The organism is Faecalispora anaeroviscerum (assembly GCF_947568225.1).
Classification (GTDB): Bacteria; Bacillota; Clostridia; order Oscillospirales; family Acutalibacteraceae; genus Faecalispora; species Faecalispora anaeroviscerum.
Genome location: NZ_CANOOQ010000001.1, coordinates 1 through 57,671, shown reverse-complemented (window position 1 = coordinate 57,671; position 57,671 = coordinate 1). Strand labels below are relative to the sequence as shown.

At 49.9% G+C, this 57,671-nt stretch carries 47 protein-coding genes, 1 tRNA gene, 2 pseudogenes and 3 riboswitches (1 of these 53 running past the window's edge); of the genes and pseudogenes, 28 read left to right on the top strand and 22 right to left on the bottom strand.

Annotated features, from left to right (window positions below; translation table 11 throughout):
* The 20 genes and pseudogenes from mobP3 to QOS46_RS00155 all read left to right on the top strand — a co-directional run.
* On the top strand, window positions 1-1,521 hold the 3' portion of the coding sequence (gene mobP3, locus QOS46_RS00245; RefSeq protein WP_027096097.1) for a MobP3 family relaxase. It extends 1,356 nt beyond the left edge of the window; 1,521 of the gene's 2,877 nt are visible here — the last part of the coding sequence; the start codon falls outside the window, past its left edge; the stop codon is at window positions 1,519-1,521.
* 146 nt (window positions 1,522-1,667) lie between these two features.
* A complete protein-coding gene (locus tag QOS46_RS00240; protein WP_013623281.1) occupies window positions 1,668-3,086 on the top strand; it encodes a DUF3991 and toprim domain-containing protein in 1,419 nt (472 codons plus the stop codon).
* A 66-nt stretch (window positions 3,087-3,152) separates the two neighbouring features.
* Entirely contained in the window at window positions 3,153-4,976 is a 1,824-nt protein-coding gene (locus tag QOS46_RS00235) for a VirD4-like conjugal transfer protein, CD1115 family (protein ID WP_013623280.1), read from the top strand.
* 11 nt (window positions 4,977-4,987) lie between these two features.
* Window positions 4,988-5,254, top strand: a complete 267-nt coding sequence (locus QOS46_RS00230) for a helix-turn-helix domain-containing protein (protein ID WP_013623279.1) — start codon at window positions 4,988-4,990, stop codon at window positions 5,252-5,254.
* 490 nt (window positions 5,255-5,744) lie between these two features.
* Window positions 5,745-6,080 (top strand): ArsR/SmtB family transcription factor, encoded by a 336-nt coding sequence (locus QOS46_RS00225; protein ID WP_013623278.1) that lies wholly within the window; start codon window positions 5,745-5,747, stop codon window positions 6,078-6,080.
* On the top strand, window positions 6,073-6,618 hold the full coding sequence (locus QOS46_RS00220; RefSeq protein ID WP_013623277.1) for a DUF2703 domain-containing protein: 546 nt from the start codon (window positions 6,073-6,075) through the stop codon (window positions 6,616-6,618). Before QOS46_RS00225 ends, QOS46_RS00220 begins: the two co-directional genes overlap by 8 nt.
* Window positions 6,615-7,667, top strand: coding sequence for an ACR3 family arsenite efflux transporter (gene arsB / locus QOS46_RS00215; protein ID WP_013623276.1), 1,053 nt, complete (start codon window positions 6,615-6,617; stop codon window positions 7,665-7,667). Before QOS46_RS00220 ends, arsB begins: the two co-directional genes overlap by 4 nt.
* Window positions 7,668-7,772, top strand: a pseudogene (locus QOS46_RS14240) ((2Fe-2S)-binding protein); the annotation flags it as partial. It lies immediately after the preceding gene.
* A 99-nt stretch (window positions 7,773-7,871) separates the two neighbouring features.
* A complete protein-coding gene (gene arsD, locus QOS46_RS00210; protein WP_027096099.1) occupies window positions 7,872-8,243 on the top strand; it encodes an arsenite efflux transporter metallochaperone ArsD in 372 nt (123 codons plus the stop codon).
* On the top strand, window positions 8,244-9,980 hold the full coding sequence (arsA, locus tag QOS46_RS00205) for an arsenical pump-driving ATPase (RefSeq protein WP_013623275.1): 1,737 nt from the start codon (window positions 8,244-8,246) through the stop codon (window positions 9,978-9,980).
* Window positions 9,981-9,990: 10 nt separating this feature from the next.
* Window positions 9,991-10,386: an arsenate reductase ArsC gene (locus QOS46_RS00200; protein WP_013623274.1), complete on the top strand. Its 396-nt coding sequence runs from the start codon at window positions 9,991-9,993 to the stop codon at window positions 10,384-10,386.
* A gap of 388 nt (window positions 10,387-10,774) precedes the next feature.
* Window positions 10,775-11,131 (top strand): ArsR/SmtB family transcription factor, encoded by a 357-nt coding sequence (locus QOS46_RS00195; RefSeq protein WP_013623273.1) that lies wholly within the window; start codon window positions 10,775-10,777, stop codon window positions 11,129-11,131.
* Between the two features lie 25 nt (window positions 11,132-11,156).
* Complete coding sequence (locus tag QOS46_RS00190; RefSeq protein ID WP_013623272.1) at window positions 11,157-11,378, top strand: cation transporter; 222 nt, start codon at window positions 11,157-11,159, stop codon at window positions 11,376-11,378.
* A 161-nt stretch (window positions 11,379-11,539) separates the two neighbouring features.
* A complete protein-coding gene (locus QOS46_RS00185; RefSeq protein ID WP_013623271.1) occupies window positions 11,540-13,381 on the top strand; it encodes a heavy metal translocating P-type ATPase in 1,842 nt (613 codons plus the stop codon).
* A gap of 393 nt (window positions 13,382-13,774) precedes the next feature.
* Window positions 13,775-14,347, top strand: a complete 573-nt coding sequence (locus QOS46_RS00180; RefSeq protein WP_013623270.1) for a signal peptidase II — start codon at window positions 13,775-13,777, stop codon at window positions 14,345-14,347.
* Between the two features lie 31 nt (window positions 14,348-14,378).
* Window positions 14,379-15,920 carry a cardiolipin synthase gene (gene cls / locus QOS46_RS00175; RefSeq protein WP_013623269.1) on the top strand — a complete coding sequence of 514 codons (1,542 nt, stop codon included), beginning with the start codon at window positions 14,379-14,381 and terminating at the stop codon, window positions 15,918-15,920.
* Between the two features lie 339 nt (window positions 15,921-16,259).
* Window positions 16,260-16,349, top strand: a riboswitch (cyclic di-GMP riboswitch).
* A 411-nt stretch (window positions 16,350-16,760) separates the two neighbouring features.
* Window positions 16,761-17,180: a sigma-70 RNA polymerase sigma factor region 4 domain-containing protein gene (locus QOS46_RS00170; RefSeq protein ID WP_013623268.1), complete on the top strand. Its 420-nt coding sequence runs from the start codon at window positions 16,761-16,763 to the stop codon at window positions 17,178-17,180.
* A 636-nt stretch (window positions 17,181-17,816) separates the two neighbouring features.
* Entirely contained in the window at window positions 17,817-18,185 is a 369-nt protein-coding gene (locus QOS46_RS00165; protein WP_013623267.1) for a type II toxin-antitoxin system PemK/MazF family toxin, read from the top strand.
* 14 nt (window positions 18,186-18,199) lie between these two features.
* Window positions 18,200-18,418, top strand: a complete 219-nt coding sequence (locus QOS46_RS00160) for a helix-turn-helix domain-containing protein (RefSeq protein ID WP_013623266.1) — start codon at window positions 18,200-18,202, stop codon at window positions 18,416-18,418.
* 148 nt (window positions 18,419-18,566) lie between these two features.
* Entirely contained in the window at window positions 18,567-19,778 is a 1,212-nt protein-coding gene (locus QOS46_RS00155) for a tyrosine-type recombinase/integrase (RefSeq protein ID WP_013623265.1), read from the top strand.
* Window positions 19,779-19,974: 196 nt separating this feature from the next.
* Here QOS46_RS00155 and QOS46_RS00150 read toward each other — a convergent pair.
* Window positions 19,975-20,063, bottom strand: a tRNA-Ser gene (locus QOS46_RS00150).
* Window positions 20,064-20,414: 351 nt separating this feature from the next.
* Between QOS46_RS00150 and QOS46_RS00145 the strand changes: the two genes are divergently transcribed.
* Window positions 20,415-21,656, top strand: a complete 1,242-nt coding sequence (locus QOS46_RS00145) for an ATP-binding protein (RefSeq protein WP_283606394.1) — start codon at window positions 20,415-20,417, stop codon at window positions 21,654-21,656.
* 91 nt (window positions 21,657-21,747) lie between these two features.
* Window positions 21,748-23,016 carry a peptidoglycan-binding protein gene (locus tag QOS46_RS00140; RefSeq protein ID WP_283606392.1) on the top strand — a complete coding sequence of 423 codons (1,269 nt, stop codon included), beginning with the start codon at window positions 21,748-21,750 and terminating at the stop codon, window positions 23,014-23,016.
* Window positions 23,017-23,087: 71 nt separating this feature from the next.
* On the opposite strand, the gene QOS46_RS00135 is transcribed toward QOS46_RS00140, so the two are convergent.
* Entirely contained in the window at window positions 23,088-23,660 is a 573-nt protein-coding gene (locus QOS46_RS00135; protein ID WP_283606391.1) for a dipicolinate synthase subunit B, read from the bottom strand.
* Window positions 23,661-23,665: 5 nt separating this feature from the next.
* Window positions 23,666-24,523: a dipicolinate synthase subunit DpsA gene (gene dpsA / locus QOS46_RS00130; RefSeq protein ID WP_283606389.1), complete on the bottom strand. Its 858-nt coding sequence runs from the start codon at window positions 24,521-24,523 to the stop codon at window positions 23,666-23,668.
* A 237-nt stretch (window positions 24,524-24,760) separates the two neighbouring features.
* Between dpsA and murC the strand changes: the two genes are divergently transcribed.
* Complete coding sequence (gene murC / locus QOS46_RS00125; protein ID WP_283606388.1) at window positions 24,761-26,152, top strand: UDP-N-acetylmuramate--L-alanine ligase; 1,392 nt, start codon at window positions 24,761-24,763, stop codon at window positions 26,150-26,152.
* A gap of 920 nt (window positions 26,153-27,072) precedes the next feature.
* On the opposite strand, the gene uxuA is transcribed toward murC, so the two are convergent.
* From uxuA to QOS46_RS00095, 6 genes are all read right to left on the bottom strand, one after another.
* Window positions 27,073-28,146 carry a mannonate dehydratase gene (gene uxuA / locus QOS46_RS00120; protein WP_283606387.1) on the bottom strand — a complete coding sequence of 358 codons (1,074 nt, stop codon included), beginning with the start codon at window positions 28,144-28,146 and terminating at the stop codon, window positions 27,073-27,075.
* 105 nt (window positions 28,147-28,251) lie between these two features.
* Window positions 28,252-29,865 carry a mannitol dehydrogenase family protein gene (locus QOS46_RS00115; protein ID WP_283606385.1) on the bottom strand — a complete coding sequence of 538 codons (1,614 nt, stop codon included), beginning with the start codon at window positions 29,863-29,865 and terminating at the stop codon, window positions 28,252-28,254.
* Window positions 29,866-29,944: 79 nt separating this feature from the next.
* Window positions 29,945-31,243, bottom strand: a complete 1,299-nt coding sequence (locus QOS46_RS00110; RefSeq protein ID WP_283606382.1) for a TRAP transporter large permease — start codon at window positions 31,241-31,243, stop codon at window positions 29,945-29,947.
* Complete coding sequence (locus QOS46_RS00105) at window positions 31,240-31,818, bottom strand: TRAP transporter small permease (RefSeq protein ID WP_283606380.1); 579 nt, start codon at window positions 31,816-31,818, stop codon at window positions 31,240-31,242. The genes QOS46_RS00110 and QOS46_RS00105 overlap by 4 nt, the downstream gene beginning before the upstream one ends.
* 69 nt (window positions 31,819-31,887) lie before the next feature.
* Complete coding sequence (locus QOS46_RS00100) at window positions 31,888-32,955, bottom strand: TRAP transporter substrate-binding protein (RefSeq protein WP_283606378.1); 1,068 nt, start codon at window positions 32,953-32,955, stop codon at window positions 31,888-31,890.
* A gap of 94 nt (window positions 32,956-33,049) precedes the next feature.
* Window positions 33,050-34,075 carry an alcohol dehydrogenase catalytic domain-containing protein gene (locus tag QOS46_RS00095; RefSeq protein WP_333782961.1) on the bottom strand — a complete coding sequence of 342 codons (1,026 nt, stop codon included), beginning with the start codon at window positions 34,073-34,075 and terminating at the stop codon, window positions 33,050-33,052.
* Window positions 34,076-34,497: 422 nt separating this feature from the next.
* Here QOS46_RS00095 and QOS46_RS00090 point away from each other — a divergent pair, with 422 nt between their 5' ends.
* The gene (locus QOS46_RS00090) at window positions 34,498-35,241 is read left to right on the top strand and encodes a GntR family transcriptional regulator (RefSeq protein WP_283606374.1); all 744 of its coding nucleotides are present in this window, start codon (window positions 34,498-34,500) and stop codon (window positions 35,239-35,241) included.
* Between the two features lie 335 nt (window positions 35,242-35,576).
* Here the strand turns inward: QOS46_RS00090 and QOS46_RS00085 are convergent, their stop codons facing one another.
* Window positions 35,577-36,443 carry a LacI family DNA-binding transcriptional regulator gene (locus QOS46_RS00085; protein ID WP_283606372.1) on the bottom strand — a complete coding sequence of 289 codons (867 nt, stop codon included), beginning with the start codon at window positions 36,441-36,443 and terminating at the stop codon, window positions 35,577-35,579.
* A 201-nt stretch (window positions 36,444-36,644) separates the two neighbouring features.
* Between QOS46_RS00085 and QOS46_RS00080 the strand changes: the two genes are divergently transcribed.
* The 3 genes from QOS46_RS00080 to QOS46_RS00070 are packed head-to-tail and all read left to right on the top strand — an operon-like array spanning window position 36,645 to window position 41,971.
* Window positions 36,645-37,235 (top strand): TetR/AcrR family transcriptional regulator, encoded by a 591-nt coding sequence (locus tag QOS46_RS00080; protein ID WP_283606371.1) that lies wholly within the window; start codon window positions 36,645-36,647, stop codon window positions 37,233-37,235.
* Window positions 37,236-37,290: 55 nt separating this feature from the next.
* Window positions 37,291-39,858, top strand: coding sequence for an efflux RND transporter permease subunit (locus QOS46_RS00075; protein WP_283606369.1), 2,568 nt, complete (start codon window positions 37,291-37,293; stop codon window positions 39,856-39,858).
* Complete coding sequence (locus QOS46_RS00070) at window positions 39,842-41,971, top strand: coiled-coil domain-containing protein (protein ID WP_283606367.1); 2,130 nt, start codon at window positions 39,842-39,844, stop codon at window positions 41,969-41,971. The genes QOS46_RS00075 and QOS46_RS00070 overlap by 17 nt, the downstream gene beginning before the upstream one ends.
* Before the next feature lie 115 nt (window positions 41,972-42,086).
* On the opposite strand, the gene QOS46_RS00065 is transcribed toward QOS46_RS00070, so the two are convergent.
* The 5 genes from QOS46_RS00065 to QOS46_RS00045 all read right to left on the bottom strand — a co-directional run bounded on the left by QOS46_RS00065 (window position 42,087) and on the right by QOS46_RS00045 (window position 47,284).
* Window positions 42,087-42,743 (bottom strand): pentapeptide repeat-containing protein, encoded by a 657-nt coding sequence (locus tag QOS46_RS00065; RefSeq protein ID WP_283606365.1) that lies wholly within the window; start codon window positions 42,741-42,743, stop codon window positions 42,087-42,089.
* 117 nt (window positions 42,744-42,860) lie between these two features.
* Complete coding sequence (gene mreB, locus QOS46_RS00060; protein WP_283606363.1) at window positions 42,861-43,886, bottom strand: rod shape-determining protein; 1,026 nt, start codon at window positions 43,884-43,886, stop codon at window positions 42,861-42,863.
* Between the two features lie 99 nt (window positions 43,887-43,985).
* Window positions 43,986-44,675, bottom strand: coding sequence for a ComF family protein (locus tag QOS46_RS00055; RefSeq protein WP_283606361.1), 690 nt, complete (start codon window positions 44,673-44,675; stop codon window positions 43,986-43,988).
* On the bottom strand, window positions 44,665-46,881 hold the full coding sequence (recD2, locus tag QOS46_RS00050; RefSeq protein ID WP_283606360.1) for an SF1B family DNA helicase RecD2: 2,217 nt from the start codon (window positions 46,879-46,881) through the stop codon (window positions 44,665-44,667). Before recD2 ends, QOS46_RS00055 begins: the two co-directional genes overlap by 11 nt.
* Window positions 46,882-46,930: 49 nt before the next feature.
* Window positions 46,931-47,284 carry a hypothetical protein gene (locus tag QOS46_RS00045; protein ID WP_283606358.1) on the bottom strand — a complete coding sequence of 118 codons (354 nt, stop codon included), beginning with the start codon at window positions 47,282-47,284 and terminating at the stop codon, window positions 46,931-46,933.
* Between the two features lie 201 nt (window positions 47,285-47,485).
* Here QOS46_RS00045 and QOS46_RS00040 point away from each other — a divergent pair, with 201 nt between their 5' ends.
* Window positions 47,486-47,626 (top strand): hypothetical protein, encoded by a 141-nt coding sequence (locus QOS46_RS00040; RefSeq protein ID WP_283606357.1) that lies wholly within the window; start codon window positions 47,486-47,488, stop codon window positions 47,624-47,626.
* 1,111 nt (window positions 47,627-48,737) lie between these two features.
* Here the strand turns inward: QOS46_RS00040 and metK are convergent.
* From metK to QOS46_RS00005, 7 genes and pseudogenes are all read right to left on the bottom strand, one after another.
* The gene (metK, locus tag QOS46_RS00035) at window positions 48,738-49,919 is read right to left on the bottom strand and encodes a methionine adenosyltransferase (protein ID WP_283606356.1); all 1,182 of its coding nucleotides are present in this window, start codon (window positions 49,917-49,919) and stop codon (window positions 48,738-48,740) included.
* 62 nt (window positions 49,920-49,981) lie between these two features.
* Window positions 49,982-50,083: riboswitch (SAM riboswitch) on the bottom strand.
* Between the two features lie 93 nt (window positions 50,084-50,176).
* Window positions 50,177-50,749 carry an ECF transporter S component gene (locus QOS46_RS00030; protein ID WP_283606354.1) on the bottom strand — a complete coding sequence of 191 codons (573 nt, stop codon included), beginning with the start codon at window positions 50,747-50,749 and terminating at the stop codon, window positions 50,177-50,179.
* Window positions 50,750-50,829: 80 nt separating this feature from the next.
* A riboswitch (FMN riboswitch) is annotated at window positions 50,830-50,958 on the bottom strand.
* 140 nt (window positions 50,959-51,098) lie between these two features.
* Window positions 51,099-52,304 (bottom strand): elongation factor Tu, encoded by a 1,206-nt coding sequence (gene tuf, locus QOS46_RS00025; protein ID WP_283606352.1) that lies wholly within the window; start codon window positions 52,302-52,304, stop codon window positions 51,099-51,101.
* A 96-nt stretch (window positions 52,305-52,400) separates the two neighbouring features.
* Window positions 52,401-54,482 (bottom strand): elongation factor G, encoded by a 2,082-nt coding sequence (gene fusA, locus QOS46_RS00020; protein WP_283606350.1) that lies wholly within the window; start codon window positions 54,480-54,482, stop codon window positions 52,401-52,403.
* Between the two features lie 75 nt (window positions 54,483-54,557).
* On the bottom strand, window positions 54,558-55,028 hold the full coding sequence (rpsG, locus tag QOS46_RS00015; protein WP_283606348.1) for a 30S ribosomal protein S7: 471 nt from the start codon (window positions 55,026-55,028) through the stop codon (window positions 54,558-54,560).
* 147 nt (window positions 55,029-55,175) lie between these two features.
* Entirely contained in the window at window positions 55,176-55,607 is a 432-nt protein-coding gene (gene rpsL, locus QOS46_RS00010; protein WP_009060375.1) for a 30S ribosomal protein S12, read from the bottom strand.
* A gap of 293 nt (window positions 55,608-55,900) precedes the next feature.
* Window positions 55,901-57,671, bottom strand: a pseudogene (locus QOS46_RS00005) (DNA-directed RNA polymerase subunit beta'); the annotation flags it as partial.

Genomic DNA, 57,671 nt, shown 5'->3' with positions numbered 1-57,671 from the left:
CAGGATTTTGAAAAAGCCCATGAACTCTTCCTCATGGAAGCGGAGGCAGATAACCCTCTCGCCTTATGTGACCTGGGCAGAATGTCTGCGGATGGTCTTGGCTGCGAAGCGGACGCCGATGAAGCATACCGCTGGTACGAAAAGGCCCTTGCTGTTTTCCATGCTGCCGAGGAAGAAAAACCTTGGAAGTACACCGAGTACCGTATCGGCAAAATGTATGCCGCCGGACTTGGCACAGAGCAGGACTATCTGCAGGCGGCGGATTGGCTCACCCTGTCTGCGGATGAGAATTACAAGTACGCACAGTATTCTCTTGGCGGCCTGTATTACCATGGCAAAGGTGTGGATCAGGATCATGAATCTGCCTTTGCCCTCTACACCCGCTCGGCAGACCAGAGCTTCCCCTATGCCAGTTTTGAACTTGGTAAAATGCTGAGGGACGGAATTGGCTGTGTAAAAAATCAGCAGGACTCTGACCGTCGTTTCAAGGAAGCCTTTCTCGGTTTTGTTTCCCTGGAGGAACAGGGCCATGATGATAAGCTCCAGTACCGTTTGGGCTGGATGCTTCTGAATGGTGTGGGTACCGACAAGGATGAAGCCAGGGCAAAGGAATACTTTGAAAAAGCGGCATTCGTGGGAAACCCCTTTGCCTACCACCAGCTTGCCAAGCTTATCCTCTCCGATGAAAAAGCACCACAGCAGGATGTGGAGAAAGCCCTCGGCTACCTCAAAAAAGCGGTGGAGGCTGAGAATCCCTATGCCGCATATTTTCTCGGCAAGCTCTATGAAAAGGGACAGCACGTTCCGCAGAATATCGCAGAGGCAATACGGCTTTATACCCTTTCCGCAGGACAGGATAATGACTTCGCCGCATACCGGCTCGGCAAGCTGTACCTCGGCGGTGAGGGCGTACTGAAGGATGTGGAGTCCGCCATTCGCTGGATGACCTTTGCCGCCGACAGAAAGAACCAATTTGCTGAATATGCCCTCGGCGTCCTCTACTTCAAGGGGGAGGATGTTCCGAAGGATGTTCCCAAAGCTCTGGAATACCTAAAACGGTCTGCCGGTCAGGGCAATCAATTTGCACAGTACCGGCTGGGCAAGATTTACCTTATGGGCGAGGATGTGCCAAAGGATATTCAGACTGCCCTGCAATTTCTGACGGCTGCCGCAGAACAGGGAAATCAGTATGCGCAGTACACCCTCGGCAAGCTGTATCTGATGGGAAAAGATGTCCCCAAAGACAAAGAAACTGCCGTCCGCTGGTTTACCCTCTCGGCAGCACAGGGCAACATTTACGCCCAATTTTTCCTCGGCCATATAGATGATTTCAAAGACCCCTCCGTTCTGCTGGCGGGAACACGGCTCCTGCATCACATGAGCCGTGTTTTTGCAGACAACGCCCCACCGCTGAAACCACCCGGCCAGAGAACCGACCGTAAGCTCCTCCGCAAGCTCCGTGAGAAAAAGCAGGCGCAGGGCCATGCGAGGGATGACCACGAACAGACCATGTCATTATAACGATTGGAGGATAACCGTGAAGAAACAGAAAAAGAAAATTGAGCAGCCGCCGATCAAAGAGAAATCGCTCCAGACCTATTGCCGTCCTGTAAAAAGGGCGGCTTTTTTTCATAGAATCGGCACTCGCCATAAATAGGAGGGGGATCATGGGTGTATATGTGCATTTTACAGATGACCAGAAATACCGTGCCAACAATGTAGACCTCGTGGATTTTCTCCATCGGCGCGGTGAGAAGCTAATCCCCAGCGGCCGGGATAAGCGGTTGGCGTCCGACCACAGCATTACCGTCCGGGGAAACGAGTGGTACGATCACTCTGCAGAGAGCGGCGGGTATGCCATTGACTTCGTGCGACAGTTCTATGGCCTCACCTTTCCTGAGGCTGTAACCATGCTGCTGGGCGGTGAGCAGGGCGAAGTCTATCGACCCGCCTCACAAAAGAAACAGGAGGCGAAACAGCCCTTTGCCCTTCCGAATCCCCACAGCGATATGCGCCGCGTCTATGCGTACTTGGTGAAAACCCGGCTCATCGACCGTGAAGTGGTCAGTTACTTTGCCAAGGCGAAGCTCCTGTATGAGAGCTGTGAAAAATCTAAGGACAGCATGAAGGAATACCACAATGCGGTCTTTGTGGGATACGATGAAAACGGAGTTCCCCGCCATGCCCATAAACGAGGGCTCTATACCGAGGGAACCGGCTTCAAAGGAAATGTGGATAGCTGCGATCCGGCATACAGCTTCCACCACATCGGCACAAGTAACCACCTCTATGTGTTTGAGGCTCCCATCGACTTGCTGTCTTACATCACCCTGCATCCCAACGACTGGCGGAACCACAGCTATGTGGCGCTCTGCGGTGTTTCCGAATACGCCATGCTGAAGATGCTGGAGCTGCATCCGAACCTAAACCATGTGGTTCTGTGTCTGGATCATGACGAGGCGGGGATCGAAGCCTCGGAGAAATATCACGATCTGCTCATAGAAAAGTGTGTTTCATGTGATAGGGATTTGTCCATACACAAGGACTGGAACGAGGATATCAAGGCAAATCACGGATTACCGGCAATCCCTGCTGAGGAACATCCCCAGCATTTAATCCGGGATGAAATATGCCGGGAGCTTACCGAAACGTCAATGACTGTGAAATCCAACTGTTCCGCCAACACCCTGTCAGCCCTGCTCGTAAAAGCCCGATCCCATCTGCATTGGGGACAATTTTCAGGGGTGGATGAATGTCTGAGGGAAATGTGTCGCCTCTCCATGGCTGCTGCTGCGAGGGAGTATCGGCAGATGGATCACAGCCGGAATCTCTCCACGGTGCAAAGCCGCCTGCATAGTGGTTTCAGGACTTATGAAAACCGCGGACATCTGAAAACCCGGCTGGATTTACTGGAATCCGATATCATGGCTCTGCAGGGCTTTGAGCGTGTGGTGACCGCCGGTGAAAAGGAAAAGCTGGCAGAGTGCTATGAACGCATTGCCTCCCACGGCCTCAAAGGAGCGATCCTGCTGGAGAAATACCGGCAAAAGATGGAGCAGACCCAGGAAATGAAACTGTCTATGTAATCCCGGCAATAACTCCATCCCCGCTTCTGACATTCTAAATGAATTCAGAAGAAGGAGGATACTATTATGCCGTCTCAGGTCTATATTTTAATTGCAGCGGCCGCCGTGATGTTTTGTGTCATCGGCGGTCTTTCCCTTTTGGCTCACTATTATACCCTAAACGGAATCAAGTCCCGCACGGTAGGTGATGGCCAGCATGGTACGGCACGGTTCGCATCAAAACAGGAAATCAAAAATACCTATAAGCACATCCCCTTTCAGCCGGAGCTGTGGAGGCAAGGACAATGCCTCCCTACTGCCGCCGAGCAGGGAATCATTCTCGGAAGCGTAGGTGCAAAAAATAAAGTTACGGCAATGGTGGATACTGACGATGTCCACTGTCTCATGATCGGTGCCTCTGGCGTGGGGAAAACTGCATACTTTTTATACCCCAACCTGGAATATGCCTGTGCCTCCGGCATGAGCTTCCTGACCACCGACACCAAGGGCGACCTGTATAGAAACTATGGAACTATCGCCCGCAACCACTACGGCTACCATGTGGCGGTCATCGACCTAAGAAACCCCACCCGCTCGGACGGCAACAATATGCTCCATCTGGTGAACACCTACATGGATCAGTACCTTGCCGATGAAAACAACATTGTGGCAAAGGCAAAAGCAGAAAAATACGCCAAGATTATCTCCAAAACCATCATCAACGCCAGCAACGAGAATTACGGACAGAATCAGTTTTTTTATGATGCCGCAGAAGGACTCCTGTCCTCAGTGATTCTGCTGATTGCCGAGTATTTGCCCCCCACTGAGGTAGATGGGAAAAAGGTGGACTGCCGCCATATCATCAGCGTGTTCAAATTGGTTCAGGACTTACTCGTGCCCAGCAAGGTAAAGGGGAAAAGTCAGTTTCAGCTATTAATGGATAAATTGCCATCCGACCACAAGGCCCGCTGGTTTGCAGGAGCAGCCCTAAATTCCGCGGAGCAGGCTATGGCGTCGGTACTTTCCACTGTGCTATCCCGTTTGAATGCCTTTCTCGACTCCGAAATGGAACAGATTCTGTGTTTTGAAACATCCATTGATGCGGAGAAATTCTGTAACGAAAAATCCGCTCTGTTCATCGTATTACCAGAAGAAGATTTGACCAAATACTTTATGGTCAGCCTTATGATCCAACAGCTCTACAGGGAAATCCTTGCGGTTGCGGATGAAAACGGAGGCAAGCTGAAAAACCGAGTAATGTTTTACTGCGATGAGCTCGGAACGCTTCCAGCCATCGAATCGCTCGAATTAATTTTCAGCGCCTCACGCTCTCGCCGGCTTTCTATGGTACCAATCATACAGTCCTTCGGCCAGCTCGAAAAGAATTACGGCAAAGAGGGTTCAGAAATAATCGTGGACAATTGCCAGGACACCATCTTTGGCGGCTTTGCCCCCAACAGCCAGACCGCCGAAGTGCTGAGTAAAGCATTGGGCAGCCGCACGATCATGAGCGGCAGCGTGAGTCGTGGTAAGAATGACCCCAGCCAATCCTTGCAGATGATGGAGCGCCCTCTCATGACACCGGACGAATTGAAATCCATTCCAAAGGGCAGCTTTGTCGTGATGAAAACCGGCACCCATCCCATGAGGACAAAGCTGCGGCTGTTCCTTGAATGGGGCATCCGTTTCGGAGAGGCTTACACCATGGAGGAAAAAGCTCATCGAAAAGTGGTCTATGCCGATAAGCAGATGCTGGAGGAAAATATCGTCCGCAAGCACACGGCCTGCCTTATGGTGGACGAAGAAACCGGGGAGATATTGGAGCCGCCGTCCAGAACAGGAACCCTTCATACCCCGGTAGCAGAACCATCTGAAAACACCATGCGCCGCCGTAATGTACTCAAAACGTAAAGGAGGTTCCCATGAGCTACTTCAACCACATTTATACCGCTTCGCCCGATGAGATTCCCCATCGGGCGAGGGCTGTTTATATATATATTTGTGACCGGGCAGGAAAAGGAAAGGACTGCTGGCCTGCGGTAAAGACCATTGCTTCCGATCTGCAGCTTTCCCGCAGCACCGTCAAGCGTGCCTTACATGATCTGGTGAGGGCGGGACTCATTGAAAAGGAGCCTCGCTTCCGGGAGAATGGGAGCAATACCAGCAACAGACTTATTTTAAGAAAATAGCAGGATGCGGCAAAGCGAAAAGACAGAGTTCCCGCCAAGGGGGTACTCCGTTTTTTTGCTGGACCGAGGTGCGGTTCGTGGTGAACCCACCGGAATCTCTCACTCTAAGAAGATATTATCACAGAAAAAGAACAAGGTGTATCTTACTATGTTTTTATGTAACATTTTGGAGATCTTCTGGAACATCCCGTGATACCTGACAGCGTGGAGCAGCTCGGAAAGCAGTTTAAACATTTGATACCGGAACAGATTGAAATGATTAGCGAAATGGTGGAGGTAAATGATCAAAAAGCACACCACCTCAAAAGAAAAATGGCAGTAAACGAATAAGAGTCTCTCTCAGAGGCTCTTTTGCTATTGATAAAGTGATTGAAAGCTATCCTTGATGTGCGAAAAAACTTTCTATAAAAAATCATGACTTCACATTGACGAATTTCGATTTGAAACATATAATATAACATATCAAAGTATTTAGATTTGAGGTGTTGGTATGAACTATTACTTAGAGAACACAAAAGTGTTCAAAGCATTGGGCGATCCCAAAAGAGCCATGATTGTGGATATGCTCTCCTGTGGAGAACTTTGTGCCTGCGAGATTTTAGAGAAGTTTGAAATGTCCCAATCCACGCTGTCCCATCACATGAAACTCCTCTGCGAATGCGGACTTGTCAAGGCACGGGCAGAAGGCAAATGGACGTATTATTCTTTGGATGATGATGCCATCGGCAAAACAAAGCAGTTTTTCTGGGCGATCACATCCGATAAAGAAAATTGTATTTGCAGAGATAAAACAAATTGTTGTAAGGGGTGTAACGAAAATGAGTAAATGTTGTTGTTCTTCTGAAAATTGCTGCCAGCCAGAGCCGAAAAAGTCAATAAACATTGATTTTCTTTATCTGGACACGACCGTTTGCGGCAGGTGCCAGGATACGGAAAAAGCTCTGGACGACGCAGTTTCCGGCGTAGCCGTGGTGCTGAATGCGTCAGGATATGAAGTCAAGGTAAATGAAGTGAACATCACAACGAGAGAGTTGGCGATACAGTATCATTTGGTCAGCTCACCGACCATCCGTGTGAACGGAAACGATATTGCCGTGGAATCGCGGGAATCAGTCTGCGAGGACTGTGGAGAACATTGCGGTGATACCGTAGATTGCCGTGTATGGGTATATAACGGAGTCGAATATACATCCCCTCCGAAGGAATTGATCGTGGATGCCATTCTACGGGAAGTGTATAACCCCAATCAGGGCGAGCCGGAGCGTGAAGCCTATTGGCTTCCAGAAAATCTGGAAACATACTTTATAGCCAAGACACACAAGGATGAAACGGAACGTCAGGGAAAGGGCGGTGATGTGATATGAGCCAAGAAAAAAATAAAGGTATTGGCTTTTTTGAAAAATATCTAACCGTGTGGGTGCTGCTGTGCATGGCGGCTGGAATCCTTGTCGGAAAATTCCTGCCCGGCATTCCAGATGTCTTGGAAGGATTTCAATACGCCGGGCAGAACCTCCCGATTGCCGTACTCATTTGGATTATGATTTTCCCCATGATGATGAAGATTGATTTCCAGTCTATCAAGAATGTGAGGAAAAATCCTTCAGGCATCCTTATTTCCAGCGGTAGCAGCTGGCTCATCAAGCCCTTCCTCATGTTCGGGTTAGCAACCCTGTTTTTCAAAGTTATCTTTCAAGCCTTCATCCCAGCGGATTTGGCACAGGACTTCGTAACAGGCGCAGTATTGCTGGGCGTAGCACCCTGCACGGCGATGGTGTTTGTATGGAGTCATCTGACCAAAGGCGATCCGGCGCATACGCTTGTACAGGTTTCGGTCAATGACCTCTTGATTCTCGTATTGTTTGTGCCATTGGTACAAATCTTGTTGGGAGTAAACGGCGTTACGATTCCTTGGGATACGCTCTTCTTTTCCATCGTATTATTCGTTGTCGTTCCGCTGGCTGGCGGCGCACTTACGCGCTTTCTGATGATACAGAAAAAAGGCATAGAGTATTTCAACGAAAGATTTCTCCCCAAGTTTGACGGCATCACGACCTTGGGGTTGCTGCTCACCTTGATTATCATTTTTTCCTTCCAAGGTGACATTATTTTGGAACAGCCTCTGTTCGTTTTGCTGATCGCAGTACCGCTGGTTCTGCAAAACGTAATCTCCGCCAACTTTACCTACTTGATATGCAAGTGGACAAAGCAACCACACAATATTGCGGCTCCGGCTTCTCTGATTGCAGCCTCGGACTTCTTCGAACTTTCTGTAGCGGTAGCAATTGCCCTTTTCGGTCCAAATTCGCCGGTTGTGCTTGCTTGTACGGTGGGCGTATTGACCGAAGTCCCCGTTATGCTTTTGCTAGTACGCTTTATTAATAAGACCCACCACTGGTTTCTAAAGGAGGTTTAAATGGTGTATATATGCTATTGCAACAAAGTCAAAGAAGCAGATATCATGAAAGCAATTACAGAAAAAGGTGCAAAAAATGTAGATGATGTTATTAAGATTACCGGAGCCATGCAAAACAGTAATTGCGCTGTAAATAATCCGAAGGGAATTTGCTGTTACTCAGATATTGTGAAAACTTTTAATAAATATAGGGAGAAAATTATTATGAAAAAAATGAAAATCTTTGAACCCGCCATGTGTTGCCCGACCGGGCTTTGCGGCTTGGGTGTTGACCCTGAACTGCTGCGTATGTCCACGGTACTGGAAACACTGAAAAAACATGGCGTTATTGTTGAACGTTTTAACTTGGGCAGCGCACCGGCAGAGTTTATCACCGACCAGACCATCAATGCCTATATTAATGAGAAAGGCACAGAGGGACTGCCCGCTGTGATGCTCGATGGCAAAATTGTCATCACAGGTCGGTATCCCACCAATGAAGAATTCACAAAGCTGCTCGACCTTCCTGAAAATGTGCTGGGCAAGCAGAAAAAATCCGAGTCCGGCGGAGGCTGTTGCAAGGGAGGTTGCTGTTAAATGAATCAATTCGATCCCGGCAGTATCAAACTGACAAAGTATCTTTTTTATACCGGCAAGGGCGGCGTTGGTAAAACCAGCGTTGCCTGTGCCACCGCCGTCTCCCTTGCGGACAGTGGGAAAAAGGTGCTGCTTATCAGCACCGACCCTGCTTCCAATTTACAGGATGTCTTTTCGATGGAACTGACAAACAAAGGAGTGCCCATCTCCGATGTGCCGAATTTAGTGGTAGCGAACCTTGACCCCATACAAGCGGCGGCTGAGTACCGGGAAAGCGTGATCGCGCCTTATCGCGGCAAGCTGCCCGCATCTGTCATCACGAATATGGAGGAGCAGCTTTCTGGCTCCTGCACCATAGAAATTGCGGCATTCAATGAGTTTTCCAATTTCATTACGGACGGTAAGGTTCAGCAGGAATACGACCATATTATTTTTGATACCGCCCCTACTGGACACACCCTGCGGATGCTTCAGCTTCCGTCCGCTTGGAGTAATTTCATCAGTGAAAGCACCCACGGTGCATCTTGCCTCGGTCAACTCTCCGGCTTGGAGAGCAAGAAAGCCATTTACAAGCAAGCCGTGGAAACACTGGCCGACGGAAGCCTGACCACGCTACTCCTTGTCACCCGCTCGGAAACCGCGCCGTTCAAGGAAGCGGAACGTGCTTCCGGCGAATTGTCCGCGCTGGGCGTCGACAATCAAATGCTGGTTGTCAACGGAATATTGATGGAACATAACGATGATCTATCTTCCAGTCTGTACGAAAAACAGCAGTCTGCACTTGCCGCGATGCCGGAAAGTCTGAGGGCGCTTCCAATCCATAGCGTTCCTCTGCGAGCTTACAATGTCACAGGGCTGGAAAATATCCGCGCCTTGCTGAACACCGATTATTTTACTGCTCCCGTGCAAACGCTAAATGCCACGCATATTCCTGCGCTGAACGATGTGATAGATGAGTTAGCGATGGAGGGCAAACGTGTTATTTTCACGATGGGCAAAGGTGGTGTGGGTAAGACCACCGTCGCCGCCGCCGTTGCGCTGGGGCTTGCGAAGCGCGGAAAGAAAGTCCACCTCACTACCACCGATCCCGCCGCGCACCTGAAGTTTGTGCTGGATGAAACTGGCGGCGTGTCCATGAGCCATATCGACGAAGCCGAGGAATTGAAAAAGTATCAGTCCGAGGTGCTTTTCAAAGCCCGCGCGTCCGGCATGGGCGATGAGGATATTGCTTATGTCGAGGAAGATCTACGTTCGCCCTGCACACAGGAGATCGCCGTATTCCGCGCCTTCGCCGAGATCGTCGAAAAAGCTGACGATCAGGTGGTGGTAATTGACACCGCCCCCACAGGGCATACCCTGCTTTTGTTGGAATCCACACAAAGCTATAACCATGAAATTCAGCGTACCAAGGGCGAAATCCCCGAATCGGTGGCGCAGCTGTTGCCGAGGCTGAAATCCGAGGAAACCGAGGTACTGATTGTGACCCTGCCGGAAGCGACCCCTGTTTATGAGGCGCACCGCTTGGAGGACGATCTGAAACGGGCGGGCATCGCCGCCAAATGGTGGGTGGTCAATCAATCCCTTTATGGCACGAACACCACCAATCCTATGCTGGTGTCAAAGGCGGCTGGCGAAGTGGAATGGCTCAACCTCATCGACGAACACGCCGGTGGCAAATTTGCCCTGATCGCGTGGAGCGCAGAGGAAATCAAGGGCGACAGTCTGCTGGCGCTGTAAGGAGGTAAAAATGATAAAAGTTGCATTTATTTGTGTTCATAATTCTTGTCGCAGCCAGATTGCAGAGGCGCTGGGACGGCATCTTGCCGGCGACGCTTTTGAAAGCTATTCGGCGGGAACGGAAACGAAGCTGCAAATCAATCAGGATGCCGTGCGGCTGATGAAACAACTTTATGGCATTGACATGGAAGCGACACAGCGCAGCAAACTCTTGTCCGAAATCCCGCCTGTTGATATTGTCGTTACAATGGGCTGCAATGTCGAGTGTCCGTATCTGCCCTGTAAACACCGCGAAGATTGGAGGCTGGATGATCCAACGGGCAAAAGCGACGAGGAATTTATTCAGGTTATAAAACAGATTGAGCAAAAAATGCTTGAGCTAAAAAATTTTGTGGGGGTTCTTTAGTAGTAAAATCATTGGCTGTAAATGCTAAATTCAAAAAAGCCAATTAAAGTCATTGATTTTAATTGGCTTTTTTGTTTAGAGCAAAACAGAATTTCCATTCAAATTCCTTTTGGATGAATATAAAGTTAAGAGATTTACACTCACTCAATCGAAAAGACTTGCATTGGTATCCCGCACTTTTTTTGCTTAATTGATTGTAAACTTCGTGCCACATGACTTCCGTTCCACGCAGCAGATAAACTGCTACGAACCACTACACAGCCTGATCTCGTGTTGGGATGATTTTAAAAAAATATTCTAAAAACCCCTTGACAATTGAGTATATATTCAACTATACTATATACAGTTGAGCGTTTGCTCAATTAAAATTTCGGAAGGAGGACTAATTATGTCTGTCAGAAGCGATGTTTGCGATTGTGATGTTATACACGAAGAAACCGTCACCGCAGTAAAAACAAAAATGCTTTCAGATGATACTTTTAATATTTTGACGGAATTTTTGAAAGCTGTGGGAGATGGTACAAGGATCAGAATTTTATGGGCTCTGGATGTCAGTGAAATGTGTGTCTGTGATTTGGCAGTCTTGCTTGGTATGACAAAATCCGCTATATCACACCAGCTACGCACTTTGAAACAGGCAAATCTTGTCAAATTTAGGAAAGATGGTAAGATTGCTTATTACTCTCTCGCGGATGACCATGTGAAAATCGTTTTGGAACAAAGTTTAAGCCATGTAACTGAATAAAATTTAATTATAGGAGGAAAATAACATGAAAAAGTCATTTAGGTTGGAAGGACTGGACTGCGCCAACTGTGCGGCGAAAATCGAAAAGGACATCAAGGCGCTGGACGGCGTAACCGAAGTAACCGTAAACGCTATGACGACTAAGATGGTTCTTGTGGCAGACGACGACAAAATGGACGAGATTATTAAGACCGCTGAAAAAATCGTCAAGAAGCATGAACCTCATGTTGTCGTAAAAAAGGCGTAAACATTTACCGGCAATAATTCCAGCTTTTGGCGTAACACTTCAAAGCGATACGCCAAAAGCGAAGGAATTTAAAAAATTCAAATTTTTTTGCGACAATAGTTGAGCGTTCACTCAATGTTACTCGTCATTCTCTTATAGCAAAGATAAGAAAGGAGTTCAATATGAACAAGAAGCTTGTAAGAATTATCATAGCAGCGGTTATTTTCGTAATCGGGCTGCTAGTAAAAACCGACATTGTTTGGCTTAGTCCCGCTATCTTCATTGCCGCCTACATTGTAGTGGGCAGCGAAGTCGTAATAAAAGCCATCAAGAATATTATGCAAGGCCAAGTTTTTCAGGAAAGCTTTTTAATGACCGTGGCGACCGGTGGCGCACTTATCATTGGGGAATATCCAGAGGCCATTGCCGTTATGCTGTTTTATCAGGTTGGCGAATATTTTCAAAGTTATGCCGTTGCGAAGTCGCGGAAATCCATTGCAAGCTTAATGGATATACGTCCTGATTACGCAAATGTTAAGAGGGGCGATGAATTGGTAAAAGTCGACCCTGACGAAGTTGCGATTGGCGATATCATCGTTGTCCGTGCTGGTGAAAAAATCCCGCTTGACGGCAAGGTGCTTGACGGCAATTCAATGATTGATACGTCCGCTTTGACCGGCGAATCTGTTCCGCGCGAAGCTGGTGTTGGCTCTGATGTTTTGAGCGGCTGTATCAATGTGAACGGCGTACTGACGATTGAGGTCACAAAAGAATTTGGGGAATCGACGGTCAGCAAAATCCTTGATCTCGTGGAAAACGCCAGTAGTAAAAAGGCGAACACCGAGAATTTCATTACAAAATTTGCACGAGTTTATACTCCGATTGTTATGGCTGCCGCACTGTTGCTTGCAATTATCCCGCCTCTGTTCTTTGGTGGTACTTGGGGCGACTGGATTTACAGGGCTTTAACTTTCTTAGTGGTTTCCTGCCCTTGCGCTCTGGTTGTTTCTATTCCACTCTCCTTCTTTGGCGGTATCGGCGGCGCGTCAAGGCGTGGTGTGCTTGTTAAGGGTAGCAACTATTTAGAAGCTTTGGCGCAGACTGAAATCGTTGTGTTTGATAAGACGGGGACATTGACAAAAGGCGTATTTAAAGTACAAGAGGTAAATGCTATCGGCATTTCCGAAGCAGAACTGCTGGAACTTACCGCACATGTTGAGAGTTATTCCAATCACCCCATTTCACTCTCTTTGAAAACTGCTTATGGGAAAGATATTGACAACGAAAGGATTACGGATGTTGAGGAAATCGCAGGCCACGGCGTCAGCGCAACGGTTGATAGTCGTAAAGTTTTCGCAGGAAATACAAAACTCATGCAAAAAATCGGCGTTAAATTTTCTCAAGACGAAATTATTGGAACAGCCGTACACGTTGCTGTTGATGGCAAATATGCGGGATATATTGTAATTGCTGATGAGGTTAAGGAAGATGCAGCGGAAGCGATTAGATTGCTAAAAAAGGCAAATATCCGTCAAACGGTGATGCTGACGGGCGACGCCAAGAGTGTGGGAGAAAAAGTTGCCAAGGAATTGGGGTTAGATAAGGTTTACACAGAGCTTCTTCCCGGTGACAAGGTAGATAAAGTAGAGGAACTGCTGGCTCAAAAATCAGCTAAAGGCAAGCTGGCCTTTGTAGGCGATGGGATTAATGACGCACCAGTTTTAGCTCGTGCCGACATTGGTATTGCGATGGGTGGCTTGGGTTCCGACGCGGCTATAGAAGCCGCCGATGTTGTAATAATGACCGATGAGCCGTCCAAACTAGCTACAGGTATGAAAATTTCACAGAAAACGCTAAGAATCGCACAACAGAATATATGGCTGGCTTTGTCGATAAAAGCAATTGTGCTTGTACTCAGTGCACTCGGTTTTGCTACCATGTGGGAGGCTGTGTTTGCAGATGTTGGTGTGACGGTTATAGCGGTATTGAACTCTTTCCGTGCTTTAAACACAAAGAAATTATAATCAGGTCAAAAGCCTGTTGTATCGGAAGCGATAAGTAAAATGTTAATTGTCCTGATTGCCTTGTTAGTTGGGATTTTGTGAACTTGCTTTGGTAGCGCAGTTGCTATTATAACAAAAGAAGTTTTCTGAAAATATGGCGAATTGCCTTTTAGTTTTCGCTGGTGGCGTAATGATGAGCCTTGTGTTCTTTGAGCTTATGCCGGAAACTTTAGAGGTATCAAATGTGTGGATGGTGGCCGGCGGCATCCTCATTATTCACTGAGATAAGGGGCAAAGTGAGAATCATTATATGAAGATTATTTTATTCGGTTTATTGGTGAAAGCAGTTGAGCTATTGAGCGCGATTGAATTAAAGCATAAACAGAAAATATGTTGTATGGAAAGGTGTGTGGCATGAAAAAGCAATGGCTTATCACAGGAATCTTGGCAGCAGTTGATCAAACAATAAAACTGCTGATAGCTCATTTTGCGATAGATAAGATGATTATCTGGATACCGAGTGTTTTGCGTTTTGAGCCTTTCCAGAACACAAATTTGAATTGGTTTGCAAGTATGGCTAATTTTAAGACTCCTGTAATCGGAATGATCTTTTTACAGATAACGGCTATAGCAGGATTGCTTTTATTCTATCGATTCCAAACATATAAAGTTGGTGCAAAGAGTCGCTTGTTGAGTGGAGCATTCTGTTTTGCATCTGCTGGCATATTATGTTCATTTATTGATGTAGTGTTCTGGGGCGGCAGCCTTGACTTTATTGGTTTATTCAATTGGTTTATTTTTGATACAAAGGACGTATTTCTGAACACGGGATGGATTTTGGCTCTAATTTGGACGTGGCGGCATGAAAAAAAGCTAAAAAAGTCTTATTCAAACGATCTCAATACAGAAGATATAGCTTTTGCTATATGGTTTCGGAGCGGATGCAAACTCCTTCCCAACACAACGTCTGAATATACCAGAATATAAAATATATAAACACAATTGAGAGGTGGTCACAGTGAAGCGAAAAGAAAATAGAAACTTGACGGGCATATTTCGTATCGGTTTGGCCACCCTTGTTGTGATTTTACAACTTTTATTTATCTATTTTATCATCAATATACTCAAAAACTATGCGGTATATTTTTATGCACTCATTCAAATTATAGCGGTAATAAACATCTTTATTATGGTGAGCAAAAGTAAAAACACATCTTACATAATCGTATGGCTTATTATAATATTTATCCTTCCGGTTTTCGGTTATTTCCTATATCTCTTATGGGGTCGTTCCGATGTGTTCGGACGATGTATAAGAAATAATCGAATAAGAGCGGCTATCCAGCACGGTTCCATGTATTTATATAAGGACCCGGAAGTTTACGCCGAACTCGATCAAATCCATCCGTCAAGAAAAAGAATAGCAGGATATTTAGGCAGGAAAGGATTCCCTCTTTATAAAAATACAACGTGTGAGTATTTCTCGCTTGGCGAGTATCAATTTGAAGCAATGATAAAGGATATTGAAAACGCTGAAAGATACGTTTTCTTGGAATATTTTATTTTAGATAGTGGGGAGCTTTGGGACAGGATTTCAGAAGTATTGATTCGCAAAGCCGAACAAGGAGTGGAAATACGGCTGATGTTCGATGACTTTGGGAGTATTGTTACAGCACCAGATAATCTGATTAAGGCTCTTAACAGTCACAATATTCAGGTGTTGCGTTTTAATCCAGTTCATCGGTATATTTCATCCTTTTGCTTCAATTGCCGTAATCACCAGAAAATTACGGTCATAGACGGCTGCGTTGGGTATACAGGGGGAACGAATCTTGCTGATGAATATGCCAACATATACCCAAAGCACGGCCATTGGAAAGACACGGCAATCCGGCTTGAAGGCGACGCGGTTTGGGGTCTGACCTCAATATTTCTTCAGATGTGGGATGCTGAAAGTGGAGGAACTACAGATTACGAAGCTTACCGGTCTGTAGTGAACTACGAGGGTCAAGGCTTCTATCAACCATTTTCAGACGGGCCTTCAAATAATCCCGATAACCCTGCCGAGGTTATGTACCGCACGATGATATATAATGCAAAGAAATATGTTTATATATCTACCCCCTATCTTGTCATTGACAACTCCATGAAGGAAGCGTTGTGTACATCCGCACAGGGAGGTACAGATGTCAGGATTATTACTCCAAAGATATGGGATCATTGGTATGTGCATATGGTAACGCAATCGAATTATGGAGAGCTGCTGGAATCGGGTGTTAGAATCTATGAATATACCCCGGGGTTCATCCATGCAAAGACTATCATAAGCGATGATGATCATGCCATTTGCGGAAGCATTAACATGGATTACCGGAGCTTTTATCTCCACTTTGAAAACGGTGTGTGGATTTGCGGATCGCCTGTACTCCAAGACATAAAAAATGACCTCCAGCAAACATTTGATGTTTGTGAAGAAATAAGTCTTGATGAATGGCGTCGCCGTCCCTGGCACATAAAATGCGTTCAATCGTTCCTTAGATTGTTTGCTGTATTCTTTTGAGATTAATTTGTTATGAAGTCAAAAGAATAGCACTCATGTTGTCCCTATCATCTTGGCAATTTCAACGGATCTATAAGACGTAGTTCATCCCAATTTGCCGGAAATCGAGGGAATGTATCTATCCACGAAAATGACGGATATAAAAGGTAATTACCGTTATTTGACTGAATTGGAGTGCTTAAAAAAGAACAGAGAGCTGTTCTATCAGTATTGCTTTAAGGAACTGAAGCTATGTATATGGCAAAAGCAGAAGGAAGAAATAGAGTGAAGGTGTTATAAAATACCTGTTCAATGCATGAAGTTTAACGATGCATAGAGAAAGTCCAGTAAAAATAAAAATAAAGCCAAGGGCAAACCCATCAAAAGATGGGGACGCAAAGCCATAGGGTCTAAGGTGCTTTACTGCGCTATGATAGCCTGGCTGCCAAAAACCATGCGGAGCCTGCCCTCATTCAAAGGGCAGGCTCTATATCTGTCTGTCGGTTTTTGACGGATAAACAGGATATCGGGATACCGGCTTTCGCCATGCTCCGGCGAGAGGGGTATCCTATGGGGTTTTATACTTATAAGAGGTGGCAATAGAGCAGACAGAGCTCGTACATATTACCCACCACCCAAACAATCTCATATTGTAATTTTGAAAAAGTCAGCATTTCGCCATGGGCGCAGTGCTGACTTTTTTCTTTCGACAAAAAAATCTATACTCCGACCATATTTACCATATTCAGGGGAAATGTGGCATGTTTCTAATATAAGCAGGTCGTTTCCACGCTGCCGCTCCCCTCCGCTTCTGACATTTTGACTCACCATCAAAATTTCAGAAAACGGAGGACAAGCCATATGGCAGAAAAGAAAGAGTATCAAATCAAAGTTCAGGGGCAGCTCGTCCCTGTCACCGAAGAAGTCTATTTAACATATTACCGCATGAAACGCCGTGAACTACATCTGGAGGAAAAGGACGCAGCACATGGTGTGTTTTATTACAGTGCCTTGGATACGGAGGAAACCAATGGTGAGGATGCGATTTCAGATCTCTCTTCTCCCCGTGTGGAGGATATTGTCACGGACAAGCTGATAGCCGAAAAACTCCACTTGTGCCTTTCCCAGCTTGCCAAAGAGGAACAGGAACTGATTTTTACTCTGTTTTTTAAGAATAAAAGCGAGCATCAACTGGCAGCGGAAACTGGTATCCCGCGCATGACAATCCACGACCGAAAGGTTAAAATTCTGCGTACTTTAAAAAAACTTATGGAAAAGTAAAAATTTTTCCGTCCAACCCCCTCACGAAACCGGATTAGTAGTGAGGGGGTTTTTCTCATTCCCTCCATGGTTCCTTGAAAACTTAATATCCGATGACCTGAACACGTTAGCTGACGGACCCCGAAAGGGTAAAGCGACCTCGGAGGATGCGCCAAGACCACCTGTAGGCAGGCAGCAAGAAAAGTGAAATCACTCATTTTTCTGTTCGCTCGTTTCTTCCTGCTCCTATCAAAGACGGCCAAATAAGGTGCAAAGCGGTACCCATCCGACCGGAAAACAGGCTGTGGCGGCCTGTCTCGCAATGATCCCGTCAGCCTATAATGATACTTTTGCTCCGTCATAGCCCCCCGCGACCGGGGGATCACGCAATGAGAGCAACCGGCAGAGATCCTGGCGGGGGTGAAATTCCCATGATGCGGCGAAGCCAGCCGCAGTTCAGGCCATCGCCTTTGTTGTGCAAGACTCATACGCTTTGCACAGTGCGCTTGGGGAGTAGTGTCGAATTAAGCGCCTTGATTATAAAAAAAGACTTAATGTCAGAAGCGATGGGGATCGCTCTGCTTATACAGCAGGGCGATCCCTATATTTGTGCCATTAAGAAAAAACAGAGAATCTCGAATCAAGGAGGTGTAAAGTTTGAACACGATGAAGCAAGGCATCAGCCGCGGCGATATTTACTACGCCGATTTAAACCCCGTTATGGGCTGTGAACAAGGGGGCATCCGTCCTGTACTTATCCTGCAAAATGACATAGGCAACCACTACAGCCCCACCACCATCGTCTGCGCCATCACCGGCAAGCCGAAAAAGCCCTTACCCACCCATACGGCTATTGCCGGGGCGGGCAGATTGTCCAGAGAGTCCTTTGCACTTCTGGAGCAGATACGCACCATTGACCGGACTCGACTTCGGGGCTGGATCGGCAAACTGGATGAACAGGAGATGGAAGAAATCAACCAGGCACTTTCTATCAGCATCGGACTTAGTCCGGCGCTTTTTTTATGAAGGGGGGAATTTTTATGAGCAACAAAACAATCATGTTTGAAAAATACCCCGATGTAGTCGAGGTAAATCAATTACGAGAAATGCTCGGAGGCATCAGCCGGAAACTGGCTTATAAATTGCTTTCGGAAAAAGAGATACATAGTGTTCGCATTGGACGGACCTATAAGATTCCCAAAGCATGCGTTATTGAATATTTACTGAGTGAAGAAATGTGCCATATCAAGATTGGTTGATATGGTTTTTTGCTTATTATTGGCCCAAGACCGTAGAAAAATCCGTTGGGTTGCTTCCGCGTAAAACAGTAGCTATCCCATGCCTTCTGTGGTATTGTGATGTTGTCAATGGTAGGCAAATACGCTGTTATTTCAAAGGAGGATAACCATGATAACAGGCTGCCTACAAGAAAAAAACAATACTTTTTATGCTGTCCTTTATATCAAAGTAGACGGAAAAAGAAAAACCAAATGGATTCCCACCGGACTGCCGGTAGCGGGAACCAGCGACAGAAAAGCTAAAAAAGCCTTTGACCAAATTCGGTTGGAATACGAACAGGAGCAGGAAGAAAAGGAGCGTCGGGAGGCCGAGGAACGGGCCAGAGAGCTGATCGAGGGCAAACGTAATCCCCATGCGGAGGTGCTGTTTACCGACTACCTTCAAAAATGGCTGATACAAGCAAAGCCCACGATAGCCAAAACAACATTCAAAGGCTATCAAACCATGCTGGATGGGCGAATCAGCCGGTACTTTACTGAACTGGACATCACCTTGGCGGAGGTTACTCCACAGCATATTCAGGACTTTCATCAATCAATTTTTGATGAGGGTCACACACCGAATACGGTCATCCATTATCACGCAGTCCTCCGCAGAGCATTGCAGAATGCGGTGAAAAAGGAGATCATCGGCAGTAACCCCGCTGACAGGGTAGACAGGCCAAAGAAGAATGTATACCATGCTCAGTTTTATTCCGCAGAGGAAATGATGGCGCTGTTTGATGCGATATCAGATGATCCCTTGGAGATTTGTGTGAAGCTGGCAGCTTACTATGGCTTACGCCGAAGTGAAGTCCTGGGATTAAAGTGGGATGCGATCAACCTCGAACAAAAAACCATCTCCATCAAGCACAAGGTGATTGAGGACACGGTAGATGGCAAATCCATAGCGGTCGGGGAAGATGTACTGAAAACCAAGTCCAGCTTCCGCACCCTTCCGTTACTGCCATCGGTGGAAAAGCTACTGCTTGCAGAAAAGGAAAAGCAAGAAATGTATCGAAAGCTGTTCAAGCGCTCTTACTGCCGGGATTACCTCGACTACATCTGCCTCGACCAAACAGGGAAGCTCATGCGCCCTAATTATGTGACGGATCACTTTAGCTGGGTGCTTGAAAAAGCCGACCTCAAAAAAATCCGGTTTCACGATTTAAGACATTCCTGCGCCAGCCTACTGCTTGCAAATGGGATATCAATGAAGCAAATCCAGATATGGCTGGGGCACAGCACATTTTCGACCACAGCGGACATTTACTCTCATCTGGACTTCCACGCACAGATCGAATCTGGCTTGGTTATGGATGGGATGTTTGAAAGAAACTAAGTGGCAGAACCTACTGGACTTGCAGCGGTCAACTGATTTTCTACGGACTGCTTTATGGGAATACGGAAAAGCCTTATAGAGTGAGGACTCAGGCATATCCGTTTTCTACACAAACAAAAAAACGCCCTCAAAAGAGAGCGTAGAAAAGGTAAAAAAATGGAGGGCCTGTTGCGGACATTGACCGCAAACAGGCCCCTGGCGGAGGCGGTGAGATTCGAACTCACGTGCCCGTGAGGACAACCTGATTTCGAGTCAGGCTCGTTATGACCACTTCGATACGCCTCCATATTTATTTTAATACACCAAGCCCCGCGTAGAAGTCAAGGCAAAGTGTAGAAAAACCGTAGAAATCGCTAAAACACTAAATTTTCAAAATCCCGCAAACCCACGGAAACTCAAGGGTTTCCGGCATTATCAAGGCAACTGACCGAGTGGATTTCGAGTCAGGCCCGTTATGACCACTTCGATACGCTTCCATATTGGTTTTAATCCTCAAGGGAGAGAAAACAATTCTGCCCCGCACAGTCCGTGCCTATTTATTTTATAGAGATTGTTCGCAAAAGTCAAGCACTTTTATTGACTTAAAGTGACAGGAACGGTACAATAACATTAAATGTCTGGAAAGGGGCAATAATTGTGAATCAAATTCAGGAGGCTGCATGGAAACTGGCCTCACTTTCTGTATATAGAGGTATTTTAGAAAGAAGCGTACCGGGAGCATTTTCCTGTCTGCTGCATCATGCGCAGGGAAAGGAACCTGAGGCTTTTTTGGCGGCTTGGGGCGATTTCATCTCTCTGCTCGGGCGGAAAAACGCCGACGCCAACTTTGCGCAGGCTTTGACCGAACCGATCTTGTACGATGAGAACGGGTTTTCGGTTGCAGCGGCATCCGGAAGAGAGGTTTCATCTCTGATGGAAACGGCCGCGTTGCGGGACCTGAAGATTTTGACCGAGCTGTCTGCGATTACTCCGCAGGAAATCCTGGTCGGCAGTTCTTTTCCCCAGGCTGCAGAGCTTGACCTACCATGCTGGGAAAACGGACAGACTATCGCACAACTGCAGCAGGAGCCGGAGGTCTGTTTGGCGCAGCTGAAAGCTTTTTACGCGCAGAATGGCTGCGGCCGGTTTGCACGCAATCGTGCATTCATCTGGAGAAACGGGGTTTTGTCTCCCGTTCAGCACCCAGACCCAACCCTGTTAAAGGATTTAAAGGGCTATGAACTGCAGCGCGGAATGGTACTCGAAAATACGCACTCTTTTGTGCAGGGTCTGCCCGCCAATAACTGCCTGTTATACGGCGACCGCGGCACAGGAAAATCCTCAACGGTAAAGGCCTTGCTGCATGAATTCCCGTCCCTGCGCCTGATCGAAATGCCGAAAGCGGAAATCCCGCATTTCCCCGATCTGGTAGAGATTTTAGCAGAGCTGCCGATGAAATTCATCGTTTTTATCGACGACCTCTCCTTTTCCCGGCAGGACGACACCTACGCCGCTTTAAAGGCGGTGCTGGAAGGCGGTTTGGCTGCTCGACCGGCAAACACGCTGATTTACGCAACCTCCAACCGGCGGCATCTGCTGCGAGAAACCTTCTCTGACCGCGAGGGCGACGAAATCCACCGCGGCGACACGATTCAGGAGAGTCTTTCTCTGGCTGACCGTTTCGGCCTATCCGTGCGCTTCATGCTGCCGGATAAGGCTCAATATCTAGATATTATAGAAAAGCTTGCCTACCAGCATGGCCTCACGGAACATCTGCCGCAGCTTTTGATCGGCGCAGAACGCTTCGCGCTCGAACGCGCCGGACGTTCTCCCCGCTGTGCGCAGCAGTATGTGCGCATGGCTGAATCCAGAATCCGCCAGGGAAAAAGCGTGTTGTAAATTCGCCAGTTTTACGGTGGCTTCATATTTTATTTATATTTTTATGGTACCATTTTGTAAACGCTGAAAACGAAAGCTCAGGGAGGATTGTATGGGACAGTTGAAACGAATGATAGCCGGATTTCTATCGGCGGCACTGATTGTTTCTGCTTTAACGGGATGCTCCGGTAATGGCGACATCAGCTCCGGAGCCGCGCAACAGGATTTCCCCGTAACGATCGGGTCGGTAACCCTGAAAAGCGAGCCGGCCGGAGTCGCCGTGTTTTCGCCGAATCTTGCTGATGTGATTCTGGCGATGGGATATGAAATCTCTTTGAAAGCAAAATCGAAAGACTGCGATCAAGAGGATTTGTCCGTTCTGCCGAACGTGGATCCGTCCAACGCGGCCGCGGTGAAGGCGACCGGCGCAACGCTTGCACTGTTTGAAACAAATCCCGGTGACGAAATTACCGCCGCACTGCAGAAAGAAGGAATTCTTTCGCTGATACTGCCAGCCGCAACCAGCCGCTCCGACTTAGAGCGCCTGTACTCCGAAGTAGGTGCAGCGATCAAGGGCGGCTCCACCGGCTACCAAAAGGGAATTAAAACCGCAGACAATATTTATTTAACACTTGACGACATTACACGCGTGATTCCGGATACGAATTCTCCCGTAACCGTTTGCTACCTGTACGACGCAAAGGGCAAGGCGGCCACCGGGGATATGCTCGCCGGCAAGCTGATTGAAAGTGCCGGTTTGGTCAACGCGTTTGCGGGCAGCAGCGGAGGACAGGCCTCCACTGAGGCGCTGACCATCTCAAACCCGCAGTACATTTTCTGCGCCGAGGGAGTCAAAAAGCAATTGTTGGAATCTACCCAGTACAAAAAATTGGAGGCTGTCCAGAAAAAAAGAATCTATGAAATGAACCCCGTTTATATGGAGCGCCAGGGGCGTGGAATGATTCAGGCTGTCAGCTTTATGGCGGGCACCGTATACCCTGAACTGCTCGAGGGGACGCTCCCCTCCTCCAAGCCGTCTGAATCCACTTCTTCGGCTCCTGCTTCCTCCGGCAGCAGTTCGTCCTCCTCCAGCGGCTCTGCCGTATCGAGCAAAGCGCCGGCTTCCTCCGGTCAGTCGGCAGGCTCTGTTCCCTCCGGCACTTACAAGCGGGGAGACAAGAGTGATTCGGTGAAAGCCCTGCAAACTCGTCTGGATCAGCTTGGGTATATGTTCACCGCCATCAGCGGCGAATTTACCGCCGGTACGGAGCAGGCCGTCAAGGACTTCCAATACCTGAACGGGATAGAAGTAACCGGCGTGGCTGATGCCAATACCATTGCCAAGCTGAACTCTTCGGATGCGAAAAAACGTGAAAACTGATTTTGCTTAGAGTTCAACCCAACCATAACGGGAGGGCGTTTCCCAACAGCGGAAACGCCCTCCTCTTATTTCTATAGCAGAATCGGCTGCATTTGCTTACCCTGCACGGCGCTGAGCGCTGCGGGGAGCAGCAGACTGAAATCCGCTACCACGGAATTCGGTTTATTCTCCGAATCGTCCTGCGCCATGGGAACAAAATAAATGTGCTTTGTATTGAGCAGGCGGCCTATATTCTGTGCTGCCGCGCTGAGCGCGTCGTTGGTAGAAATAGCCAGCAGCACCGGCCCCCCTACCCGCAAATGAGACTTGGCCGCCATCGTTACGGCGGTATCCGTTACCCCGTGGGCCATCTTGGCCAAGGTGTTCCCTGTGCAGGGGGCAATTAGCATTAAATCGACCAAACGCTTGGGCCCGATCGGTTCTACCTGAACGATTGTATGCCAAATTTCGTGACCGCAAAGCTCCTCAATTTTTCGGTTCCAGTCTTGCGCGCGGCCAAACCGCGTATCTGTCGACCAGGCGTTTTCCGACATGATCGGAATCAGCCGGTGCCCCTCGTCTATCAAACGGCGCATCTGCTCCACTGTCTTTTCAAAGGTGCAGAATGAGCCTGTCAATGCATAGCCTATGGTTAATTCGCTCAAGGCACTCACTCCTCCATCATGTTGTAAATAGTCCTTTTAATTACCTCTCCCGCTGCCTTTGGGGCAACCTTCCCCGGCAGAGAAAGCGCCGGAATCACATGAATCCCCAGCTTTTCCGCAGCTTCTGTATCCACACCGCCCGGAGCAGACGCCAAATCTATCAAAATCGTATCCGTGGGCAAAGTGGACAAAACCCGCCTGGTAAAGACCCGAGCCGGGATTGTGTTAAAGATAATATCGTACTGTTCTTTTTGACAAATACTGCTGGTATGCACCGGCTCATAGCCGTAAACATCGATCCAGGCAAAATCTTCCGGGCGGCGCGCGCTGACGGACACCTTGGCCCCCAACCCCCGCAGCATATACGCGAGCGCTTTGCCGATGCGCCCGAATCCTGCCACAAGACAACGGGATTTGCCGATTGCGCCGGGGTATTCCTTCATTGCGATTTCAATGCTTCCTTCCGCTGTTAGCGCTGCATTGCGCACTGCCAGCTCTTCTCTGGCAAAGTAATCGTGGGTGTCAATCTCCTGCCATAGCTCGCTGGTTTGATACAGCCGATCCATCATGCCTCCAAACACTCTCCTGTTCCGCATCAGCTGGGCAAATTCTTCGTCCAGCGGAATCAGCCCGCTGTCCAGTGGCGTATTCAAATGCTGTCCATCCCGCGTTACCGGCAAGGGCAGCACGATCGTGTCGCAAATCAAGGCCAGGTCTCTCAGCTCTGCCGGTCGAACTCCTTTGAGTTCCCCTGCTTTATCAAAACCGCAGGCATATACCGTATATCCGTCAGCTGCGATGGATTCAGCCAGCGCTATCTGTCTTTTATCACCGCCGATTACTCCAAAGCTGTTCCATTCCAAGCTCCACAACCTCCTATTTCGTCTGCTAAAATATAGTATGGATTTTTGCTTTCGGTTGTGATTGCGCAAAAGAATATCCGGCTGGTTTTTTCACGACAAAAAATGAAAAAAGTTGTTTATTTTATGACCCGAAAGCAATATAATAGATAGGTAAGCCCTTTGGAGCTTAAAAGCAATAGAATTGCATTTTTCGCGCCGTTTGTTCGGCGATTTCAGGATAAAAGGAGTCCTTATTTTATGAAGCAGGATATTTTAGACCAAGTCAAGCGCATTCATTTTGTTGGTATCGGCGGGTCTGGCATGTGCCCCTTGGCAGAGATTCTTCACCATGAAGGGTTTGAGCTGACCGGGTCCGACATGAATGAATCCGACACACTCGACCGAATCCGCTCTTACGGCATCCCCGTTTCGATGGGACACAAGGCCAAAAACGTTGGCGACGCACAACTGGTAGTATACACCGCGGCGGTGAAGCACGACAATCCTGAGCTGATGGCCGCCGAGGAACGCGGAATTCCTGCAGTGGAGCGCTCCGTGATGCTGGGGATTGTAACCCGCCGGTATCAAAATTCCATCGCCGTTTCAGGTACGCACGGTAAAACAACCACTACCGCGATGATCACTCAGGTGTGCATCGACGGCGGAGCCGATCCTTCCGCAATTATTGGCGGAAAGCTGCCTGCCATCGGCGGGAACGGCCGCGTTGGAAAAAGCCAGACCATCATCTGCGAAGCCTGTGAATATGTGGATACCTTTCTTCAGCTGAACCCCGCAATCTCTGTGATCCTGAACATCGACGCCGATCATTTGGACTATTTCGGCACGCTGGAAAATATCATCAAATCGTTCCATCAGTTCTCCACACAAACCAGCCGTCTGTTGGTTGTAAACGGTGACGACCCGAACTGCCGCAAAGCGATAGAGGGAATCCATAACGCCCAGATCATCACGTTCGGCATGAACGCTGACAACGACTATGTCGCGCGAGGAATTTCTGACCTGCCGAAGGCCTGCGAGAGCTTTTCTGTTTACAAACACGGAGAAAAGCTTTCGGACATTACGCTTTCCGTTCCCGGCAAGCACAATGTTTTAGATGCGCTGGCCGCGGCCGCGGTGGCGGACGCCCTTGGAATTGACCCGAAAACAGCGGCGGAAAGCCTTGGCCGCTTTACTGGCGTGCATCGCCGGTTTGAGATTCTGGGAGAATTTGAGGGTATCACGGTTGCGGATGATTTTGCTCACCACCCCACCGAGCTGACCGCCACACTGACGGCGGCTTCCCGCATGGGCTTTCACGCGGTATGGGCATTGTTCCAGCCACACACCTACTCGCGCACGTCTTTGCTGCTCGGCGACTTTGCAAAAGCGCTGTCGATTCCAGAGCATGTAGTGCTTTCTCCGATTCTGGCTGTGCGCGAAACCAATACCTATAATATTTATTCCAAAGATCTGGCGGAGAAGGTACCCGGCAGTGTTTGCCTCACTACCTTTGAGGAAATGGCGGATTACGCGATTTCTCACGCACAGCCGGGCGATTTGATTCTGACGCTGGGCGGCGGCGACATTTACAAGTGCGCCAACCTGATTGTGGAGAAATATAAAAAGAAAGATTTTTCTTTTAAAGTGTAAAAGCTCTCAGCAGATTCTTAATAAAAGGATTTCGATTGGTGCCAGCTCCTTATAACGGAGCTGGCTTTTTTCGCAGAAGGTGCGAACCAACGAGAGCGCTTTGAAAATGCCCGCCGACAGACGGGACAGTAAGACTTATTTTCGGAGGAAGCTCGGAGAGTGGGCATTTTCAATGGAGCGCCTTCCCGGCAGCTGGTGGCGGCACTCTCCGGAATCGTTCCCCAAACGGATTCCAAAGGTGCCCTTTGGAAGGCCTTTGCTTACTTTCGTCCTTTCACGAAAGTAAGTGCCCGCCCCGGCACGAGGGGCAAGCCTGCGTCAGCAGAATCCCCACGGGAAACCCCCGGGGAAAAAATAAATTTTCTGGAAAAAACACTTACGCACGACGGAAAGTGCTCACACGCCTTAGTGCGGCGAAGCCGCATCTAAAAACCCCGAACCAACGAGAGCGCTTTGAAAATGCCCGCCGACAGACGGGATCACAAGACTTATTTTCGGATCAAGCTCGGAGAGTGGGCATTTTCAATGGAGCGCCTTCCCGGCAGCTGGTGGCGGCACTCTCCGGAACCGTTCCCCAAACGGATTCCAAAGGTGCCCTTTGGAAGGCCTTTGCTTACTTTCGTCCTTTCACGAAAGTAAGTGCCCGCCCCGGCACGAGGGGCAAGCCTGCGCCAGCAGAATTCCCACGGGGAACCCCGGAGAAAAAAACAAATTCTCTTATAAGAGAAAATCAAAGCCCCCGCCCCACCACGAGGGCAAGCCCTGCGCCAGCAGAATTCCCACGCGGGAACCGTAATAAAAAATAGTCCCCCTCTCGCCAAAGCAAGAGAGAAAGAGCCTGTTTTTACGCAACAGAAACAGCGGATGTCCCTTCTCTTGAATTGAGAGAAAGGACATCCGCTGTTCCATATGCTCAAATCTTATCTTGTACTCATTTTCTCAATGGCTTCCCACAAGCCGTTCAGGTATGTGATGCCGAGCGCCCGGTCATACAGTCCATAGCCGGCACGGCCTTTCTCATCCCAAATCATTCTGCCGTGATCGGGGCGCACATAGCCCTCAAAGCCAATATCGTGGTAGGCCTTCATAATCTCGAACAAATCAAGCGAGCCATCGGTGCTTAGGTGCGAGCTTTCATCGAACCTGCCGCGCTCGTGAATCTTGATGTTGCGCACGTGCGCAAAATGAATCCGGTTGCCAAAGCGGCGGATTACCGCGGGAATGTCGTTGTCCGGATTTGAGCCAAGCGAACCGGAGCAAAGGGTCAGGCCATTATATTTACTGTCGACGAGGCCGAGAATCCGCTCCAGGTTTTCCGCGTTGGTCGTAATGCGGGGCAGTCCGAAAATGTCCCACGGCGGGTCATCCGGATGAATCGCCATTTTGATGTCACATTCCTCACACACGGGGATGATTTGCTCCAGAAAATATTTCAGGTTCGCTAACAGGTCGTCGTGAGAAACATTCTTGTACTGCTCAAACAGCTTTTTCAGGCTGGCCATACGTTCCGGTTCCCAGCCGGGCATTTCGAATCCGCCGGAATCCTTCTGGATTTCGTCCGCCATCTTCTGCGGGTCGGTGATCTTGTCGATGATGGACTGATCATACGACAGCACATTGGAGCCGTCAGGCAGCACCTTGGCCAAGTCGGAACGAGTCCAGTCGAACACCGGCATAAAATTATAGCAGACAACCTTGATACCGATCTCTTTTAAGTTTCGCAGGGTCTGCCTGTAGTTTTCGATATAGCGGTCACGGGTAGGCAGACCGAGCTTAATGTCCTCATGGACATTGACACTCTCGATCACTTCCAGCTCCAGGCCGGCGTCGTTGACCTCTTTCTGGAGCGCCTTGATCTTTTCGAGCGGCCAAAGCTCTCCGGCGGGAACGTCCATCAGAGTGCCCACCACACCGGTCACACCGGGAATCTGACGGATGTATTTCAAGGGAATCGGGTCAAAGCCGCTGCCGTACCAGCGAAATGTCATTTTCATGCCTTATTCTCTCCTTTTTTCAAAATTGACTTACTTGTCAATCGCCTGATACAAGTACAACCATTTCTTTCCCCGCCTGCGGCGAAGAAAGAAATCAGTCATCTTTTAAAGCATATACCGTTTCAGGGTTTCGCGTACCGCATGAGGCCCGGCGATCAGCTCTTTGAACATGTCTTCTACCTTTTCACCAAGGCCTGCCTGATACAGGTTGACACCGAATACAGTCTCATTCTCCAGAACCGGGCGCAGCTGGCCATGATACGACGCGGGATTACCCAGCTCGATGCCCTGCAAATAGTGCTGCAGCTGCTCGCGCATGGGGTCTGCACTCACCTCCATGGGCTGACCGTTGTCGTCAAGAGCCAGCAGGTAACGAAGCCAGCCGGCAAGAGCCAGCGGAATATAGACCAGAGTGCCTGGGTCGAGTCCCTCACGGCTCTGATACGCGCGGATGGTTTCCCCAAACCGAATCGCGACCTTCTGGGAGGTATCCGTAGCGATCCGCTGCGGCATATCGGGAATAAAGCGGTTGGGCAGGCGCTGGTCGATGACCTCGTGGATGAAATCCACGGGATGGATGATGCCGGGGTCTACCACAACCGGCATTCCCTCATCGTAGCCGATTCGCTCCACTAATTTTTTGAGCTGGGGATCGTCCATTTCCGCCGCGATGGAATCATAGCCCAAAAGGCAACCGTACACCGCCAGAGCGGTATGCAGGGGATTCAAACAAGTAGTCACCTTCATGCGCTCCGTGTTTTCCACGGTGATACGATCAGTAAAGTACACACCGGCCTTCTCTAAAGCGGGGCGGCCGTTCGGGAATTGATCCTCCACCACCAGGTACTGCGGAACCTCCGCATTGACAAACGGCGCAATAAAGGTCTTTTTCTCTGTGATAACGGGAGCCATCTCCTCCACCCCAGCCTCTTCCAAAGCCTGCTGCACCACCGGAGAGGGCCGGGGCGTGATCTTATCGATCATTGACCATGGGAATCCCACCTTGGCCGGATTTTCTATGTACGCAGTAAACGACGCAGGAACGAAGCCGTTCTGCTGCCACGCCCGGGCGATCTCCAGTACCGCAGAGGACAGCTTTTCGCCGTTGTGCGAACAATTATCCATGCTGACGAAAGCAACTGGCAATTCACCCGCCTGGTAACGCTCATAGGCCAGAGCGGCCACAATCGCCATTGCATGGCGCGGAGCCTTGGGGCCGGCCTGCAAATCCTGGCGCACAACCGGCAGCAGTTCACCCTTCATATCTCGCAGGCCATACCCTTTTTCGGTGATCGTAAAGCTGACCATCTGCAAAGACGGACTGCGGAAAATGCGCCTCAGCTCGTTCCAGTCCTGCTCCTTCTGCGAAGAGACGGAAAGGCCGCAGGCGATGCTGCCCACTACGGTCTTGTCGAGGCGGCCATCAGGGTTCATCAGCACCAAAAGCGCCAGATTATCGTGGGGCTGATAAATTTTCTCGATAATCTCGTCGTCAAAGGTTTCCACCGCAACAATTCCGGTATTGGCGGAGCCTTCTTCTAATAGGCGCTGCTGAAGTTCTGCAATAAAGCCTCGAAAAATATTCCCTGCGCCGAAATGCACCCACTGCGGCGCCGCTTCCGTCTGCGCACGCATCGCGTCTATGTGATACCGGGGCAAGTGAATGCCCGCATTCTCCCATTGTGCCTGCTGACAAATTCCCTCTCGATTCAGTTTCATTCCAATCTCTCCTTTCGTCTCTTAGCGGTCTGCAATCGTCCGCTCAGCGAACTTTTCGCTATGTGCTGCTCTCACAATGTTAGCCCCCAAACCATCTTAAGGGTACTTCCACCAATGCCGGCACCAGCGCCAGCAGGAAACATAGGATCGTCTGCGCGATGAAATACGGCATGGTTGGCAAGATGATTTTATCCATCTTCACCTTTCCCGTAGCACACGCCACATTTAAAACGGGTCCGACAGGAGGAGAAGTCAGCCCTAATACGTTCATCAGTACAAACACGATTCCGAAGTACACCGGGTCGATCCCCGCCGCTTTCACCAGCGGAAGCATAATGGGAGTGAGAATCAGAATACTTGGCACTACGTCCATAGCAAGACCTACAATCACTACAATACACATTAGTACAAACATCAGGAGCGTCGGTCTTTCGACCAGACCCTCGAGACCAGATGTCATCATCTGCGGAATGCGCGATATTGTCATAAAATAAGCGGCGCAGTTAGCGGCAGCGGCGAGGAACATCACAACGGCGGACATCTTTGCCGACGCCACAAACGCTTTCATCAAATCTTTTATTTTCATCTCTCGGTAGACAAACAGACCGATCAGGATTGCGTACACGCAGGCGATTACGCCCGCTTCCGTCGCGGTGAAATAACCGGAGCGCAAACCGAAAAGAATAATCGCCGGGAGGAACAGCGCCCATAAACCCTCGAAAATGATTTTAACTGCTTCCTTCGCCGTTGGTTTCGAGATTGTTTCCGTATCCGGTACAACACCTTTTTTGCGGGAAACAAAAAACCATACCACGCAGGCAATGATCGTAAGGTAAATGGCTGGTGCGATGCCACCCATGAACATGGACTTGATTGACACCCCCGCCGCAATACCGTATACAATCATTGGCACTGACGGCGGCATAATCGGCGCGACCAGGTTCGCACTCGCGGTAAGTGCTGCTGCTTTCTCACGGTTGTAACCGGAGTTCGCCATCATAGGAATCAGAATCGCGCCCAGTGCGGCACAAGCCGCAACAGCAGAGCCGACGAGCGAAGCAAACATCAGGCACGCAAGGATCGTAACATAGCCCAATCCACCGCGCACGCGCCCGATAAAGATATTGCAAAACGCAATAATGCGCTTCGTCAGTCCGCCACGATTCATGATTTCGCCTGCCAGTACGAAAAACGGCAGCGCCATCATCGTAACGGAGTCCGAGCCTTGCATCAGTGTGCGCGCAATAATCGTTGGATTCGCGTCACCGCCGCCAAGCGCCAGCGCTGTCGCCACAGCACACAGCAGCAGCGCCACGGCAATCGGGAGTCCGATTAAGATGCCCACCAGCATAGAAGAAATAAAGATAGCAATAATCATTGCAGACCGGCTCCTTCCCCTGATTCTCCGTCCGCGAATGACGCGTCGTCCTCACCGTGGTCCCCAAACAGCTCCAGCACAGATTCTTTCAGGAAGAACATACGGTACAGGTTTACCAGTGAAATAAGAATAACGGAAACGCCCAACAGGACGCCAGCAAAATGCACCATAAAAACCGGGAAGTGCGTCGCGACCCAGAAGTCGTTACGATTTTTCCATGCATTTTGAAACGCGCCAGTCGCCAATACACCCATCATCCAAATGATCGCGCCCTGAATCACCACATACAAAATTTTCTGTGGCATGGGAGGAATCTTGTTAATCAGCGTGTCAATCATAAGGTGGCGGTTTTCGCGTGCGGCTATGATTGAGCCCAGGTATACCAAATAGATAAAGCAAATGCGCGATACTTCTTCGCTCCACGTGAAGCCCAATTCAAACTGGCGCAGTACAACATTCAAAAAGGTGAAAAAAATCATTACACCCAGAAAGATTGCTATGACAATCTCTATGACCTTAAACAGTTTGTCTATGATGTTTCCAATCCCTCGCGACTTATGACTGCTGTCGGACATAAATTACCCTCCTCTTTGATACACAAGACCGTACCCCACTGAAAGGGGCACGGTCTTACTGAAATGAAATCACTGAACGGCTTTAATTTTTTCTGTCAAATCCTTCGCCCAATCATTCTCAGCGAGAAGTTTGTCTATTGTGGGCTGAATTTTCGCGATAATTTTCGCCTTGTCTTCAGCGGAGCAGGCCGTTACGATCACACCCGCGTCCTGAAGTGTTTTGCGGTCCTTATCAACAGAAGCGATGTAGTCATCCCACGCCTGGGCAGCGGCAGCTTTGCTCGCGTCGCGGATAATCTGGCGCTGGTTCTCAGACATTTCATCCATTATCTTTGTATTCGCAACGATTTCGAGGGTAGCGACGATATGGTTCGTCTCATACAGGTATTTCTGAACTTCCTGGAAATTCTGGGCAAGCACAGTCACCATGCCATTGTCCTGTCCGTCCACGGTACCGGTTTCCAGCGCGGTGAACAGCTCGCCGAGCGGGATCACCGTCGCAGACGCTCCAAGGTTCTTGGTGATACCAACATGAATGGGATTGTTGGGCATACGGAATTTTTGACCCACAAAATCTTCAACACTCGTCAGCTTCTTGTTTGATGTAAAGGTACGCGCGGAGTTGGGGCCCCAGCCAAGCAGTTCAACTTCAGGGAATTTGTCATGGAACTTTGAACTTACTTCGTCCGCAATTGAGCCTGTCCAGACTTTTTTAGCGTGGTCGAGATCACGATACAGGAACGGCCAGTCGGAAATAAGCATCATTGGAAACTCCTGGTTCATCGGGGTACCCACAACCGTAAAGTCTACGGAACCATCTCGGACAGACTGCCAAAGGGCAGCTTCATCGCCCAGCAAACCGTCATGGTACACCTCAACCTTAATTTTGCCACCGGACTTTTCTTCAATCTGTTTCTTAAAAACATTGTCAAGGGCCGCCGCCATAGGGTGTGTCGCTCCCCAGTTGTCGCCGATTTTGAGGTTGAACTCCTTTTCCTCAACTTTGCTGCTCTCATTCTTGGCGGCTCCGCTGCTGCACGCTGTTGTGAGGGTGGCAATCATCATGACTGCAAGGATGGTCGAAAGCACTTTTTTCATTGTAACATTTCCTCCTGAGCCCTCCAGTTTTTCTTTCATTCTTAAACTCCTCCTATTCCTTTTCTCACATTCTATCTTTAACGGCTTCGAAATTCCCCTGCCGCTAAATTCCTATTTTGAATGCCGCTGATTTTTACTCCCCAAACACAATAACCATCTTTTTCATATCTTTCACCGGATGCAGCATGTTTTCAAACACCTGACCCACCTGATCGAAGGGAATATAATGGCTGACCATACCGTCCAGCTGAAATTTACCCTGCGCAAAGTTCTGAATTGTGGGCTGGAACTGACCGGTAGACATTCTGGTACCAATAATGGAAAGCTCCCGTGCATTGATCATCGCCTGCGTAATTCCCTCCGGCTCCGTGCAGAAGCCCAGGGGCACAATTGTTGCCCCGTTGGTGGGAATGCCCTGCTCCAATACTGCGGTGAGCGAACCCGGATAGCACGCGGAATCGAAAATCATATCGACCCCGGCTCCATTCGTAAACTCCTGCACGCATTCCCTGAGATTCTGTGTCTTCGTATTGACAACAGAATCGGCGCCGTATTCTTTCGCACGCTCCAAGGAGCTTTCATTGATATCGGCGCAGATCACCCGGCAACCCTTCAGCTTTAAGGTTTGCAGAATAACCGCGCCGATGGTTCCGCTGCCCAGCACCAAAACCGATTCTCCGCCCTGAACTCCGGCCCGCTTGGTGCAGTGACCGCCGATGGCAAACGGCTCAATGAGCGCCGCCTCCCGGTATGTAATTCCCTTGGGCAAAACATAAACCTCTTGCTCCGGCACGGCAAAATATTCTCTCCAACCGCCGTCAATCGCAGCGCCGCGTGCCTTTACTGTACGGCAAACGTTCCGCCGCCCGCTGAGGCATTGGGGGCAATGGCCGCAGGCAACCACCAAGTCGACCACTACGGCGTCCCCAGGACGAACGGAGGTTACGTTTTTGCCTACCTCCACCACAACACCGGCATTTTCATGGCCTGGAATGCGGGGATAGACCGCATTGGGATTTTCTCCTAAAAACAAATGGAAATCAGAACCGCATACGCCAGCCGCCTTCATTTGAATTAAAACTTCTCCGTCGCCGGGCTTTGGAACAGGAGCCTGTCGAACTTCAAACTGCCGGGCCGCGGTAATAACTACTTCTTTCAAGATTGTGACCACCCTTCAAAATGCACATTCCCATCAGATATATATCTTAATAAATATTACGTTAATATATTAACCTGATATAACTGTTTGTAATATCTAATATAACACAGCTAGTCGTGCCAGTCCATGAGTATATTCTACAAATCCAAGTTGAATTGTTTATGAATTTGATCAAAATGTTATTTTTTTGACAAAAATCTGAAAGCAAATAAATTATTTTTAATATTCTTCTTGTATTACGCAGAACAATGAAATACAATATATTAGATTAATATGTTACAGAACAACACTTCTTCTTATCTTCCATACACTTGAAAAACGACTTTTCGTATATATTGTAATAAGAGCCTCACTTAAAAAGATAACCCATTGCTTCATCGCAGTATGACATATCGCCTATTTTAATTATTGGAGGGGCATTTGTGACCAATCAGAAGAATACCAAGGACTCTCAGACAGCGGGAGAAAATGTATATCAGTATCTTCGCACCAGCATTATTGAGCTGCAGGTAAAGCCCGGCCAGACCATCAACATTAACGAATTAAGTGATTTTTTGAAGGTGAGCCGCTCCCCCATTCGGGACGCTCTCATTCAGCTAGCAAAGGACGGGCTGGTGACGACTACGCCGCAAAAAGGAACGATTGTTTCTAAAATTGACGTCCAGCGAGTCAAGGATGAGCGCTTTATGAGAGCCTGTATTGAAGAAAGAGTCCTGGAAGAGTTTTTAAAAAGCTATCAGGAATCTCATATTGAAAAGTTGAAAGAAATTCTGGAGCAGCAAAAGCTAACCCTGGAGAACAAAGACGCCCGTGGTTTTCTGCGCACCGACGACGCCTTTCATACCGTTTTTTTTCAGGCCACCAGCCACCCGTTCTGCCTTGAAAATGTTCTAAACATGTCGAGCCACTATTTCCGCATTCGCCTGCTTTCTCTTTCGGAGCCGGACATTCGAAAGCAGACCTATGGGCAGCACAAGGAAATTTTGCAGTTGATACAGGAACGAAATATTTCAAAAATCAGGCAACTGATTGACCTTCATATTGTAGAAAAGAAAGACGAAGAAACGCGCATGAAGCATAAATACCCGGATCTATTTACTGGGATTGAAGAACCCGATCAGCTCAAGGGCAAAATATGGGAAGAAGACTTTTTGATGACGGTATAATTCCTATCGAAAAATCCATTCCAAAACACACTCTTTATTTTCCGGTATTCCGGGGCAGGCTCCTCCGATTTTTCGGCAGAGGCCGTTCCAGAATCCGAGCAGAATCGAACAGAAAAGCCGAAAGCATCCATGCGCGCGTTACACATGGATGCCTTCGGCTTTTCTCTTGCTTTTCCACAGAAAGCCTATTTGAATGTACGGTGGAGCATACACCCGGCAAAGCGGGTATATTGGCGCTTCACTAGCTCGTTCGTCCCGTTTCAAAGGGCAATCCCAAGGAGATTCCTTTGGTTCACTCTTTCATCGGGTCGATTTGCGTATGACAAGATTGGTATTCAGTATATCGACGACCGGCGCCGGCAGGGTACCGGTTTTATCCTTGTATCGAATCCCAGCACCGAAATATCCTGCTGCATGCGCACCCTCATATCGTGCAGCGCATGCAGCACCACAATTGCTTTGGAGTCGCTCGTCGCAAAAATCGAATCGGGCCAGGGCTGCACCGAAAACATGTTCCTTGTCAGATCGTATAAGCTGTGATCGCCATTTGTTTCGCGCAGGATCAGCCTTTCCTCCACTGGAAGATAATTGTCGCGCAGGGCGGCCAGGTAGCCGTCGAGCCATTCACGGTACGGTGTTAGCTCTTCGCGCCCGAGCGCCAGCGCAATGCGTCTGTGCCCTGTGCGTACCAGGTAATGAACCGCGTCGTAAGACGCCTGAACGTGATCGACAATCACCGCATCCAGATGATCCTCCCTTTCACACCGGTTAATCAGCACCAGAGGAAAGCCCTCCTCGCGCAAGGAACGGATGTGGTCGGAGCCGGGCAGCATGGAGCAGACGATAAAGCCATCGATCCAACGCTTTTTGAGCTGATTGATATAGGATTTTTCCACGTCGACGTCCTCGTCGGTATTGCAGAGAACCACCGTAAACCCGTTTTTGCGGGCGGTATCCTCTGCGCCGCGGGTAATGTCGGGGAAAATCAGGTTCTGAATGCTCGGAACCAGCAGCGCAATGGTATTACTGCGCCCCATTTTCAGCCCCTTCGCGAGTACATTCGGGCTGTAATCCATTTTCTTTACGGCCTCCAGCACCCGCTGGCGGGTCTGCTCATTTACATAGCTCTTGCCGCTGAGCACTCTGGAAACAGTGCTGGCCGACACACCGGCCACCGCTGCGACATCTTTGATGGTGGTCAAAGCAAATCACCTCAAAATGCATCATAGCATTCTTTCCCCGCGCCTGCAACCGTTTTCACAACAAGCAACATGCAAGATCTAGTCAAAATTTAAACTTAAAAATGTGTTTTGGCAATTGACTATTAGTCATTTAAGGATTATACTGGTGATTGAAAAATTATTGACCAGTAGTCATAAAATAGAAAGGAGGAAATACTTTTTATGGAAGGAAAGCTTTTAAATAAAAAGAAGCAGAAGTATTCCAGACTATATGACGCCGCATATGATCTATTTCTCTCCAAAGGAGTTCACAACACCATTATTGACGATATCGTAAAAGACGCCGGTGTGGCAAAGGGAACATTTTACCTGTATTTCAGGGACAAATACGATCTGGCGGATCAAATCATCATCCGTAAAACCTCTGTACTTCTGAACCAAGCCCTGGACGCGCTAGAGGAAAAAAAGAAAAGCGAGCCACAGAATTTTCAGCAATGTGTAATCTTTATCGCAGATTACCTGATGTGCTATTTTGCTCAGAACAAAAAATTCCTGGAATTCACCTATAAAAATCTTTCCCTAAATCTTTACGAAAAAATTATGAATTGCACTGAAATGAGTACGGCAAGGCAAATGTTCATTCGAGATTTCATCGCTGCCGGAGAAAAAGAGGAAACCGCGCACATGCGCCTGTATATTCTAATCAGCCTCGTGTCATCTGTCTGCTACAATTCGGTTATTCTGGGGATACCGTTTCAGTTTGAGATGCTGAAAACCGAGCTGCACCATTCCATTGAAAAAATTCTAACTTAGCTAGCTGGTGTGTTTCAGTTTGTGGTTTGACACAAAAGGGAAAGGGGCATTACGCATGGAACAACCGGAAAAAACAGACCCGCAAAACAATCCGAAAGAACAAGAGCAGCCTGATCAGACAATTAATCTGGAGGCCCCGCAGCCGCAGGCTAACTCAGAAGAACCAGAGTTGCCTGAGCAGCCAAATAATCTGCACGCCCCGCGACCGCAGGCCGACCCGGAAGAACCAGAGTCGCCTGAGCAGCCATTAGATCCGGAGGCCCTGCAGCACCAAGCTGACTTAGAAGGATCAGAGTCGCCTGAGCAGCCAAATAATCTGGAGCCCCCGCAGCCGCAGGCTGACCCGGAAGAACAAAGTCCGCCGGGAGCCGAGGAACGGCAGACACCCAACCCCGCAAAGCCGCCCAAGAAACCCTCAAGGGCGAAAAAATCTCATAGTTTCTCCTTCGTCGATTTTATTATCAATAAAAGAAAGTCTATTAAAATCATATTTGCAGTAATCGCCTTTCTGAATGTTCTCTGCTATCTGTTTGTAGACGTAAACTACGACCTGACAAAATACCTGCCCAGCTACACAAAGTCACAACAGGGTATTGCCGTGATGAAGCAGGAATTCGGTTACCCCGGCACCGCCCGGGTTATGGTGGACGATGTAACCTTCTATCAGGCCAAAAGCTACAAGCAGGCCATTCAGAACGTGGAGGGCGTGGATTCGGTGGTATGGGCCGATGCCAAAACGGAGGCGTACCAAGCCAGTCCATTCATTCGCGCGAAGGATATCAAGGATTACTACAAAGACGGCTACTCCGTCATGGACATTGTCTTTACCGAGGGAGACACCAGCAAGGTGACCTCCCACGCGCTGGACAAAATACAGGAAATCACCGGCAGCAAAGGACATATTACAGGCTCGGCGATTGAAAACAAATCCCTGAGCGAAAACCTGCATAAAGAGATGATCCGCGCCACGCTGATCGTCATCGGAATTGTGTTCGTCATTCTTCTGCTGACCACAACCTCATGGTTTCTGCCGATCCTGTTTCTGCTCATCATGGGCGTCGCCATCATCATCAACATGGGCACCAACATTATACTGGGGGAAATTTCGTTCCTCACCGCCAGCGTCGCCATCGTGCTGCAGCTGGCCGTCGCTATGGATTATTCCATCTTTCTCATCAGCTCGTTTACTGCGGAACGTGAGAAAGGGCTGGACCTGACGCAGTCCGTAGCAAACGCGATTCGTCGCTCGGCCAAATCGATTCTGGCATGCGGCTTGGCCACCTTTTTTGGTTTTGCCGCTCTGGCTTTAATGAAATTTTCGATTGGGTTCGACCTTGGCATTTGTCTGGCCAAGGGAATCCTGACCAGCGTAATCACCGTTCTGTTCCTGATGCCCTCACTGATTCTGAGCTGGGCGAACCTGATTGAAAAAACCTCGCACCGCCCGCTGATTCCCCCTCTTGACAAATTTGCGAGAGCCTCGTTCCGCTTTCGGTATATTTACCTGGCTCTGGCGCTGATTGTAGCCGTACCGGCCTATATTGGCAAGGACATGAACGATTTCACCTATGGCGCGCAGTCCGTGAGCGCCGGGCAAGGCACAAAGGTCTACTTAGACGATCAGGCCATCACCCAGCAGTTCGGCCGCGGTAACCTGATGCTGGTGCTGGTTCCGAACACCTCCGTCGTTACGGAAAAGGCCCTCTGTGACAAGCTGGAGGACCTGGAGTACGTCAAGAGCGTGACTGCCTATGCGAATATCGTGCCGCAAGGCATCCCTGAAACAATCCTGCCGGAAAGCATCGTCAGCCAAGTTCACACCAAAAATTATGCGCGCCTGATGGTCTACGTCCGTTCCAAAGAGGAAAGCAGCTTTGCGTTCCAATGTTCCGACGAAATTCAGGCTCTTGTACAGTCATATTACCCCACAGGCTCTTATGTAGTAGGCATGACGCCCTACGCGCAGGATATTAAATCCACGATTGTAAGCGACTACAGCTTTGTCGACTTTCTGTCGCTACTGAGCGTCGCCATTGTCATCACGCTCAGCTTTCATTCCATTCTAATCGCCATTCTGGTCATCATTCCCATCGAAATTGCCGTGTTTGTCAATATGCTGTTCCCCTACCTGACGGGCGTGCAGCTGATCTTTATGGGCTACATCATCATCAGCTGTATTCAGCTGGGGGCCACGGTAGACTACGCGATTTTAATGACCAACAATTACCTGGAAAGCCGCGAAACGATGGATCGCCGCGAGGCGAATATCCACGCCGTTGCCATGACGACGGAACCGCTGCTTACCTCCGCCGTGATTCTCACCATGACCGGTTACACGCTGTACTACACCTCCACCATCGGCGCGATATCCGACATTGGCCACCTGCTGGGACGCGGTACCATTTTAAGCCTGCTGCTTGTCGTAACGGTGCTTCCCGCTCTGCTGTACGTGTTTGATGGGCCGATCACCCGGCACATCGCGAGAATGCGGCAGCTGCGGGAAAAGGCGGATGCGAAACGGATTGAGAAACGGAACCGGATTCTTCAGAAGCTCTCCGGCACAAAGGCTGCGGCTGCTTTGAATCCGGATCAGAAAGGGGATTCCCATGAAACAAATGTATAAACTGATGTCGGGTCTTCTCTGCGCGGCACTGCTGCTTTCTGCCGTACAGGTGCCAGCCGGGGCAGCAGCTCCTACGGTCACTGTTGACGAGGCTCTGTATGTCAATCTGGATCATTACGGAAAGGTCAGCCAGACAAACGTGGTAAAGGGCTGCAATTTGAACGGTCTTACCAGCTTTACCGACTACGGTTCCTATTCCGGCCTGATTAATATGTCCGACAATACAAAGCCGGTACAAAACGGAAATTCCGTAACATGGAACCTGCCAAAAGGAAGCTCGCGCTTTTACTATCAGGGCACACTCCAAAAGAATTCCATCACCCTCCCGTGGACATTCGATGTTTCTTACAAATGGAACGGCGTTCCCACGGCGGCCGACAAGCTGGCGGGGGTTTCCGGCACGGTGGAAATTGATATTAAGGCAACACCGAACAAAAATGCCAGTGAGTATTACAAAAACAATATGCTGCTGCAGCTAGGCACCGCATTTAAAATGGAGGATACCCTGAGCGTAGAGGCCCCCGGAGCGCAGCAGCAATCGATCGGCGACTATCAATTTGTTCTGTTTGCCGGCCTGCCGGGCGAGGAAAAGGAATACACCATTCGCGTCGGAACAAAAAAATTCGAGACTATTGGCGTGGTAATGATGATGGTCCCCGGCACGCTGGATCAGCTCAAGGACATTAAGGAGCTGAAAGAGGATAAGGATACCATCAAGGACTCTCTGGATTCCATTAACAACAGCACGGACGCGGTGCTGTCCAGTTTGGAGGGCATGACGGGTGGAATTTCACAGCTGATCTCCGGCCTGAATTCAGCGGACCAAACCCGTGCATACATTTCCTCCAATAAAAGCAGCGTATATCAGAACGCGGACGGCGCTCTCGCCGGCCTGTCGAAAATATCCGAGCAGACCGCCGCAATGGTACCTCATATGCGTGAGGGCCAGCAGATGATTCAGGATATCAACGCCGATGTCAACGCACTGGTAAACACGGTCTCCGGCACTAAGGGGGATCTTTCCTCCCTTTCGAGCCATGTCGGCGTACTGAGAGACGACTTGAAGGACCTGCTGGACAAAATGGACGACTGGGAGGACGAAACGGACGACAGCCGCCGGATCAACACAGAGCTGGCCAGTGACCTGAAGAACGTGCAGACGGATTTGGGATCGCTGCCTCTTCTAAACAAACAGCTGCAGAAATATATTGCCACTTTACAGACTGAAACAAAAAAATTGACAGATACGCTGAACTATATTGGAAGCCAAACGCCTACCGATGCAACCTCCGGCGCCGTGATTTCCATCAGCAAGGCTACGGGAGAAACCATCAGCAGCCTGAATAACCTGATTACCGCGCTAACCAGCATGTCCACCTATCTGGACAAAATGGCAAGCCATGGCAGCAGCCTGACCGGAAACGGTGCCGACCTGCTGAGCGAGCTGAACGATTATCTGGATCTTCTGGAGGACGGACAGGAGGACACCGAAAAAGCACTGAAAAACTCCCGCAAGATTGCATCGGATCTTCAGAGCATGCTCGACGCCTGTTATCAGGCCGTTTCAGATATTGAAATTCTGAATACAACGATGAACCACTACAAGGAGGGTTCAGTCAACACTCTGAAGGACCTGGAAACCCTGACAAACAGTTTGACGAGCGGCCTGAACAGCGCGAATAGCTTTTTAACCTCGCTGAAGTCCCTGATGCAGACCAGCGGCGGCCAGTTGGATACCGCGGCGCAGAAAACCTTGAGCGGCTCTATCTCCGTCCTGCAGAAAAGCCTGGAGGGACTCAATAAAACAGGTACCATCCGCAAGGCCAGCGACACCATCGACAAGGCGGTAAACAAGGAGCTGGATAAATACGAGAAGGACAATAATCTGCTGAATCTGGATTCACAGGCAAAACCTATTTCCTTCACCTCGTCCCAAAATGGAACTCCGCAGAGCATTCAGATTGTACTGCGCACGGAAGAGATCAGCGTAGACGATGACAAAGACAAAACGGCCGATCTGGAGCAGGAAAGCGACAAGGGCAATGTTCTGACCAGAATCCGGAATATCTTTATCAAGATAGGTCAGGCCATTCAGTCGATCTTCTCGAACTAAATGGAGACCAAAGCTTCCCCCGAAAGCAACTCGATATACGAAAAAGGAGTGGGAGCGTTTTCGTGATTTACACGAAAACGCTCCCACTCCTTTAAAATAAAAGGGTAAAACGTATTCAGCGCCGGTCCACCACAATCCCCCAAAGGCCAATGAGATCCGCCGCCTGAAACGGGGTGATCACCGCGCCTTTCAGCTCCTCGGCCGTAGACGACACAACCGGCCCGGCCAGCTCATCCGTAGTGAAATTCACACCGGCCAACAGCGTACAGAAAAAATTATTTTTGATCAGCCTGGATTCTGTGACGGAAAAATTCCTCAGCTTCGCCTCCGATAAAGAGCCTTCGGTAAAATCCACCAGGTGGAATAGCACATCCGTGATTCTGGCCTGATCCAGGCAGGAATAAGAAAGCAGCGTCTGCTGAAAAACAGTCTGCCGTAATACGGAACCGCGCAGATTCCCGCCGACACACTTGCAGTTACTCCAGCGGCAGCGCTCAAAAAACGCACCGCTGAAATCACTGTTTGAAAAATCGCAGGATTGAAAAATAACGTCGGTAAACGAAGCATTTTCAAAGCTGCAATTACGAAACACACTGGTTTCCACCACGCTGGCTCGCAGATCCAGACCAGAAAAATCATTGCCCTCCGCCTGTACTCCGCCGCATCGTACTGCGGTAAGTGGCGTTTCCTCCGCCAGATAGTGCAAAACGTAAGAGGAAAAATCCTCTATCTGCAAAAGCTCCTTTGCCGATTTCGGTTCGGTTATTTCCATTTGTTTCCCCTCTTCTCACATTTCAAATAATCCCTATGTTCCTGCGCTTTCAAAGCGGTATAACGAACAGAGCAATACCGGCTATCTCCACCAGTATTGCTCTGTTCATGCTCTATTTTAATACGCCGCGCTCAAAGGATTCAGCACGCCATAACTTTTATTCTCCATATCATCAATAAACGAAATCGCTTTGCCGGCACCCATCGCTACACAGTTTTCGGGAGCTTCCGGCACAAAGACCTTCATCTTCGTTTTCTTGCTGATCAACGTATCAAAACCGTAAAGCAACGCGGAACCGCCGGTGAGAATAATCCCGTCGGTGTCGATGTCACCCATCAGCTCAGGTGGTGTTTTCTCCAGAACCTCCTGCGCGGTGCGGATAATCTGCATCGCGGGCTCCAGCAGAGCCTCGAGCACATCGTCGCAACTAATGTCTGCCCACTGGGGGAGCCCGGTGAGCATGTTGCGCCCTTTGACGCGGTACGTTACCACCTCTTTGCGCGGGTACACACAGCCAATCGCCATTTTGGCTTCCTCCGCCATGCGGGTGCCAATCAGCAGGTTATGCTTACGACGCACAAGCTTGATAATCGCTTCGTCAAAAGCATCACCCGCCACCTTGATGGAACGGGCAATCGCGACGCCGCTGAGCGAAATCACGCCCATATCTGTAGTGCCGCCGCCAATATCGATCACAAAGCAGCCGTGCGGGACAGAAATGTCGACCCCGGCGCCGAGCGCAGCCGCGACCGGCTCTTCAATCAGGCAGATTTTGCGTACGCCCGATGCGCTGATCGCATCGACCACCGCGCGCTTTTCCACCTCAGTGATGCCGCAGGGGACGCTGACGACCACCCGGGGCATAATCACCTTGCTACCGCTAATCTGCTTTAAATAGTGCTGAATCACATACTGTGCCAGCGCAAAATCAGAAATAACCCCGTTGCACAGCGGATGCACCACCGCTATTTTTGAAGAAGTGCGCCCCACCATGGCGTAGGCCTCATGCCCAATGGCCACAATATTTTCTGTGTCCTGCTCATATGCCACAACGGATGGTTCATTTAGAATGATTCCCTTGCCATCCAAATATATTTTTATCGACGAAGTTCCGAGATCAATTGCAATATCTGTTCCAAGCACCGTGCGGGTCACCTGCCTTTATTCCATTTTGGCCGCGGGCTGAATTGCCCGCATAAAGCCACATTTAATATATTATTATAAAGCATTTTGCCCCTTTTTTCAACAGGGAAAGGATTCCTGTCCAATAGGAACACGGCACGCCGCAGTGCAAAGCACCTCTTTTGCACCGGCGGCATACAGCACCGCGGCGCATTCGCCGAGCGTTGCGCCCGTTGTTAGAATGTCATCCACCAGCAAAATGCGCCGGTTCTCGATCTGCGCTCCCGGAACGATACGGTACACGCCCCGCACATTTTCACGGCGATCTTTTTTGTGCAGCCGATGCTGCTCGTGGTTTTCCACATGCTTTTCCAGCACAGTGTAATATGGAAGCCCAGTCAACGCGGACAGCTCGCGGGCAATCAGTTCCGATTGGTTATAGCCGCGCTGCCGGAGTCTGTCCGTTGACAGCGGCACACAGGCGACAAAATCCGCATCGGTGAGAAACGAGCTCTGCCGCAGCTGAGAAAACATTCTTTGGGCAAAAAAACGCGCATTTTGGGGCGTGTTGTGAAATTTGAAATCCAGCATCGCCTTACGCAGTCGGCCATCGTATTCGTCTGGAGCCGCGCAAACAAAAGTCTTCCCAGTTTGCGGCTCGATCATGCGGGCACTCCAATTTGCGGGCAGAAGTGCCTTCTCGCAGGCCTCGCAGCATTTACGCCCAGGCTGTACAATTTTTCGGCAAAACAGGCAGCGCGGCGGATAAAAAAATTCCAAAACACCGTTCCACAGATTTTTAAATTTCATGCACGCTTTCCTCCGACAGGAACCAGCCCATCCCCGAATAGCGCAGCGTTTTTCGATTATTTCTCACCATGGCCTCGATCACCTGCTCCATACCCACTAAAATCAAAAGCGATTTGGCACGGGTAATGGCTGTATAAAGCAAATTGCGGTAATTGAGCTGCGACGGCCCGGTATACAGCGGAATCACCACCGCCTGAAATTCATTGCCCTGGCTTTTGTGAACCGTCATGGCATACGCCAGATCCAACTCTCCCGCGCTCTCCAGCGGGTAAAGCACGTAGCGGTCATCCATCTGCACTGTGAGCGTACCGCCGCGCTTGTCAATTTCGAGCAGAGTTCCGACGTCGCCATTGTACACGCCCTCGCCGGAACTCCCGTCGGGCCGCATCCAAGTCAGATTGTAGTCGTTGCGAACCTGCATCACCTTATCGCCCATGCGCAGCGTCGTCCCGTTGACTGTAATCTCGCGCTTCTCCGGCGCGGGTGGATTTAACGTCTGCTGCAGGCGGCGGTTCATTTCCTCCGTTCCCACCGCACCGCGCTTGCCGGGGCAAAGCACTTGAATATCTGCCGTGGGGTCATAGCCATAGGTGCGGGGCAAGCGCTCGGTACACAGCCCCACAACCGTATCTGCAATACGGTCGGCCTGCCGCAACGGGAGAAAGAAAAAGTCCCCGGTGCGGTCATGCAGCTCGGGCATTTCTCCTGCCACTACACGGTGCGCATTGCGGACAATCAGGCTGTTCATCGACTGGCGGAACACCTCTTGCAGCTGCACCACGGGAAATTTGCCGCAGCGGATCAAATCGCCCAGCACGTTGCCCGCCCCGACAGACGGCAGCTGATCGCAGTCGCCCACCAAAATCAACCGGCATCCGAGCGGGAGCGCGTGCAGCACGCTTTCGAACAGCTGAACATCTACCATGGAAAGCTCGTCCAGCACCAGTGCGTCGCACTCCAGCAGATTTTTTTCGTTGCGCACAAAGGTGGGCGTATCTCGGTCGTTCCACTCCACCTGAAGCATGCGGTGAATGGTTTTCGCCTCTTTGCCCGTCACTTCAGACATTCGTTTCGCGGCCCGCCCGGTGGGCGCCGCAAGCAGCACTTTTTCGCCCTGCTCCTCCAGAATGGAGATGATAGCATTGAGAGCCGTCGTTTTTCCGGTGCCGGGACCGCCGGTTAAAATCAGCATTCCTTTTTCAAGCGCTTCTCTGACCGCCTGCTTTTGTCCCTCGGCATACCGGATGCCAAGGCGTTCCTCCACCGCTGTAAGGTATCCGTCGATATTCCGCAGCGACTGCGCCGGATAGCGCAGCAGCATCAGCAGCCGCCCCGCGCAGTAGACCTCAGACTGATAATAGCGCGGCAGAAAAAGGAACTCCCGCTCGCCCAACAGCTGCGGAATCAGCACATGCTCTTCCTTTAATTCGTTGAGAACAGAGGAAACCAGCTCCGGCTCCACGCCCAGCATGCGCGCGGCGGCAGGGATCAGCTTGTCCGCCGGCAGGCAGGTGTGGCCGTTGTTGGTATTGTGCCGCAGCACGTAGTGGAGCCCCGCGCGCAGACGCGAAAAATCGTCCTGCTCCACACTCGTGGATTCCGCGATGAGATCGGCGCGCCCAAAATCAATGTCGATGCCGTCGGCGCACAGCAGAAACGGATCGGTGCGGATCAGCTCAGCGGAGGAAGGACCGTACTGCTTCCAGACTCTCAAAGCCTCTTCCGGTGTGATACCGAACCCGCCGAGGTACAGCATAATTTCGCGGATACCGTAGATACGCTGGAATTCCTGCGCGATTTTTTCCGCCTTGGCACGCGTAAGCCCTTTGATGGACGAAAGACGCTCCGGCTCATTTTCCATCACCTCAAGCGTGTGCTCGCCGAAAGCCTCCACCAGACGCGTCGCCGTGGCCGGGCCGATCCCCTTAATCGCGCCGGAGGACAAATACCGCAGGATGGCATCTGCTGTTTTAGGCGCGAAACGCTCAAATGCTTCCGCCTTAAACTGCTGACCGAAGCTCGGGTGGTGAATCCACGTACCGATCACGCGCAGCTCTTCCCCGCAACCGACCCAAGGGAGGGTGCCGACCACCGTGATCAGCTCCTCCCCTGCTTTCAGCTCCAGGATTTTATACCCGTTATTTTCGTTGCTAAAGACAATTTCTTCCACCGTGCCAGTCAGTTCCAGCAATTGTTTTTCCTGCATATTCCCATCCTCGGCTGTGTTTCCTATTGGTTTCAGTATACCTCTTTTTCTATGTATTTGCAAACTCGCCGCCCAATGTTTCTGGCAGATCTGCCGCCATGCACAGCCGAACGCTCGGGTTCGCAAGGGCAAACGCTTCGCAGATTGCTCTTGTTTCGCTGTCCATCCCGCAGTCCACACAAATTAGCTCTCTGTGCCCGGTATGCCGCAACCAGCGCAGCCGCTCAAGCGCTCCGCGCAGCCGGTATTCCACCCTGCTGTCGTTGCCCGAAACGCACACCAAAACCGTGATTTTTTCTTCCCAGCCCGGGCGGGTCAGCCAGAACAATACAAAACGGCACAGCTCCGTTAGGCCCACCACCGCGAAAAATGCCACCAGAATTCTGCCGATCATATCTTCCATTTGTTATCACCTCATTGCTATGATATGCGAAAAAGGAAAAAATGACAGCAGGCTGAATCGAAAAACATGTCCGAATGCAGGGCTTGCCCCTCGTGCCGGCGCGAGTCTTTCCTGTTTTCTCGTAAGAGAATTTGTTTTTTTCTCTAAAACAAGGCTCGTGCGTAATGTAAAAGAATATGTTTTTCTCTCCGGGGGTTCCCCGTGGAATTCTGCTGGCGCAGGCTTGCCCCTCATGCCGGGGCGGGCACTTCCTTTCGCGACGAGGCGAAAGGAATCAAAGGCTCGCCAAAGGGCACCTTTGGAATCCGTTTGGGGAACGGTTCCGGCGAGTGCTGCCACTAGCCACCAGAAAGGTGCTCCATTGAAAATGCCCACTCTCCGAGCTTGATCTGAAAATAAACTTTGCTGTCCCGTCTGTCGGCGGGCATTTTCAGAGCGCTCTCGTTGGCTCGGAGTTATTAGATGCGGCTTCGCCGCCGCAAGGTGCAAACGTATTTTCCAAACGTAAGAGAATTTGTTTTTCTCTCCGGGGGGGGCCCCGTTAAAATTCTGCTGGCGCAGGGCTTGCCCCTCGTGCCGGGGCGGGCATTTACTTTCTTTACGAAAAGAAAGTAAACAAAGATTCGCCCAAGGCTCCGCCTTCGGAATCCGTTCTGGGGAACGGTTCCGGCGAGTGCTGCCACTAGCCACCAGAAAGGCGCTCCATTGAAAATGCCCACTCTCCGAGCTTCATCTGAAAATATGTCTTACTGTTCCGTCTGTCGGCGGGCATTTTCAAAGCGCTCTCGTTGGCTCGCAGTATTTAGGTGCGGCTTCGCCTCATTTTTAATCGACACATCGGAACTGTAGTTGATCTTCCAATCCATCAGAGCTACCGTAAGGCCTCCCTTCTACGAGCTAACGAGAGCGCTTGGAAAGGGTGCGCCGCCGGACGAAATAAGCAAACGATCTGTTCCCGCAAAGCAAGGCGCGTGCGCACTTTCCATAGAGCGCCTTTACAGTAAGTTTCGTTTGCACTCTCCGAAACCGTTCCCCAGAACGGATTCCGAAGGCGGAGCCTTGGGCGAATCTTTGTTTACTTTCTTTTCGTAAAGAAAGTAAATGCCCGCCCCGGCACGAGGGGCAAGCCCTGTGCCAGCAGAATCTTCCCTTGCGGGAACCGCGATAAAAAAACAGCCTCTCTCGCGAAAGCGAGAGAGGAAAAAGAACGCCCGGCGCGAAGAGCCGCTCTCGTTGGCTCGGGGAGAGCGCTCGGCAAGGGGGCGCCACCGAATGAAACCGACACACTGCCTGTTTCCACAAAACAGGCTCGTGAGCAATGTAAAAAAACTGATCTATCTTTCTATTACGTCCTATAAATGTTATATTTAATAATTATTATACTATAAGTATAATATAAAGCGATAAAAAAGAGGAAAGCACACAGCTTTCCTCTTTTTTGTAAAAATATTGATTACGCCAGAGCCGCTTTCAGCTGCTCTGTTTTATCGGTTTCTTCCCACGCGACACCCAAATCTTCGCGGCCCATATGGCCGTAGGCCGCCAGCGGGCGGTAGATCGGGTGATTGAGGCCAAGTGATTTGATCAGCGCGGTCGGGCGCAGATCAAACACCTTCTGAATTGCGGCTTCCAGCTGGGCGCTGGTATAAGCGGAAGTGCCGAAGGTTTCCACCAAAATGGAGACCGGGCGCGCAACGCCGATCGCATAAGCAAGCTGCACCTCGCATTTTTCCGCAAGGCCGGCGGCGACAATGTTCTTTGCAACATAGCGGGCCGCATACGCTGCGGAACGGTCTACCTTCGTCGGGTCTTTGCCGGAAAATGCGCCGCCGCCGTGACGGCCGAAGCCGCCGTAGGTATCGACAATGATTTTGCGGCCGGTCAGACCGCTGTCGCCGACAGGGCCGCCGACTACAAAGCGGCCGGTGGGGTTAATATAATACTTGGTGTTTTCATCCAGAAGCTCTGCAGAAACAACCGGACGGATCACCTGCTCAAGAATGTCCTTATGGATCTGCTCCTGAGTCACATCGGGATCATGCTGAGTGGAAACAACAACTGCTTCCACGCGGGTAGGCTTACCGTTCTCATACTCCACCGTTACCTGGGTCTTTCCATCCGGGCGCAGATACGGCAGGGCGCCGTCTTTTCGAACAGCAGCCAGACGCTTGGCCAACGAATGGGCCAGATAAATCGGCATGGGCATCAGTGTGGTTGTTTCGTTGCAGGCAAAGCCGAACATAATCCCTTGATCCCCCGCACCAATCAAATCATTCTCATCTGTGGCTCCACCGCGGGCCTCCAGCGACTGATTCACACCCATTGCAATATCCGGCGACTGCATATCAATCGAGGTCAGCACTCCGCAGGAATTGCCGTCAAAGCCATACTGGGGATCATCGTAACCGATTTCACGGATCACCTCGCGGGCAATCGCGGGAATATCCACATAGCATTCGGTAGAGATTTCACCCATTACATGCACCAGGCCGGTGGTTGCCGTTACCTCGCAGGCCACGTGAGCCTTGTCGTCCTGAGCCAGAATAGCGTCCAGCACTGCGTCTGCGATCTGGTCGCAGACTTTATCGGGATGTCCCTCTGTCACCGATTCGGATGTAAAGAAAAATTTTGACATAATAAGCCTCCTATCGACTATAAAAAAATCCACCGTTTGGGAAAGCCAAACGGTGGAAAGCAACCTCATCTGCCGGCTTTATCCGCAGGATTTAGCACCTTTCGCACATTGCGCAGGTTGCCGGACATCACAGGGCCTGTTCCCTCCGTCACTCTTGATAAGGAATTATTCTGTTGTAAGTTGCGGTAAAATATGCTCGCGAGGTTATTATAACATATTTTATAAGAAATACAAAATAAAAGTCGAAAAAATAACTACTAAACCGGATGAATCATTTCGCGATTTTTTTGAACAAAAGGTTGTAGAGATTTGAACAAAACTGCTGCAATCGCACTGTTGAGAGAAGCCTTGAGCAGATTAAACGGAATAATCGCCGGCAGGATCAGCGCATCCAGTGCTGCCTTCGGCATGCCGAAGAAATGAACGGTAAAGATGTAGTTCATCGGTATCATCAGGGCTGTCATCGCGAGTGTGCCAAGCACCATACCGACCACAGCATCCGCAAACTTATGCTTTCTCTTGTAAAACTCACCTACCAGAAAAATCAAAGCACCAGAAGCTAAAAGGTGCATTACCAGACCGACCCACCCATTGCCGCCAAAGAAAAGCGACTGAACGATGGAAACCACAAAAAGCACCAGAAGCGCCGGGCCTGAGCCAAACAGAAGTGCCGCGATCATAATAGGGGCATCCGCCATGTCGTACACCAAAAACGGTGCCGCAGGAATAAGGGGAATGCGGACGAAAGCGATCAGCACCACGGAAATCGCTGCCAATACGGCAAGCTGCGTCATCTGAATAATGCTCTTTTGGGTCATGGATTTATTCATTGCTATTTTCTCTCCTTTTTTCGCTGTCAACGAAAAAAAGTCCCGCAGAAATTCTGCGGGACAAAACAGACGCAAACGCGCAAGTTCTTCTTCCATCCGGACTATACCGTCGGCTTTGGAATCTCACCAAAATCAGCACATGCTCGCGGGCTAACGGCTAACGCCGCATTACCGCCGGTGGGGAATTACACCCCGCCCCGAAGACAGCTTATTTAATTTGTTGTTTTATTATATTCCTTTGATATTTATTTGTCAACAGGAAAGTAATAAAAAGAAGAATCAAGACTGATTTTGTCAAAAAGCCCCCGACCAAATGGCCGGGGGCGATCAGATAAATAAAAATCAGCAATCAGGCAGTTGTAACGCCAGTAACAACACCGGAGCCAACGGTACGGCCACCCTCACGGATAGCGAAGCGCAGACCCTCTTCAATTGCGATAGGGGTAATCAGCTCAACATCCATAACAACGTTATCGCCAGGCATGCACATCTCGGTGCCCTCGGGCAGAGAGATAACGCCGGTAACGTCAGTTGTTCTGAAATAGAACTGGGGACGATAGTTGTTGAAGAACGGAGTATGACGGCCGCCTTCTTCTTTGCTCAGGATGTAAACCTGGCCCTTAAACTTGGTATGCGGATGAATGCTACCGGGCTTTGCCAGAACCTGGCCGCGCTCGATTTCATTTCTCTGAATACCACGCAGCAGAACGCCTACGTTATCGCCGGCCTCAGCGTAATCCAGAATTTTTCTGAACATTTCGATACCGGTAACAACAACCTTGCGGCGCTCTTCGGTCAGACCGACAATCTCGATTTCCTCAGAGGTCTTCAGCTGGCCACGCTCTACTCTACCGGTAGCAACTGTGCCGCGGCCGGTAATGGTGAACACGTCTTCAACAGGCATCAGGAAGGGGAGGTTCGCCTTGCGCTCGGGAGTGGGGATAAAGCTGTCAACTGCATCCATCAGCTCGAGAATGCACTTGTACTCGGGAGCATTGATATCTTTGGAGGTGGATTCCAACGCCTGCAGAGCAGAACCGCGGATGATCGGGGTATCGTCGCCCGGGAACTCATACTCGTTGAGCAGATCGCGAATTTCCATTTCAACCAGATCCAGCAGCTCAGGATCGTCCACCTGGTCAGCCTTGTTCATGAACACTACGATATAAGGCACGCCTACCTGACGGGACAGCAGAATGTGCTCTCTGGTCTGGGGCATAGGGCCGTCCGCAGCGGAAACAACCAGAATTGCGCCGTCCATCTGAGCAGCGCCGGTGATCATGTTCTTCACATAGTCGGCATGGCCGGGGCAGTCAACGTGAGCATAGTGACGATTAGCAGTCTGATACTCAACATGAGAAGTGTTGATCGTGATACCGCGGGCTCTCTCTTCAGGGGCCTTATCGATGTTCGCGTAATCAACAAAATCGGAAGTGCCAGCCAGGTTCAAAACCTTGGTGATAGCGGCGGTCAATGTGGTTTTACCGTGGTCAACGTGACCAATGGTACCAATGTTTACGTGCGGTTTGTTTCTTTCAAACTTTGCCTTTGCCATTGGAATTCCTCCTTTTATTTTACAATAATTAATTTCATTCAAAAGCTACGCCTATTCTAACAAGTTGGGTGTGAAAAATCAAGCCCTTTGCGCCTGTTAGTCGTTCTTTTTGGTACGGTCGGAAATGATGCCTTCCGATACGGATTTCGGCACTTCAGAGTAGTGCGCGGGTTCCATAACATACTGGCCGCGGCCCTGTGTTTTAGAGCGCATGTCGGTTGCATAACCGAACATTTCAGACAGCGGAACCTCAGCATTAATCTGCTGCGCACCGGAAACAGCGTCCATACCCAGAATCATTCCGCGGCGGGAGTTCAGGTCGCCGATAACGTCGCCCATGTACTCGTCCGGAACGGTGACGACCACCTTCATGATGGGTTCCATCAGAACCGGATCGGCTTTTCTCATGGCCTCTTTGAACGCCATAGAACCGGCGATTTTAAATGCCATTTCAGAGGAGTCGACCTCGTGATAGGAGCCATCATACAGGGTGACCTTCACGTCAACTACATTGTAGCCCGCCAGAATACCGGTCTGAGTGGCGCCCTGAATACCCTGATCAACAGCAGGAATATATTCCTTCGGGATCGAGCCGCCAACAATAGCGTTGACAAACTCATAGCCCTTACCCGGGTTCGGCTCAATGCGGATCTTAACATGACCGTACTGGCCTTTACCACCGGACTGTCTGGCATACTTGGTGTCTGACTCGGCATTTCTGCGAATGGTTTCTTTGTAAGAAACCTGCGGCTTACCAACGTTTGCCTCCACCTTGAATTCACGCAGCAAACGGTCTACGATGATTTCGAGGTGAAGCTCGCCCATGCCGGCGATGATGGTTTGACCCGTCTCTTCGTCGGTATAAGCCTTAAAAGTGGGATCCTCTTCTGCGAGCTTCGCGAGAGCAATACCCATCTTCTCCTGGCCGGCCTTTGTTTTCGGCTCGATGGCAACACGAATAACAGGGTCTGGGAACTCCATAGATTCAAGGATAACCGGGTTGCGCTCATCGCACAGGGTATCACCGGTAATGGTGTTCTTCAGGCCGACCGCCGCAGCAATATCGCCCGCATACACGGTATCGATGTCCTGGCGGTGGTTCGCGTGCATCTGCAGAATACGGCCGATGCGCTCGTTGTTGTCCTTTGTGGAATTGTAAACGGTGGAACCCGCGGTAAGCGTACCGGAGTACACGCGGAAGAAGCACAGCTTACCAACAAAGGGGTCGGTAGCGATTTTAAACGCCAGAGCGGAGAAAGGCTCTTCATCGGAAGAATGGCGAACCTCAGGCTCTTCGGTTTCGGGATTCACACCCTTAATGGCCTCAATGTCCGTAGGAGCGGGCATGTAAGCAATAATCGCATCCAGCAGCTTCTGCACGCCCTTGTTCTTGTAGGACGTACCGCAGGTAACCGGAACCATGTGGTTCGCGATGGTCGCCTTGCGGATGCAGGCACTGATTTCGTCCTCTGTGAGAGCTTCCCCATTCAGGTACTTCTCAAACAAAGCGTCATCCTGCTCTGCTACATGCTCCACCATTTCGGTGTGGTATTTTTCCGCCAGTTCTTTCATATCCTCGGGAATTTCTTCCTCGCGGATATCCTTGCCCAGATCATCGTAGTAAACATAAGCCTTCATGTTTACCAGGTCGATGATGCCGCGGAAGGTATCTTCACTGCCGATCGGCAGCTGGATCGGAACCGCATTGCACTTGAGGCGATCTTTCATCATCTGTACCACGTTGTAGAAATCGGCACCCATGATGTCCATTTTATTGACGTAGGCCATACGGGGAACCTTGTATTCCTCAGCCTGACGCCAAACGGTTTCGGACTGAGGCTCCACTCCTCCCTTTGCGCAGAAAACGGTAACGGAACCGTCCAATACACGCAGGGAACGCTCTACCTCTACGGTAAAGTCAACGTGGCCGGGAGTATCAATAATATTGATTCTATGCCCCTTCCAGAAGCAGGTAGTCGCAGCGGAGGTAATAGTAATACCTCTCTCCTGCTCCTGCGCCATCCAGTCCATTGTTGCGGCGCCTTCATGGACTTCACCAATCTTATAGTTAACGCCCGTGTAATACAGAATACGTTCTGTCGTTGTGGTTTTACCGGCATCGATATGAGCCATGATGCCGATATTTCTTGTCATTTGAAGCGATACCTGCCTCGGCATAGTTTCCTCCTTAATTCTGAAAAATGTATCCGCTCATTATACAACACGGAAAATCTTTCGGTCAACGCCGGAAAATTACCACCTGTAATGAGCAAACGCCCTGTTGGCTTCCGCCATCTTATGCGTGTCATCACGCTTCTTGGCAGCGCCACCGGCACCATTAATCGCATCAAGGATTTCTCCGGCAAGTCTTTCTTTCATGGTCTTTTCAGATCTCAGTCTGGAATAACGGGTAACCCAGCGCAGACCCAACGTCTGCCTTCTTTCGGGGCGAACCTCCATAGGAACCTGGTAGGTAGCACCGCCCACGCGGCGGGCTTTTACCTCCAAAGCGGGCATTACGTTTTCCATTGCCTGCTCAAACATTTCGAGCGGGTCTTTTCCAGTTTTTTCACTGACAATATCAAACGCGCCGTAAACGATCTTCTGGGAAACCCCCTTCTTACCGTCCAGCATAATATTATTGATCAGTCTGGTGACAAGCTTGGATTTGTAAAGCGGATCGGGCAAAACATCACGTTTTGCAATAGAACCTCTTCTTGGCACTTTACTTCCCTCCTTCACATAAATGATATCATAGGTACTCGAAAGGACAAACTCCCGTGGGCCGAAGAGACGTTTTATCTATACTTTATAAAAACGCCGCAGTGTGCTAACAGCACGCAGCCGTAAGGTTTCTGTCATATTCGGTTTTTAGCCCTTTTTCGCAGCGCCGGGCTTCGGACGCTTCGCACCGTACTTGGAACGGGCCTGCATGCGCTTCGCAACACCCTGGGCATCCAGAGTTCCGCGAATAATGTGGTAACGCACGCCAGGCAGGTCCTTTACACGACCGCCGCGGATCATTACAACACTGTGTTCCTGCAGATTGTGGCCGACACCCGGAATATAAGCACTAACTTCAATGCCGTTGGAAAGACGTACTCTGGCGATCTTTCTGAGTGCAGAGTTAGGCTTTTTCGGGGTAGCGGTCTTGACAGAAGTACAAACGCCGCGCTTTTGGGGGGAATCCTGATCGATTGCAATTCGTTTCTTAGAGTTCCAACCTTTTAAAAGCGCCGGGGCCTTAGCCTTTCTTTCGCTGACTTCTCTGCCCTTGTGGACCAGCTGGTTAAACGTGGGCATATGACACCTCCTCACTGAAAAGTTAATATGTTAAACAGGAATATATTTCCCGTATTAACCGAATTGATACAAAAGACGGCTTGTCTTTGCCAGACGCAAAGAAGTAAAATTTTTATAAAATAAACGCGAATTTTTCGTTTTCACAGCGAAAAAGCACTGGAAGAAATCGGGAAATCTCACGCCGCAATTTGTAAAAATCTCACAAGGACACAGCGGAATCCTGCTCCTTTTTAGCATGCTTTGAGCAGGATTTTCGCTGTTCTGTTCACAAATCATCACAATTGGTTATTTTATCATGATACTGCATCATTTGTCAATACCGATTTTTCCAGCTCGATCTCGACATCGCCATAGCATTTCATGCCGGTACCGGCGGGAATCAGCTTACCAATACACACGTTTTCCTTCAGGCCCAACAGCGGGTCAACCTTGCCCTTGATTGCGGCATCGGTCAGAACGCGGGTGGTTTCCTGGAAGGACGCGGCCGACAGGAACGAATCGGTTGCCAGAGATGCCTTGGTAATACCAAGCAGCATGGGAGTGAAGGTGGCGAGCTGCAGGTCAGCTTCACCGGCGTCAATGCGCTTCTGAACCGCCCCGTTCTCCGCTTCAAGCTCGCTCTTATCGATCAGCGAGCTGGGCAGCAGGTTGGTGTCGCCCGCTTCTTCAACGCGAACCTTCTTCATCATCTGGCGAACGATAACCTCGATGTGCTTATCGTTGATATCAACACCCTGCATCCGGTAAACGCGCTGAACTTCCTGAATCAGGTAGTCCTGCACCGCCTGCGGGCCGCTGATGGCGAGAACATCGTGCGGGTTAACCGAGCCTTCAGTCAGCCTTGTGCCGGCCTTGATCTCCTGTCCTTCCTTCACGCTGATACGCGAGCCGAACGGAACAAGATACGACTTCTGGTCGCTGGTTTCTTTATTGGTAATCACGACATGGCGGTTCTTCTTGATTTCCTCAAAGGAAACATCGCCCGTGATTTCACTGATAATCGCCAAATGCTTCGGCTTTCTGCCTTCAAACAGTTCCTCAACACGCGGCAGACCCTGTGTAATATCCTCGGCACTGGCAACACCGCCGGTGTGGAAGGTTCTCATGGTCAGCTGCGTACCGGGCTCACCGATGGACTGTGCCGCGATGATACCCACGGCCTCGCCAACATCAACAGGCTGGCCGTTGGCCAGGTTGGCACCGTAGCACTTCTTGCAGATACCGTGTCTTGCGTGGCAGTTGAGGATGGAGCGAATCTTGATGTGCGTTGTGCCCTTCGAAACGATCAGGTCGGCGTCGTGCTCATCCATCAGCTTATCCTTCGATACCAGAACCTCGCCGGTCGCCTCATCCACAAAGTCCTCTACCAGGTAACGGCCCTGCAAACGCTCGGTGAGAGGCTCAATGGATTCCTTACCCTCGCGGATATCGAATACCTCGAGGCCCTCAGTGGTTCCGCAGTCGTCCTCACGAATGATGACCTCCTGTGAAACGTCAACCAGACGGCGGGTCAGGTAACCGGAGTCAGCCGTTCTCAGAGCGGTATCGGCGAGGCCCTTACGAGCGCCGCGGGAAGAAATGAAGTATTCCAGAACATTCAGGCCCTCACGATAGTTGGCCTTGATGGGGATTTCGATCGTACGGCCCGAGGTGTTGGCGATCAGGCCGCGCATGCCGGCGAGCTGACGAATCTGACTCATCGAACCACGCGCTCCGGAGTCCGCCATCATGAAGATGGGATTGTAACGATCCAGAGCGTGCTGCAGCGCTTCTGTAACCTGGCCTGTTGTCTTCTCCCAGATTTTCAGAACGGCATTGTAACGCTCGGATTCGGAAAGCAGACCGTTTCTGTACTCATCCGTAACCATATCGATCTGATGATCTGCTTCCTGAATTAAAATCTTTTTCTCCTGAGGAATCGTAGCGTCGCTGACAGCGACGGTAATGGCACTCTTGGTGGAGTATTTATAGCCCTGCGACTTGATGCTGTCGAGCACTTCGGCCGTCTTGGAGGTTCCGTGTACACGGATGCAGCGGTCAATGATCTTCCCAAGCTGCTTTTTG

Bases quoted from the DNA above. Each gene is read 5' to 3' on its own strand.
- QOS46_RS00240 (WP_013623281.1), top strand. From the start codon at position 1,668: ATGGGTGTATATGTGCATTTTACAGATGACCAGAAATACCGTGCCAAC.
- QOS46_RS00235 (WP_013623280.1), top strand. From the start codon at position 3,153: ATGCCGTCTCAGGTCTATATTTTAATTGCAGCGGCCGCCGTGATGTTT.
- QOS46_RS00230 (WP_013623279.1), top strand. From the start codon at position 4,988: ATGAGCTACTTCAACCACATTTATACCGCTTCGCCCGATGAGATTCCC.
- QOS46_RS00225 (WP_013623278.1), top strand. From the start codon at position 5,745: ATGAACTATTACTTAGAGAACACAAAAGTGTTCAAAGCATTGGGCGAT.
- QOS46_RS00220 (WP_013623277.1), top strand. From the start codon at position 6,073: ATGAGTAAATGTTGTTGTTCTTCTGAAAATTGCTGCCAGCCAGAGCCG.
- arsB (WP_013623276.1), top strand. From the start codon at position 6,615: ATGAGCCAAGAAAAAAATAAAGGTATTGGCTTTTTTGAAAAATATCTA.
- arsD (WP_027096099.1), top strand. From the start codon at position 7,872: ATGAAAAAAATGAAAATCTTTGAACCCGCCATGTGTTGCCCGACCGGG.
- arsA (WP_013623275.1), top strand. From the start codon at position 8,244: ATGAATCAATTCGATCCCGGCAGTATCAAACTGACAAAGTATCTTTTT.
- QOS46_RS00200 (WP_013623274.1), top strand. From the start codon at position 9,991: ATGATAAAAGTTGCATTTATTTGTGTTCATAATTCTTGTCGCAGCCAG.
- QOS46_RS00195 (WP_013623273.1), top strand. From the start codon at position 10,775: ATGTCTGTCAGAAGCGATGTTTGCGATTGTGATGTTATACACGAAGAA.
- QOS46_RS00190 (WP_013623272.1), top strand. From the start codon at position 11,157: ATGAAAAAGTCATTTAGGTTGGAAGGACTGGACTGCGCCAACTGTGCG.
- QOS46_RS00185 (WP_013623271.1), top strand. From the start codon at position 11,540: ATGAACAAGAAGCTTGTAAGAATTATCATAGCAGCGGTTATTTTCGTA.
- QOS46_RS00180 (WP_013623270.1), top strand. From the start codon at position 13,775: ATGAAAAAGCAATGGCTTATCACAGGAATCTTGGCAGCAGTTGATCAA.
- QOS46_RS00170 (WP_013623268.1), top strand. From the start codon at position 16,761: ATGGCAGAAAAGAAAGAGTATCAAATCAAAGTTCAGGGGCAGCTCGTC.
- QOS46_RS00160 (WP_013623266.1), top strand. From the start codon at position 18,200: ATGAGCAACAAAACAATCATGTTTGAAAAATACCCCGATGTAGTCGAG.
- QOS46_RS00155 (WP_013623265.1), top strand. From the start codon at position 18,567: ATGATAACAGGCTGCCTACAAGAAAAAAACAATACTTTTTATGCTGTC.
- QOS46_RS00140 (WP_283606392.1), top strand. From the start codon at position 21,748: ATGGGACAGTTGAAACGAATGATAGCCGGATTTCTATCGGCGGCACTG.
- murC (WP_283606388.1), top strand. From the start codon at position 24,761: ATGAAGCAGGATATTTTAGACCAAGTCAAGCGCATTCATTTTGTTGGT.
- uxuA (WP_283606387.1), bottom strand. From the start codon at position 28,146: ATGAAAATGACATTTCGCTGGTACGGCAGCGGCTTTGACCCGATTCCC.
- QOS46_RS00115 (WP_283606385.1), bottom strand. From the start codon at position 29,865: ATGAAACTGAATCGAGAGGGAATTTGTCAGCAGGCACAATGGGAGAAT.
- QOS46_RS00110 (WP_283606382.1), bottom strand. From the start codon at position 31,243: ATGATTATTGCTATCTTTATTTCTTCTATGCTGGTGGGCATCTTAATC.
- QOS46_RS00105 (WP_283606380.1), bottom strand. From the start codon at position 31,818: ATGTCCGACAGCAGTCATAAGTCGCGAGGGATTGGAAACATCATAGAC.
- QOS46_RS00100 (WP_283606378.1), bottom strand. From the start codon at position 32,955: ATGAAAGAAAAACTGGAGGGCTCAGGAGGAAATGTTACAATGAAAAAA.
- QOS46_RS00080 (WP_283606371.1), top strand. From the start codon at position 36,645: ATGGAAGGAAAGCTTTTAAATAAAAAGAAGCAGAAGTATTCCAGACTA.
- QOS46_RS00075 (WP_283606369.1), top strand. From the start codon at position 37,291: ATGGAACAACCGGAAAAAACAGACCCGCAAAACAATCCGAAAGAACAA.
- QOS46_RS00070 (WP_283606367.1), top strand. From the start codon at position 39,842: ATGAAACAAATGTATAAACTGATGTCGGGTCTTCTCTGCGCGGCACTG.
- QOS46_RS00065 (WP_283606365.1), bottom strand. From the start codon at position 42,743: ATGGAAATAACCGAACCGAAATCGGCAAAGGAGCTTTTGCAGATAGAG.
- QOS46_RS00055 (WP_283606361.1), bottom strand. From the start codon at position 44,675: ATGAAATTTAAAAATCTGTGGAACGGTGTTTTGGAATTTTTTTATCCG.
- recD2 (WP_283606360.1), bottom strand. From the start codon at position 46,881: ATGCAGGAAAAACAATTGCTGGAACTGACTGGCACGGTGGAAGAAATT.
- QOS46_RS00045 (WP_283606358.1), bottom strand. From the start codon at position 47,284: ATGGAAGATATGATCGGCAGAATTCTGGTGGCATTTTTCGCGGTGGTG.
- metK (WP_283606356.1), bottom strand. From the start codon at position 49,919: ATGTCAAAATTTTTCTTTACATCCGAATCGGTGACAGAGGGACATCCC.
- QOS46_RS00030 (WP_283606354.1), bottom strand. From the start codon at position 50,749: ATGAATAAATCCATGACCCAAAAGAGCATTATTCAGATGACGCAGCTT.
- tuf (WP_283606352.1), bottom strand. From the start codon at position 52,304: ATGGCAAAGGCAAAGTTTGAAAGAAACAAACCGCACGTAAACATTGGT.
- fusA (WP_283606350.1), bottom strand. From the start codon at position 54,482: ATGCCGAGGCAGGTATCGCTTCAAATGACAAGAAATATCGGCATCATG.
- rpsL (WP_009060375.1), bottom strand. From the start codon at position 55,607: ATGCCCACGTTTAACCAGCTGGTCCACAAGGGCAGAGAAGTCAGCGAA.